Origin of the sequence: Lentilactobacillus sunkii DSM 19904, assembly GCF_001435575.1 — a bacterium.
GTDB lineage: Bacteria > Bacillota > Bacilli > Lactobacillales > Lactobacillaceae > Lentilactobacillus > Lentilactobacillus sunkii.
The window spans coordinates 1-56,993 of sequence record NZ_AZEA01000015.1; the positions used below are offsets into that span (position 1 = coordinate 1).

At 43.2% G+C, this 56,993-nt stretch carries 54 protein-coding genes, 8 tRNA genes and 1 riboswitch; of the genes, 13 read left to right on the forward strand and 49 right to left on the reverse strand.

Features of this window, described 5'->3' with window-relative positions; translation table 11 throughout:
- Positions 1-162 precede the first annotated feature (162 nt).
- The 18 genes from rpoC to FD17_RS08875 all read right to left on the reverse strand — a co-directional run bounded on the left by rpoC (position 163) and on the right by FD17_RS08875 (position 19,157).
- On the reverse strand, positions 163-3,825 hold the full coding sequence (rpoC, locus tag FD17_RS08790) for a DNA-directed RNA polymerase subunit beta' (protein WP_057825708.1): 3,663 nt from the start codon (positions 3,823-3,825) through the stop codon (positions 163-165).
- Between the two features lie 17 nt (positions 3,826-3,842).
- The gene (rpoB, locus tag FD17_RS08795) at positions 3,843-7,460 is read right to left on the reverse strand and encodes a DNA-directed RNA polymerase subunit beta (protein WP_057825710.1); all 3,618 of its coding nucleotides are present in this window, start codon (positions 7,458-7,460) and stop codon (positions 3,843-3,845) included.
- A gap of 246 nt (positions 7,461-7,706) precedes the next feature.
- Positions 7,707-10,199, reverse strand: coding sequence for an ATP-dependent Clp protease ATP-binding subunit (locus FD17_RS08800; protein ID WP_057825712.1), 2,493 nt, complete (start codon positions 10,197-10,199; stop codon positions 7,707-7,709).
- A 15-nt stretch (positions 10,200-10,214) separates the two neighbouring features.
- Entirely contained in the window at positions 10,215-10,682 is a 468-nt protein-coding gene (locus tag FD17_RS08805; protein ID WP_057825714.1) for a CtsR family transcriptional regulator, read from the reverse strand.
- Between the two features lie 746 nt (positions 10,683-11,428).
- Positions 11,429-11,502 (reverse strand) — tRNA-Pro (locus tag FD17_RS08810).
- Positions 11,503-11,562: 60 nt separating this feature from the next.
- A tRNA-Pro gene (locus FD17_RS08815) sits at positions 11,563-11,636 on the reverse strand.
- A gap of 22 nt (positions 11,637-11,658) precedes the next feature.
- Positions 11,659-11,732 (reverse strand) — tRNA-Arg (locus FD17_RS08820).
- Positions 11,733-11,778: 46 nt separating this feature from the next.
- Positions 11,779-11,850 (reverse strand) — tRNA-Gly (locus tag FD17_RS08825).
- Positions 11,851-11,854: 4 nt separating this feature from the next.
- Positions 11,855-11,928, reverse strand: a tRNA-Thr gene (locus tag FD17_RS08830).
- Positions 11,929-11,958: 30 nt separating this feature from the next.
- Positions 11,959-12,040, reverse strand: a tRNA-Leu gene (locus FD17_RS08835).
- Positions 12,041-12,058: 18 nt separating this feature from the next.
- Positions 12,059-12,131: transfer RNA gene (locus FD17_RS08840), tRNA-Lys, on the reverse strand.
- A gap of 2 nt (positions 12,132-12,133) precedes the next feature.
- A tRNA-Val gene (locus FD17_RS08845) sits at positions 12,134-12,206 on the reverse strand.
- 377 nt (positions 12,207-12,583) lie between these two features.
- On the reverse strand, positions 12,584-13,867 hold the full coding sequence (gene serS, locus FD17_RS08850; RefSeq protein WP_057825716.1) for a serine--tRNA ligase: 1,284 nt from the start codon (positions 13,865-13,867) through the stop codon (positions 12,584-12,586).
- Positions 13,868-14,148: 281 nt separating this feature from the next.
- The gene (locus FD17_RS08855) at positions 14,149-14,787 is read right to left on the reverse strand and encodes a deoxynucleoside kinase (RefSeq protein WP_057825718.1); all 639 of its coding nucleotides are present in this window, start codon (positions 14,785-14,787) and stop codon (positions 14,149-14,151) included.
- A gap of 105 nt (positions 14,788-14,892) precedes the next feature.
- Positions 14,893-15,933, reverse strand: coding sequence for a tagatose 1,6-diphosphate aldolase (locus FD17_RS08860; protein WP_057825719.1), 1,041 nt, complete (start codon positions 15,931-15,933; stop codon positions 14,893-14,895).
- A gap of 135 nt (positions 15,934-16,068) precedes the next feature.
- Positions 16,069-17,553, reverse strand: coding sequence for an amino acid permease (locus FD17_RS08865; RefSeq protein ID WP_057825721.1), 1,485 nt, complete (start codon positions 17,551-17,553; stop codon positions 16,069-16,071).
- A gap of 89 nt (positions 17,554-17,642) precedes the next feature.
- Positions 17,643-17,815, reverse strand: a riboswitch (Lysine riboswitch).
- Positions 17,816-17,903: 88 nt separating this feature from the next.
- Entirely contained in the window at positions 17,904-18,410 is a 507-nt protein-coding gene (locus tag FD17_RS08870; RefSeq protein WP_057825724.1) for a GNAT family N-acetyltransferase, read from the reverse strand.
- 54 nt (positions 18,411-18,464) lie between these two features.
- Positions 18,465-19,157: a phosphatase PAP2 family protein gene (locus FD17_RS08875; RefSeq protein ID WP_235803200.1), complete on the reverse strand. Its 693-nt coding sequence runs from the start codon at positions 19,155-19,157 to the stop codon at positions 18,465-18,467.
- Between the two features lie 153 nt (positions 19,158-19,310).
- Between FD17_RS08875 and FD17_RS08880 the strand changes: the two genes are divergently transcribed.
- Positions 19,311-20,147 (forward strand): sulfite exporter TauE/SafE family protein, encoded by an 837-nt coding sequence (locus FD17_RS08880; protein WP_057825726.1) that lies wholly within the window; start codon positions 19,311-19,313, stop codon positions 20,145-20,147.
- A gap of 1 nt (position 20,148) precedes the next feature.
- Positions 20,149-20,529 carry a DUF1634 domain-containing protein gene (locus tag FD17_RS08885; protein ID WP_057825728.1) on the forward strand — a complete coding sequence of 127 codons (381 nt, stop codon included), beginning with the start codon at positions 20,149-20,151 and terminating at the stop codon, positions 20,527-20,529.
- 110 nt (positions 20,530-20,639) lie between these two features.
- Here FD17_RS08885 and FD17_RS08890 read toward each other — a convergent pair whose 3' ends face one another.
- From FD17_RS08890 to FD17_RS08965, 17 genes are all read right to left on the reverse strand, one after another.
- The gene (locus FD17_RS08890) at positions 20,640-21,581 is read right to left on the reverse strand and encodes a DUF4097 family beta strand repeat-containing protein (protein WP_057825730.1); all 942 of its coding nucleotides are present in this window, start codon (positions 21,579-21,581) and stop codon (positions 20,640-20,642) included.
- Positions 21,578-22,210: a DUF1700 domain-containing protein gene (locus tag FD17_RS08895; RefSeq protein ID WP_057825732.1), complete on the reverse strand. Its 633-nt coding sequence runs from the start codon at positions 22,208-22,210 to the stop codon at positions 21,578-21,580. Before FD17_RS08895 ends, FD17_RS08890 begins: the two co-directional genes overlap by 4 nt.
- Complete coding sequence (locus FD17_RS08900) at positions 22,203-22,520, reverse strand: PadR family transcriptional regulator (RefSeq protein ID WP_057825734.1); 318 nt, start codon at positions 22,518-22,520, stop codon at positions 22,203-22,205. Before FD17_RS08900 ends, FD17_RS08895 begins: the two co-directional genes overlap by 8 nt.
- 201 nt (positions 22,521-22,721) lie before the next feature.
- Complete coding sequence (locus FD17_RS08905) at positions 22,722-23,177, reverse strand: threonine/serine exporter family protein (RefSeq protein ID WP_057825736.1); 456 nt, start codon at positions 23,175-23,177, stop codon at positions 22,722-22,724.
- 9 nt (positions 23,178-23,186) lie between these two features.
- A complete protein-coding gene (locus tag FD17_RS08910; RefSeq protein ID WP_057825738.1) occupies positions 23,187-23,957 on the reverse strand; it encodes a threonine/serine exporter family protein in 771 nt (256 codons plus the stop codon).
- Between the two features lie 5 nt (positions 23,958-23,962).
- A complete protein-coding gene (locus FD17_RS08915) occupies positions 23,963-24,610 on the reverse strand; it encodes a metal-dependent transcriptional regulator (RefSeq protein WP_057825739.1) in 648 nt (215 codons plus the stop codon).
- A 22-nt stretch (positions 24,611-24,632) separates the two neighbouring features.
- Positions 24,633-25,544: a cation diffusion facilitator family transporter gene (locus FD17_RS08920; protein WP_057825741.1), complete on the reverse strand. Its 912-nt coding sequence runs from the start codon at positions 25,542-25,544 to the stop codon at positions 24,633-24,635.
- A 154-nt stretch (positions 25,545-25,698) separates the two neighbouring features.
- Positions 25,699-26,316, reverse strand: a complete 618-nt coding sequence (locus FD17_RS08925; RefSeq protein ID WP_057825743.1) for an FMN-dependent NADH-azoreductase — start codon at positions 26,314-26,316, stop codon at positions 25,699-25,701.
- 362 nt (positions 26,317-26,678) lie between these two features.
- Positions 26,679-26,900 (reverse strand): MerR family transcriptional regulator, encoded by a 222-nt coding sequence (locus tag FD17_RS08930; RefSeq protein ID WP_057825745.1) that lies wholly within the window; start codon positions 26,898-26,900, stop codon positions 26,679-26,681.
- A 77-nt stretch (positions 26,901-26,977) separates the two neighbouring features.
- Positions 26,978-27,373: a hypothetical protein gene (locus tag FD17_RS08935; protein ID WP_057825746.1), complete on the reverse strand. Its 396-nt coding sequence runs from the start codon at positions 27,371-27,373 to the stop codon at positions 26,978-26,980.
- A gap of 109 nt (positions 27,374-27,482) precedes the next feature.
- A complete protein-coding gene (locus FD17_RS08940; RefSeq protein ID WP_057825747.1) occupies positions 27,483-28,016 on the reverse strand; it encodes a DUF3278 domain-containing protein in 534 nt (177 codons plus the stop codon).
- Between the two features lie 23 nt (positions 28,017-28,039).
- Positions 28,040-28,543, reverse strand: coding sequence for a DUF3278 domain-containing protein (locus FD17_RS08945; RefSeq protein WP_057825749.1), 504 nt, complete (start codon positions 28,541-28,543; stop codon positions 28,040-28,042).
- Complete coding sequence (locus tag FD17_RS08950) at positions 28,530-28,730, reverse strand: helix-turn-helix transcriptional regulator (protein WP_057825752.1); 201 nt, start codon at positions 28,728-28,730, stop codon at positions 28,530-28,532. Before FD17_RS08950 ends, FD17_RS08945 begins: the two co-directional genes overlap by 14 nt.
- Positions 28,731-29,046: 316 nt before the next feature.
- The gene (locus FD17_RS08955) at positions 29,047-29,637 is read right to left on the reverse strand and encodes a GNAT family N-acetyltransferase (RefSeq protein WP_057825754.1); all 591 of its coding nucleotides are present in this window, start codon (positions 29,635-29,637) and stop codon (positions 29,047-29,049) included.
- Positions 29,638-29,725: 88 nt separating this feature from the next.
- A complete protein-coding gene (locus tag FD17_RS08960) occupies positions 29,726-30,517 on the reverse strand; it encodes a DUF1003 domain-containing protein (RefSeq protein WP_057825755.1) in 792 nt (263 codons plus the stop codon).
- Between the two features lie 124 nt (positions 30,518-30,641).
- Positions 30,642-30,818, reverse strand: coding sequence for a hypothetical protein (locus tag FD17_RS13340; RefSeq protein WP_164479012.1), 177 nt, complete (start codon positions 30,816-30,818; stop codon positions 30,642-30,644).
- Positions 30,819-30,977: 159 nt separating this feature from the next.
- On the reverse strand, positions 30,978-31,856 hold the full coding sequence (locus FD17_RS08965; protein WP_057825758.1) for an RluA family pseudouridine synthase: 879 nt from the start codon (positions 31,854-31,856) through the stop codon (positions 30,978-30,980).
- Between the two features lie 207 nt (positions 31,857-32,063).
- Between FD17_RS08965 and FD17_RS08970 the strand changes: the two genes are divergently transcribed.
- From FD17_RS08970 to FD17_RS08985, 4 genes are all read left to right on the forward strand, one after another.
- Complete coding sequence (locus FD17_RS08970) at positions 32,064-33,419, forward strand: FAD-dependent oxidoreductase (protein ID WP_057825761.1); 1,356 nt, start codon at positions 32,064-32,066, stop codon at positions 33,417-33,419.
- Positions 33,420-33,629: 210 nt separating this feature from the next.
- Complete coding sequence (locus FD17_RS08975) at positions 33,630-33,959, forward strand: heavy metal-binding domain-containing protein (protein WP_057825765.1); 330 nt, start codon at positions 33,630-33,632, stop codon at positions 33,957-33,959.
- A 199-nt stretch (positions 33,960-34,158) separates the two neighbouring features.
- Entirely contained in the window at positions 34,159-36,267 is a 2,109-nt protein-coding gene (locus FD17_RS08980; protein ID WP_057825767.1) for a hypothetical protein, read from the forward strand.
- Positions 36,268-36,306: 39 nt separating this feature from the next.
- Positions 36,307-37,791: a prefoldin domain-containing protein gene (locus FD17_RS08985; RefSeq protein WP_057825770.1), complete on the forward strand. Its 1,485-nt coding sequence runs from the start codon at positions 36,307-36,309 to the stop codon at positions 37,789-37,791.
- 351 nt (positions 37,792-38,142) lie between these two features.
- Here the strand turns inward: FD17_RS08985 and FD17_RS08990 are convergent, their stop codons facing one another.
- From FD17_RS08990 to FD17_RS09025, 8 genes are all read right to left on the reverse strand, one after another.
- Positions 38,143-38,655, reverse strand: a complete 513-nt coding sequence (locus tag FD17_RS08990) for a hypothetical protein (protein WP_057825771.1) — start codon at positions 38,653-38,655, stop codon at positions 38,143-38,145.
- A 100-nt stretch (positions 38,656-38,755) separates the two neighbouring features.
- Entirely contained in the window at positions 38,756-39,910 is a 1,155-nt protein-coding gene (locus tag FD17_RS08995) for an acetylornithine transaminase (RefSeq protein ID WP_057825773.1), read from the reverse strand.
- A gap of 15 nt (positions 39,911-39,925) precedes the next feature.
- Complete coding sequence (gene argB, locus FD17_RS09000; RefSeq protein WP_057825775.1) at positions 39,926-40,675, reverse strand: acetylglutamate kinase; 750 nt, start codon at positions 40,673-40,675, stop codon at positions 39,926-39,928.
- 12 nt (positions 40,676-40,687) lie between these two features.
- Positions 40,688-41,896 carry a bifunctional glutamate N-acetyltransferase/amino-acid acetyltransferase ArgJ gene (gene argJ / locus FD17_RS09005; protein WP_057825778.1) on the reverse strand — a complete coding sequence of 403 codons (1,209 nt, stop codon included), beginning with the start codon at positions 41,894-41,896 and terminating at the stop codon, positions 40,688-40,690.
- A gap of 17 nt (positions 41,897-41,913) precedes the next feature.
- On the reverse strand, positions 41,914-42,942 hold the full coding sequence (gene argC / locus FD17_RS09010) for an N-acetyl-gamma-glutamyl-phosphate reductase (protein WP_057825780.1): 1,029 nt from the start codon (positions 42,940-42,942) through the stop codon (positions 41,914-41,916).
- A gap of 160 nt (positions 42,943-43,102) precedes the next feature.
- Positions 43,103-43,654, reverse strand: coding sequence for a hypothetical protein (locus tag FD17_RS09015; protein WP_057825782.1), 552 nt, complete (start codon positions 43,652-43,654; stop codon positions 43,103-43,105).
- A gap of 43 nt (positions 43,655-43,697) precedes the next feature.
- Positions 43,698-45,020, reverse strand: a complete 1,323-nt coding sequence (locus FD17_RS09020; RefSeq protein ID WP_057825784.1) for an O-acetylhomoserine aminocarboxypropyltransferase/cysteine synthase family protein — start codon at positions 45,018-45,020, stop codon at positions 43,698-43,700.
- Positions 45,017-45,892, reverse strand: coding sequence for a homoserine O-acetyltransferase/O-succinyltransferase family protein (locus FD17_RS09025; RefSeq protein WP_057825786.1), 876 nt, complete (start codon positions 45,890-45,892; stop codon positions 45,017-45,019). Before FD17_RS09025 ends, FD17_RS09020 begins: the two co-directional genes overlap by 4 nt.
- 491 nt (positions 45,893-46,383) lie before the next feature.
- On the opposite strand from FD17_RS09025, the gene FD17_RS09030 reads away from it, so the two are divergent.
- The 4 genes from FD17_RS09030 (at position 46,384) to FD17_RS09045 (ending at position 50,124) form a co-directional block, all read left to right on the forward strand.
- Complete coding sequence (locus tag FD17_RS09030) at positions 46,384-47,166, forward strand: threonine/serine exporter family protein (protein ID WP_057825788.1); 783 nt, start codon at positions 46,384-46,386, stop codon at positions 47,164-47,166.
- A complete protein-coding gene (locus tag FD17_RS09035) occupies positions 47,163-47,621 on the forward strand; it encodes a threonine/serine exporter family protein (protein ID WP_057825790.1) in 459 nt (152 codons plus the stop codon). The genes FD17_RS09030 and FD17_RS09035 overlap by 4 nt, the downstream gene beginning before the upstream one ends.
- A 399-nt stretch (positions 47,622-48,020) precedes the next feature.
- Positions 48,021-49,379, forward strand: coding sequence for an FAD-dependent oxidoreductase (locus FD17_RS09040; RefSeq protein WP_057825792.1), 1,359 nt, complete (start codon positions 48,021-48,023; stop codon positions 49,377-49,379).
- 103 nt (positions 49,380-49,482) lie between these two features.
- Positions 49,483-50,124 (forward strand): NAD(P)H-binding protein, encoded by a 642-nt coding sequence (locus FD17_RS09045; RefSeq protein WP_057825794.1) that lies wholly within the window; start codon positions 49,483-49,485, stop codon positions 50,122-50,124.
- Positions 50,125-50,203: 79 nt separating this feature from the next.
- On the opposite strand, the gene ahpC is transcribed toward FD17_RS09045, so the two are convergent.
- The 4 genes from ahpC to FD17_RS09065 form a co-directional block, all read right to left on the reverse strand.
- Positions 50,204-50,767, reverse strand: coding sequence for an alkyl hydroperoxide reductase subunit C (gene ahpC, locus FD17_RS09050; protein WP_057825796.1), 564 nt, complete (start codon positions 50,765-50,767; stop codon positions 50,204-50,206).
- 204 nt (positions 50,768-50,971) lie between these two features.
- The gene (locus FD17_RS09055; RefSeq protein WP_156653614.1) at positions 50,972-51,412 is read right to left on the reverse strand and encodes a hypothetical protein; all 441 of its coding nucleotides are present in this window, start codon (positions 51,410-51,412) and stop codon (positions 50,972-50,974) included.
- Between the two features lie 72 nt (positions 51,413-51,484).
- Positions 51,485-51,802, reverse strand: a complete 318-nt coding sequence (locus tag FD17_RS09060; protein WP_057825800.1) for a carboxymuconolactone decarboxylase family protein — start codon at positions 51,800-51,802, stop codon at positions 51,485-51,487.
- A 2-nt stretch (positions 51,803-51,804) separates the two neighbouring features.
- Complete coding sequence (locus tag FD17_RS09065) at positions 51,805-52,221, reverse strand: cupin domain-containing protein (RefSeq protein WP_057825802.1); 417 nt, start codon at positions 52,219-52,221, stop codon at positions 51,805-51,807.
- Positions 52,222-52,318: 97 nt separating this feature from the next.
- Here FD17_RS09065 and FD17_RS09070 point away from each other — a divergent pair, with 97 nt between their 5' ends.
- A complete protein-coding gene (locus FD17_RS09070; protein ID WP_057825804.1) occupies positions 52,319-52,756 on the forward strand; it encodes a MerR family transcriptional regulator in 438 nt (145 codons plus the stop codon).
- Positions 52,757-52,806: 50 nt separating this feature from the next.
- On the opposite strand, the gene FD17_RS09075 is transcribed toward FD17_RS09070, so the two are convergent.
- Together FD17_RS09075 and FD17_RS09080 are read right to left on the reverse strand one after the other, a co-directional pair.
- Entirely contained in the window at positions 52,807-53,991 is a 1,185-nt protein-coding gene (locus FD17_RS09075; RefSeq protein ID WP_057825806.1) for an SAM-dependent methyltransferase, read from the reverse strand.
- Positions 53,992-54,080: 89 nt separating this feature from the next.
- The gene (locus tag FD17_RS09080; protein ID WP_235803201.1) at positions 54,081-54,521 is read right to left on the reverse strand and encodes a MerR family transcriptional regulator; all 441 of its coding nucleotides are present in this window, start codon (positions 54,519-54,521) and stop codon (positions 54,081-54,083) included.
- 230 nt (positions 54,522-54,751) lie between these two features.
- On the opposite strand from FD17_RS09080, the gene FD17_RS09085 reads away from it, so the two are divergent.
- Both FD17_RS09085 and FD17_RS09090 read left to right on the forward strand, forming a co-directional pair.
- Entirely contained in the window at positions 54,752-56,224 is a 1,473-nt protein-coding gene (locus tag FD17_RS09085; protein ID WP_057825810.1) for an MDR family MFS transporter, read from the forward strand.
- On the forward strand, positions 56,224-56,940 hold the full coding sequence (locus FD17_RS09090) for a DUF4811 domain-containing protein (RefSeq protein ID WP_057825812.1): 717 nt from the start codon (positions 56,224-56,226) through the stop codon (positions 56,938-56,940). Before FD17_RS09085 ends, FD17_RS09090 begins: the two co-directional genes overlap by 1 nt.
- Positions 56,941-56,993 lie beyond the last annotated feature (53 nt).

Consider the following 56,993-nt stretch of genomic DNA (forward strand, 5'->3'; position numbering starts at 1 on the left):
GGATTCACCAACAACAGTTGACGAAGAGCCATTACAATTGGCTATTTTGTAACGCAACAATTCCAAGATGTCCTTATTTCATTAATTTCATAAACAAAAAAGGATTTCAGCCCATGACGGGTTGAAATCCTTTTTTGAAACCGACTATTTTAATCTAAATACTTATTTAGTGGTCTTGCTCTTATTAGCATCTTCAGCTTTCATTTTTTCTTCAAGCTGGCTAATTGAGTAAACCCCGTCAGTAGATGAACTACCGATTTCTTCAGGCTTAATTCCACGGTAATCTGGCATTCCAGTACCAGCAGGAATCAACTTACCAATGATAACATTTTCCTTCAAACCAACAAGTGGATCATTCTTACCACGAATTGCAGCATCGGTAAGAACACGAGTAGTTTCCTGGAATGATGCAGCTGACAAGAAACTATTGGTTTCAAGGGCAGCCTTGGTAATACCAAGCAATACAGGACGCGCCGTTGCAGGGATTCCACCTGTAACAACAGTATCCCCGTTGCTTGTTCTGAAGTCATTGATATCCATCAAAGTACCAGGCAATACATCAGTGTCACCAGGATCCATGATACGAACCTTACGAAGCATCTGACGAATCATGATTTCCACATGCTTATCAGCCACTTCCACACCTTGCATCCGGTAAACTTTTTGAACTTCATGAAGCAGGTAGTTTTCAGTTGAAAGAACATCCCGAACCTTCAACAATTCCTTAGGATCAACAGAACCTTCGTTCAAAGCTGATCCACGGTGAATGTAGTCGCCTTCAGCAACTCTCATTCGAGCCGTAATTGGAACTGTGTAAGTTCTGGTATCGGATTCACCTTTAATAGTAACTTCTTTAGTTCTTTCAGCAGGGTTTTCTTCGATTGACTCAACAGTACCGGTAACTTCACTGATCTCAGCTTTACCTTTTGGATTACGAGCTTCAAAAATTTCTTGAACACGAGGAAGTCCTTGGGTAATATCAGCATTTCCGGCAACACCACCGGTATGGAAGTTACGCATAGTCAACTGAGTACCTGGCTCACCGATTGATTGGGCAGCAACAGTACCAACTGCTTCACCAACTTCGACTTCGTCACCGGTAGCCATGTTCCGGCCGTAACACTTCTCACAAACACCGTGAATCGTGTTGCAGGTAAATGCTGAACGGATTGTGACTTCTTTGATGCCGAGGTCGTCAATCTTGGTAGCCTGATCTTCTGTGATCATGGTGTTGGCAGGAACAATGACATCGCCAGTCTTAGGATTCTTAACAGTCTTGTGGGCATAACGGCCTACAATCCGATCGTATAATGGTTCGATCATTTCATTACCTTCAGCAATTGCACTGACGGTTAAGCCACGATCGGTCCCACAATCCTTTTCACGGACGATAACATCTTGGGCAACATCAACCAAACGACGGGTCAGATAACCAGAGTTGGCGGTCTTAAGGGCGGTATCAGTCATACCTTTACGAGCCCCATGGGTTGAAATGAACATTTCCAAAACAGTCAATCCTTCACGGAAGTTTGAAGTGATTGGTAATTCCATGATTTCACCGTTAGGAGCAGCCATCAAGCCACGCATACCAGCCAACTGAGTAAAGTTGGAAATGTTACCACGGGCACCAGAATCGCTCATCATAAAGATAGGGTTCTGAGGGTCTTGATTTTCCAACAAACGTTTTTGAATATCATCTTTGGCATCATTCCAGATACCGATAACTCGTTCATAACGCTCATGGTCAGTAATCAATCCACGACGGAACTGCTTGGTAACCATGTCAACTTTCTTATGGGCTGCGTCAATGATTTCCTGCTTATCAGGCAACTGAGTAATATCAGTAATACCAACAGTTAAACCGGATTTAGTTGATTCATTGTAACCAAGGTCCTTCATTCTATCAAGTAGGAATGAAGTTTCGGTCACTTTGTAAATCTTATAAACCTCAGCAATGATGTCACTTAAGAAACCTTTCTTAAATGGCAGGATCAATTTAGCATTTTTAAGGTGTTCATGAATATCTTCCCCTGGTTCAAGGAAGAAATGATCATCAACATAACCATTCAGATTGGTCTCTGAAGGTTCATTAATGTATGGGAAGTCTTCTGGCAAAATTTCATTGAAAATGATCTTACCAACAGAGGTAACCAGGATTTTTCCTAGTTGGTCTTTGGTGAAGGTCTTCTTTGGATATGCAGAAGTCTTGATTCCCACACGGGTGTGCCAATGAACGATTCCGTTCTTAAATGCTAACTGAGCTTCATCAGGTGAATTGAAGATCATCCCTTCACCCTCACGGCCTGCTTCTTCCATAGTCAGGTAATAGTTACCGATAACCATATCCTGAGAAGGTGTAACAACTGGTTTTCCATCCTTAGGTGCAAGAATATGACCAGCAGCTAACATCAGCAAACGTGATTCGGCTTGTGCCTCGTCAGATAATGGAACGTGAATCGCCATTTGGTCGCCATCGAAATCGGCATTGTAAGCTTCACAAACCAATGGATGCAGACGCATGGACTTACCACTTACAAGAACGGGTTCAAAGGCTTGAATACCAAGTCTATGAAGTGTAGGGGCACGGTTCAACAGAACCGGATGCTCCTTAATAACGTCTTCCAATACACTAAAGACATCATCATCTTGACGTTCAATCTTACGTTTGGCGTTCTTAATGTTGGATGCCAAATTACGGCCAACCAATTCCTTCATAATGAATGGCTTGAACAATTCCATCGCCATTGGGACTGGGAGTCCCATTTGGTTCATCTTCAAATGAGGACCAACATCGATAACTGAACGGCCGGAATAATCAACACGCTTGCCAAGTAAGTTTTGACGGAAACGTCCCTGCTTACCTTTAAGCATGTGAGAAAGCGACTTAAGTGGACGGTTACCGGGACCGGCAACTGGACGGCCACGACGACCGTTATCAATCAAAGCATCAACGGCTTCTTGAAGCATCCGTTTTTCGTTTTGAACAATAATTCCAGGTGCATTCAAGTCAAGTAATCTCTTTAAACGGTTGTTACGGTTGATAACCCGACGGTACAAATCGTTCAAATCAGAAGTGGCAAAACGGCCACCTTCAAGTTGAACCATTGGTCGTAAGTCAGGTGGGATAACTGGAATTGCATCCATTACCATCCAAGAAAGTTCATTTCCAGATTGAACGAAGGCTTCCAAAATATCAAGACGACGAACAGCACGGGTCCGCTTTTGACCAGTAGCATTCTTTAATTCGTCCTTCAACTCAACAACTTCTTTATTGATATCAACATCATCAAGCAGGGTTTTGATTGCTTCAGCACCGATTTGGGCAGAGAAACGAGGACCATATTCCTGTTTCTTTTCACGATATTCACGTTCTGAGAGCAATTGTTTCTTTTCCATAGGGGTGTTACCAGGTTCAGTAACAACATATGAAGCGAAATAGATAATTTCTTCCAAGGCACGGGGGCTCATATCCAAAACAAGACCCATCCGACTTGGAATTCCTTTGAAGTACCAGATGTGGGTTACTGGAGCTGCTAATTCAATATGGCCCATTCGTTCACGACGAACCTTTGAACGAGTAACTTCAACTCCACAACGGTCACAAACGATACCCTTGTATCGGATCCGCTTGTACTTACCGCAGGCACATTCCCAATCCTTGGTAGGACCGAAAATTCGTTCATCAAACAAACCGTCTTTTTCTGGTTTCAAAGTTCGGTAGTTAATGGTTTCAGGCTTTTTAACTTCACCATATGACCAACTACGAATTTTATCAGGAGAGGCTAGTCCAATCTGCATACTTTCGAATTTATTAACATCGACCACTAGTTTGACCTCCCATTCTAGTCATTACTATTGTTAGCGTTGGTTGATTTAGTTGGTGCTTCAACTTTATCAGCAGGCTGTTTGGCAGCTTGATCGGCTTGCTCTTTCTTCTTGTCGGCCAACTTGCTTAATGCGTCAACATTAACCACGTCGTCATCGTCGTCAAGATCACGGAGTTCGATTTCTTTATGACTTGCGTCAAGCACTTTCATGTCAAGACCAAGCGATTGTAATTCCTTAACCAACACACGGAATGATTCAGGAACACCAGGCTTTGGAATTGGTTCACCCTTAACAATGGCTTCGTAAGTCTTTACACGACCAACAACGTCATCTGACTTGTAAGTCAAGATTTCTTGAAGGGTATAAGCGGCACCATAAGCTTCAAGTGCCCAAACTTCCATTTCACCAAAACGCTGACCACCAAATTGTGCTTTACCACCAAGTGGTTGTTGCGTAACTAATGAGTAAGGTCCAATTGAACGTGCATGGATCTTGTCATCAACCATGTGGGCCAGCTTAAGGTAATGCATGACACCAACGGCGATCTTCTTATCAAATGGTTCACCGGTACGGCCATCGTACAAGATGTACTTACCATCTGAAGGCATGCCGGCTTCCTTAACGGCATCCCAGATATCCTTATCACGGGCACCATCAAAAACAGGTGTTGCAACATGAATACCAAGTTTGCGGGCAGCCATACCTAAATGGAGTTCCAAAACTTGACCAATGTTCATACGTGATGGCACACCCATGGGACTCAGCATAATATCAACTGGGGTTCCATCAGGCAGGAATGGCATATCTTCTTCAGGGATAACAACGGAAACAGTACCTTTGTTACCATGACGACCTGACATCTTGTCACCAACTTGAATCTTACGCTTTTGAGCGATGTAGACACGGACCATCTTGTTAACACCAGGAGAAAGTTCGTCCCCGTTTTCACGAGTAAAGACCTTAACATCCTGGATGATACCGCCACCACCATGAGGAACTCTCAATGAAGTATCACGAACTTCTCGTGACTTTTCACCAAAAATTGCATGAAGCAAACGTTCTTCGGCTGAGAGTTCAGTAACTCCTTTAGGTGTTACCTTACCAACTAAAATGTCGCCATCATGAACTTCGGCACCAATTCGGACAGTTCCGTCTTCATCAAGGTTCTTCAAAGCATCTTCACCAACGTTAGGAATTTCGCGGGTCATTTCCTCAGGTCCTAATTTAGTGTCCCGAGTTTCTGATTCGTATTCCTCAATATGGATTGACGTATAAACGTCATCCTTAACCAAACGTTCGCTGATCGCGATGGCATCTTCGAAGTTATAGCCTTGCCAAGTCATAAATGCAACAACAGGGTTTTGGCCAAGTGCCAATTCTCCGCCTTCCATTGATGGGCCGTCAGCTAAGATTTCGTCAGCATCAACATGATCGCCAACCTTAACAATTGGGCGTTGGTTGTAGTTCTTACCGCCGTTTGAACGACGGAACTTCATTAATTTATATTTATCGAGGGACTTGTCGTCACGACGTACTCGAATCTCACGAGCATCAACGTATTCAACAGTTCCTTCATACTTACAGATGAGGGCAACACCAGAATCATGGGCAGCCTTGTATTCGATACCGGTACCAACAAGTGGTGCATGGGGATCGATCAAAGGAACGGCCTGACGCTGCATGTTGGCACCCATCAAGGCACGGTTTGAATCATCGTTTTCCAAGAAAGGAATACATGCGGTTGCGACAGCAACTACCTGCTTAGGTGAAACATCCATGTAATCGACTTTATCGATGCTGATTTCAATGTTGTTTGACTTATGACGAGCCATAACAATCTTATTAACAAATGAACCATCATCGTTCAATGGTGAGTTGGCCTGTGCAATAACAAAGTTATCTTCTTCGTCGGCAGTCAAATAATCAATTCGGTCAGTAACCTTATGGCTGGTCCAATCCACACGACGATATGGTGTTTCAATGAAACCGTACTTGTTAACCCGGGCATAACTGGACAAACTGTTAATCAATCCAATGTTAGGGCCTTCAGGGGTTTCAATAGGACACATACGGCCATAATGGGTATAGTGAACGTCTCGGACTTCATATCCGGCACGGTCACGAGTCAAACCACCAGGTCCAAGGGCAGACAAACGACGCTTATGAGTTAATTCACCAAGTGGGTTGGTCTGATCCATGAATTGTGAAAGTTGTGATGAACCAAAGAATTCTTTGATTGAAGCCACAACTGGACGGATGTTAATCAATTGTTGCGGAGTAACGGTTGAAGTGTCTTGAATTGACATTCTTTCACGAACAACCCGTTCCATCCGTGATAAACCGATTCGGAATTGGTTTTGTAATAATTCACCAACTGAACGAATTCGACGGTTACCCAAGTGATCAATATCATCAATTGAACCGATGCCTTCTTGAAGGTTAAAGAAGTAGTTCATTGCTGAAATGATGTCAGCCGGGGTGATGTGCTTAAAGCTCAATGGAATATTGTCGTTTCCGATCAAAGGCACTACCCGGTCAGGATCGTTAACTGATTGAACCTTGATGATTTGAACAGTCATCGGTTCTGTTACAACAGCTTCGTCTGATGGGTTGAAAGTATAAGCCTTGAACTCATCATTATCGAGGAACGGTGCCAAATCCTTCATAACATCTTTGGTCACAACAGTTCCTTTTTGAGCGATAACTTCACCTGTATCAGGATCAGCAAGGGTTTCAGCCAATGTCAAGCCTAATAAACGGTTCTTCAAACTAAGCTTCTTATTAGTCTTGTAACGACCAACAGGAGCCATATCATAACGTTTTGGATCAAAGAAGCGCGCAGTCAGCAAACTTCTTGATGAGTCAGCAGTCTTAGGCTCACCTGGACGTAGTCGTTCATAGATATCCTTTAATGATTCTTCAACACGGGAATCATCGGTATCCTTATGAACATCCTTTTCCAAAGTTAAACCTAAGCTGTCACTGTCACCCAAGATGTCAATGATTTCAGAATCACTGCCAAATCCAAGGGCTCTAATCAGTTCAGTTAAAGGAATTTTTCGTGTTCGGTCAATTCGAACATAGGCGATATTTTTTGCGTCGGTTTCAAATTCAAGCCAGGCACCTCTGTTAGGAATAACAGTCGTACCAAATGAATCACGGCCGTTCTTGTCCTTATCGGCATGGTAATATACGCCGGGTGAACGAACCAATTGTGAAACAATAACTCGTTCAGCACCATTAATAATAAATGTTCCTTGATCAGTCATTAATGGAAAATCGCCAAAGAATACATCTTGAGTCTTAATTTCACCAGTCTCGTGATTGGTTAATTTTAAGGTGATGTGAAGTGGAGCAGAATAATTTGCCTCGTGCTCACGGGCCTCATCAACAGTGTACTTTGGTGTTAATAATTGATAATTGACAAACTCTAAAGAAAGCTTGCCCTGAAAGTCATCGATTGGCATAATGCCATCGAAGGTTTCCTTAAGTCCCTCATGTAAAAACCAGTTGTAAGAATTAGTCTGGATTTCAATCAGGTTAGGTAAATCAAGCACTTCTTTAATTCGTGCATAACTTCGTCGGGTACGGTGTTTTCCATATTTAACTAAATGTCCTGCCAAGTTTTTCACCTCTCCAAAAAATTCCGGAATCGAAATGTTACAATTTGATTACAAATGCGCTTTTGAACACATTTGACCGAGTTTAGGGCAAAAAAAATCCAAAAACAAGACTTACTTGCTTTTGGTTTTTTATGCAGGCCAACCCGGACAATAGATCGCGTCGACCATTTCGATTCACAACAAATACAGTTAAAAGAATAACAATTTATAGAAGTAAAGTCAACCTTTTAGACCATGGTTCATTTTGAATCGCGTTTATTTTTTATCGTTAACTAATGTTTTGTGTTCAGGCTTCTTAACTGAAATTGTAATCTGGTTGTTTCGACCACCAACAGTTACTGAATCGCCGGGAACAATTTCTTTGGCAAGCAGCTTGGCACTCAAGTTATCTTCAAGCTCGGTTTGAATTGCTCTTCGGATAGGACGGGCACCATATTCAGGATCAAATCCACGTTTGGAAATAATCCCGATTGCCGTTTTGGTAATCTTGATGTCAATTCCCTGATCGTGAATTCGTTTGATAACCGGCTTTGCCATCAAGTAAACAATCTGATCAAGTTCAGCCTTGGTCAATAAGTGGAAGACAACCACTTCGTCAATCCGGTTAAGGAACTCTGGACGGAATCGTTGCTTGAGGGCAGCTTGGATGGTGTCCTTCATTGCAGCGTAACCTTCTTTGGCATCCTCTTGGCCAAATCCAACCGTCTTCTTATCTCGAAGAGTGGTTGCACCGAGGTTGGAAGTCATAATGATAACCGTATTTCTGAAGTCAATCTTACGACCCTTTGCATCCGTCAGGTAACCATCATCAAGAACTTGTAGCAACAGGTTGAAGACATCAGGGTGGGCCTTTTCAACTTCATCAAAGAGAACAACTGAATAAGGTTTCTGACGAACCTTTTCAGTTAATTGGCCACCTTCATCGTATCCAACATAGCCGGGTGCTGAACCAATCAAACGACTGGTTGAGTATTTCTCCATGAATTCACTCATATCAACCCGGATCATGTCGTCTTCAGAACCAAATACGGCTTCAGCGACTGCTTTTGCCAATTCAGTCTTACCAACACCGGTAGGACCGAGGAACATAAATGAACCAATTGGGCGATTTGGATCTTTCAAACCGCTTCGTGCTCGACGAATCGAACGTGAAACCGCTGAAATAGCCTCTTCCTGGCCGATAACCCGCTTATGAAGAACCTTTTCCAAATTAACCAAACGATCCGCTTCAGTACTGCTCAAACGGGTCACTGGAATCCCAGTCCATTCGCCAACAATCTCGGCAACATCCTGGGGTGTTTCCTTGACTGGATAATGAGCATCTGCAGGATTCTCATCGGCGTCATCATCGTGAGCCAACTCATCCTGCAATTTATTAGTCTGTTTACGAAGCTTGGCTGCCTTTTCGTAATCTTGGGCAACTAAAGCTTCATTTAATTCAGACAATAAATCTGATAATTTCTTGTGGTCATCGACAGCATCGGATTTCTGTAAATGATCGATTCGAACCTTGGCAGCTGCCTCATCCATCAAATCAATGGCTTTATCAGGCAGGAACCGATCGCTGATGTAACGACTGGAAAGATTAACAGCTGTTTCAATTGCTTCATCAGTAATTTCAACGTGGTGATGTTGTTCATACTTGGGACGCAAGCCCTTTAAGATTTCAACGGTTTCATCAGTGGTTGGTTCGTCAACCATGACTTTGGCAAATCGACGTTCCAGAGCAGCATCGGATTCAATGTACTTTTGGTATTCGTCCAAAGTGGTAGCACCGATTAATTGAAGCTCACCACGAGCCAACGCTGGCTTTAAAATATTGGAGGCATCAATGGCACCTTCAGCACCACCCGCACCAATCAAAGTGTGTAATTCATCAATGAATAAGATGATATTGCCATCTGAGTAAATTTCATCAATGACTTTCTTCAAACGGTCTTCAAATTCACCACGATACTTGGTACCGGCAACTAATGAACCCATATCAAGCATCATCAGGCGCTTCTTAGCCATGTCGCCAGGCACGTCACCGCTGACAATTCGTTCTGCCAAACCTTCAGCAATGGCAGTTTTACCAACACCGGGTTCACCAATTAAAACAGGATTATTCTTTGTTCGACGAGCTAGGATTTGGACAACCCGCTTAACTTCAAGATCACGGCCGACAGTTGGGTCAAGTCGGTCTTCTCGGGCCATTTCAGTTAAATCACGGGCTAATGAATCAATGGTTGGTGTCTTTGAATCAGCTTTCTTTTGCTGACGGCCTCGTTGCTTGTTAGCCAAGTTCGAAGCCATGGAACCACCACTGATTCCCATTTTACGTAAGGTTACTTTTCTGATTTGTGATAAATCGAGTCCCAAATTAATCAGGATTCGTGATGACAGAATTGTTTCATCCGTCAACAGTGAAAGCAAAATATGCTCAGTTCCTACTTTCGGAACACCATTCTTCTTGGCAAATTCTCCTGCCTGAGCTAAAACCTCTTTTGCTTTTGGAGAGTATGGCAGATAATCGTTGCTGCTAAGGTCCTTTAGGTTGCCGTAGCCGGCGAAACGCTCTACTTCTTCAGTAACGTCTTCGGCAGTTACAGAAAACTGCTGGAGAGCCTTGTAGGCGATTCCGTTGGTCTCAATCAGTAAGCCTAATAATAGATGTTCAGTTCCAATCGCCTGGTGCTTGAATTTCTTGGCTTGTTCCTGAGCAATGGTCAAAACGTTCTTAGCACTTGGAGTAAATAAATTATTCATAGATACCCTCGCTTCCTATCGTTCGTATCGCAACCGGTTCAAAATCGACACCATGATGTTGGCGCGCATGATGTCAGTTAGATCGCTGCTGTTTAAGTCAATTGCATCTTTGTCAATCGCGGCTAATATGATACTCACCTCGCGACGATTAATTAATTCATTATTATATAACGTTTGGACGATTGTTTCACTATCTCGTTTCGATAATTTGTTGCCAATCGCAGCAATGAGTGAATTCAAAACGTCAATGTCATCTAATAAATGAACCTTTTCTATTCTAATGTAGCCGCCGCCACCGCGTTTACTTTCCACAATGTATCCATTCTGAATTGTAAAACGGGTGTTAATCACATAGTTGATCTGAGACGGTACAACGTCAAACAAGCCAGCAATTTCAGAACGACGAATTTTCACCTGCTCGTTCTGCGCAAGGATTTCTTTGAGATAACGTTCAATTAAATCAGAAATATTTTCGTCCGCCATGTAATCACCCAATTCTTTGACTAATATTGACTATTATTATACGAATGTTGGGGGAAAGTGCAAGGAAAGTGTTTGAGAGTGCGACGAGCCACGGGTGAACCCGGAGTATAAGACAAGGCAGAGAATGATGAACAAATCTTGTTCGTCATTCTCTGCCTTGTCTTATACAGTAGGGTTCAGTGGCTCGGAGCACGTTTGGGAGGCTGCCTCACCCACCAAAAGAAAATAACCTCACAAATTAATTCCACTCTATCCAATCAACTAACAAACGGTGTTCATTGATTACCATTCCCTTCTTGTGTGTAGCGATCAGGGCAGTCGGAGCACGTTTAGGAGGCTGCCTCGTTCACCAAGAGAAAATACCCTCACAAACCAACCCCCTGTTTATTCAAGTAAAAAACAAACTTTGTTCATTGCTAATTCTTCTGTCTTATACAGTAGGGTTCAGTGGCTCGGAGCACGTTTGGGAGGCTGCCTCGTCTACTAAAAGAAAATAACCTCACAAATTAATTCCACTCTATCCAATCAACTAACAAACGGTGTTCATTGATTGCCATTCCCTTCTTGTGTGTAGCGATCAGGGCTGTCGCCCACAGGACTAGCCGGACTTGCAGCCGGGCGTCGGAGCACGTTTCGAAAGCTGCCTCATCTGCCAAAACAAAAAAGCCAGAATCCAAGAAACAGATTCTGACCCTCACTAAATATGTATGTTTAAACGACTATCACTGAAATTTCCCACAAAAAAATCGGGAAAACAAGATTTGAACTTGCGACCCCTACGTCCCGAACGTAGTGCTCTACCAAGCTGAGCTACTTCCCGATGATTAAGTACTATTCAATTAACAATATAAATATATCATATTATCTATGTTGTAAAAAGTCGGGAAGACAGGATTCGAACCTGCGACCCCCTGGTCCCAAACCAGGTGCTCTACCAAGCTGAGCTACTTCCCGAAAAATTTATTGCAATAAAAAATGCACCCAGTAGGAGTCGAACCTACAACCTTCTGATTCGTAGTCAGACACTCTATCCAATTGCGCTATGGGTGCATAATAAGTATTTAATTAAGTAACCTCAATCATGAATCTTGATTGAAGCGGAAGACGGGATTCGAACCCGCGACCCCCACCATGGCAAGGTGATGTTCTACCACTGAACTACTTCCGCAAAATGCCGACTAGACGATTCGAACGCCCGACCTCTTCATTACTAGTGAAGCGCTCTAACCAACTGAGCTAAGTCGGCAAAATGTTAATTCATAGGTACTAGTACCTATGCGGGCGAAGGGATTCGAACCCCCACGTCATAAGACACTAGAACCTAAATCTAGCGCGTCTGCCAGTTCCGCCACGCCCGCATTGTTTAAAACTGGCAATGAGCCGTGGCAGTCTCGAACTGCCGACCCTCTGATTAAAAGTCAGATGCTCTACCAACTGAGCTAACGGCTCAATGGAGGATACAGGGATCGAACCTGTGACCTCCTGCTTGTAAGGCAGATGCTCTCCCAGCTGAGCTAATCCTCCATGAAACTAATATTCGAAATTGGTTGGTAGATACGTCATCAACACAACTATTAAATTTTACAATACCAGTCAATTCAAGTCAAGATGAATTTTCAAAAATTGTAATTGGTTAACGGTTGATCGGTAACGACTTTTTCCGACAAAAAATATTATATCCTATCCTGGAAAACATTGCTAGTCCAATTTTGAAATAATTCAATTTTTATTCAGCTTAAACAAAGAAGGCGGAAGACCTTTTACAGTCTTCCGCCTTCTTCTGAATCAGGGAAACAAGCAGCGCCAATCGGATTGATCGGGGAAACCAATCGTGGATCGGTGGTAACTCGAATGAACATCATTCGGGTTACATTTATTAATTACGCATTTTGTCCACGAAATTATTTTTGCTTTTCAATTTTTGTCATGCCATGCATGTATGGACGCAACACTTCAGGAATTGTGACACTACCATCTTCGTTTTGATAGTTTTCAAGAATGGCGGCAACGGTTCGTCCAACAGCTAATCCGGAACCATTTAAAGTATGAACAAAGTGCAGCTTGCCATCTTCGTCACGATATTGAATATGGGCCCGACGTGCTTGGAAGTCGGTACAGTTTGAACAACTCGAGATTTCACGATACTTATCCTGGGCTGGGAACCAAACTTCCAAGTCGTGTGTCATTGCAGCGGTGAAGCTCATGTCGCTGGTCGTCAAAGTGATGACGTGGTAGGCCAATCCTAACTTCTGTAGGTTGGTTTCCGCTTGATGGGTAATTTCTTCCAATGCATCCCACGAATCTTCTGGCTTGGTAAATTTGACCATCTCAACTTTGTTAAATTGATGCAGACGAATCAAGCCTTTGGTATCACGGCCGGCACTTCCAGCCTCGGAACGGAAGGCTGGTGTCAATGCGGTTACCGAAACCGGAAGTTTTTCAGTTGGAATGACTTCATTACGGTAATAGTTGACCAACGGAACTTCGGCAGTTGGAATCAAAGTTAGATCACTATCCTGGATTTCATAGCCGGCTTTGGTTTCCAAGAACTTTGGAAATTGGCCGGTGCCGTACATTGAGTCCTCATTCACCATATACGGCGGAATCACTTCGGTGTAACCGGCAGCAGTGTTTTGATCAAGATAGAAGTTATACACTGCCCGTTCCAGAAGGGCACCATCACCAATATAGTAAACGAATCGACTACCTGACACTTTGGCTGCCCGTTCAAAATCAAGGATTCCAAGATCCTCACCAATATCCCAGTGATGCTTTGGCTTGAAATCAAATGACGGGATTTTGCCAATCTTTCGTAACTCGACAGAACCTTCTTCGGTTAGTGAAACCGGCACACCATCATGGGGAATGTTTGGCAGATGAGCTGCTAAATTATGCTCTTCTTCTTCAACTTGGCGTAATTGTTCATCAAGATTCTTAATCTTTTGACCAACTTCCTTCATCTGGTTGATTGCTTCGGAAGCATCTTCCTTGTTGCGCTTTTTTTGAGAAATCTGGTCTGAGACTTCATTTCGTTTTGCTTTTAATGACTCCGATTCAACAATTAAATCACGACGTTTGGCATCGTATCCAACCAACTCATCAACTGTTTCTGGTTTGATCCCGCGAGTTGCCAATTTTTCTTTGGTAAAATCAGGATCTTTTCGTATCTTTTTGATATCTAGCATTTCAATTCCTCCCAAATATATAGAAAAAGGACCCTTCGTCTATGGGACGAAGGATCCTTTTCGCGGTACCACCCAAGTTCCCGACAGTATCTTGTCGGACTCTCAAAGTATGGTAACGGCATACACCGTGCAGCATTGCCTGCCCGTTTACTTGTGCTGGAATATTCGATAACAGTTCACACCGGCCACTGTCTCTCTGAAATCTACTTGATAGGCACAAAACGTTTTATCTGCATCTGATTATAACCAATCAATCCAGAAATCACAAGGGGAGACTGCCCTTAAATCGCCAGTTTTTCGACCTTGGCATCAATCATGTCAATCACTTTATTCTTATCGGCATCATTTTCAACAAAATCGTACTTATCACCGTCAATCTGAATTTTCGGTGATTTATCATATTCCCGGTACCAGTTTTGATAACGATTATTTAAATCCTTGTAGTATTGATACAAATCCGGATCGTTATCGATCTGTTCAAACGACCGGCCCCGTTTCTGGATTCGGTTCAACATTGTCTCAAAAGAGATGTTGATGTGAATCAGGAGATCCGGATTCTTGCTATGGTCAGCAGCCGCCATCTCCTGCATCATGTTCTGCAGGAGCGAATCGTAGATGTTGACCTCTGTTTCGGTTGCCCGACCAAGATCGGCGTTTAAGTGGAAAAGCAATGAATCCTCGAAAATTGAACGATCCAGAACACTTTCACTGTTTCCCCAAGCTTTTTTGATGTCATCCATACGCCGATTCAAAAAATCGATTTGCAGCAGAAAAGCATACTTTTTAGGATCCTTGTAAAATAGCGGCAGGATCCGGTTGTTTTCAACAGATTCATAGTAAGCAGGTGTTCCCAAATGCTCAGAAAGCATCTTGGTTAATGACGTTTTTCCGGCACCAATTGTTCCAGCAAGTACAAGCATAATTATTCCCCTAACATTTAAATGTGTGTTAAATTCTCTTAATCGATTTCGTTAACGCTACATGTTGTACTAGTTAGGCAGCAGTTATGCAACATATTGTGGAATTTATTTTATGTCAGAAATGTCAACGACTTGAATATTGTCTTTGCCACCGTATGCTTCAAACCACGGTGTGGCGTTCTCAGACAAGATTTGAGTCAATTCGGTTACGTTCTTAGTGCCTTTACGCTTCAACCAATCGACCAAGCCATCCTTACCGTCACGGATGTAAATATCGACGCCTTCGAGCCAAGTTGCCCGGCCGCTTAACACACCGTTGAACTTGGCACCGGCATCCCCGGCTAACTTAAGTTCTCGCTGGAAAACCGGGGTTGGCACACCGGCACTCAAGAAAATGAACGGACGGGTTGCTTCATCACTGAGCTCTTTGAGATAGCCTTTGGCCTGATCCTCAGTGTAGGCATAATCATCCCCATCTGCCCACTCTTTGACATAGGTTGGGTTAAATGGAATTTCCATCTTCAAGACATCAATGTGGTATTTATCCTGAGTGAATTCCTTCATCGACTTCAATACCAATTCAGGCTTGATCTTCGCGAAGTCGAGTGACTTGCTGTCATAACGATCGTCATACGTCACAATTTCAAAGAACGTTGGTGTCTCGGCAGCCAAACCTTCCGTTCCGTAACGTTCTGCGAATGCTTTTTTAACATCGTTAATCTCATCAGGATCGTTTGGATTGTAGTAAACCAACACTTTTAGGGCATCTGCACCCTTTTCAACCATAATTTGGGCGGACTGGTCGGGAATCAAGCTGGGCAAGCGGCCGGGCGTATCAGCATCATAGCCGGTTTTTTCGTAAGACATGATTAAACCGGTATCTTTAGCCTTTGATTGGATTGCTTTGAATCCCATCTGCTCATCAAGCAGTACTGCAGAACTCAACGGACTCAGAATTTCAGAAACAATTTCTTTGAAATCATAAACCATCTTCATACTGAAAAGCTTTCCGTATTTTTCGGAAGCTTTTTTCATACCCTTAACAAGCGATCCACGCTGGTCTAACGCCAATGCATCGATAATATCTTCATCATTGGATAATTTGTTCATTCTTTCAAATTTACCTTTGGAAATTAATTTTTTCATCTATCTCTCTCCTCATGTTTTAAATATACCAATTGTTGAAATTGTACCAAACATTGATATGTAATATCAAGCCTTGCGCCAATAAATAATAAAATTGGCCTATCCGGATGGATAGACCAATTACAAATTAATATATTACTTGTTGTTCAATTCTGAAAGGTTTTCTTCTTTGTGAGATGGGGAAACGTCAACCTGATCCAAAGGAATGATTTTCGTATGGTGCTTAATCTTGTACCAAATATAGAGAACCAGTACTAATGGCACACTCATGTAAGTGACCAGAATTTGTTTCCAATCAAAGTTGGCAAATGCCTGTGGGTTTTGGCCGACAATAACCAGAATACACAAGATTAAACAAAGAACCGGCCCAAACGGGAACAGCTTGGCATGATACTTCAATTCACTGATACTGTGCCCCTGCTTAACAAAGGCTCTTCTAAACCGGTAATGTGAGATGGCAATTCCGAACCAGGCAATAAACCCGGTCAGCCCGGAAGCTGCAACCAACCACATGTAAATTTTTGGACCTGCAATACTGGAAATGAAGGTCAACAAAGACACAAATGTCGTGACCAGCAGTGAATAATATGGAATCCCGTTAGGTGCTGTCTTTCCAAGTGACTTGGGCGCATATCCACTATTTGACAGTGAGTAAAGCATCCGAGTCGAAGCATACATTCCTGAGTTGGCCGACGAAATCACTGACGTCAAAATAACCGCGTTCATGACGCTGGCAGCTGCGGCAAGCCCCGCTCTCTGAAAGACCAGGGTAAATGGACTGATGGCAATGTCGGTCGCACTTGAGCCCAACAGTGAATGACTGGTATAAGGAATGATCGCTGCAATCACGAAAATTGTCAAAATATAGAATAAAATAATCCGCCAGAAGACTTCGTTGATTGCTTTTGGCACACTGTGTTGCGGATCTTGTGATTCACCAGCGGTAATTCCGACCAGCTCAGTTCCCTGAAACGAGAATCCTGCGACCACGAAAACACTCAAAATAGCGGGAAATCCACCGACAAATGGCGCCTGCTTAATGGAGAAGTTTCGCATCCCGACAAAATGACCGCCCATAATACCGAAGATTGTCAGGAATCCAACTGCCAAAAAGACAATGATGGTGACAACTTTAATGGCCGACATCCAAAATTCAGTTTCGCCAAATGTGCTGACTGACATCGCATTAATCAAGAAAATGATTAATAACGCAATGGCACTCCAAATCCAGGCCGGCACGTTTGGCAGCCAGAATTTCATAACCAAAGCAGCCGTACTGATATCAACAGCAACGGTAATTGCCCAGTTGAACCAATAATTCCAACCCATTGCAAATCCCAACGCAGGATCTACGTACTTTGATGAGTATGCGGCAAATGACCCTGAAATCGGCATATTTGTCGCCATTTCGCCCAAGCTGGTCATTAAGAAGTAAACCATCAGGCCCATCAAAACATATGCTGTCAGCGCCCCACCAGGACCCGCCTGGCTGATTGCAGAACCACTGGCTACGAAAAGTCCGGTTCCGATACATCCGCCCAAGGCGATCATTGACACGTGGCGGGCTTTTAATCCCCGCTTGACCTGCCCAGTGGCTTCTTGGTTCTCGTTTTCGTTCATTTTTTCGTCTCCTATATAAAATAATTTCAAAACCAAATCTACAAAAAAATCCCTTTCAAAATATTGAAAGAGACAATGAAGTTTCTCAACATCTTGATAGCTCTCCGCGGAATTCCGCGACAGTCCCCAGCCTCTTAAACTGGGACCCAACAAATAGATGGAAGGCAACTATTTGTTTCGGCATTCATCCCTTTTTACTTCAGTCATAACTTCCTTCAAGTTCCTGAAATATACTTTTGATGAATGCGCCTCTACTCGAATATATTGAATGATTTAGTTTGTAAATAACTTTGACAATCAAAATTGTAACTCACTTAAGTGGAATTGACAAACTTGAAAGATTTTTGAAATTACAATTCAAGCTTGTAAATCAACTTTTTTCTGCCGACCAACGGATCAATGACCGTGGAAACTTGTTGAAATCCAACTTGTCCCAATAAAGCTTTTGATGAAACGTTATCCACAAACACTTCGGCATTGAACGTTCTCACTTCAGAAGTCTGCTTGAAAACCTCAACGAGTTTCTCCAGTGCTTCAGTCATGAGCCCTTGATTCCACAGTTCCGGATCAAGAAAATAGCTGATTTCCAGATTGGCTTCGTCCGGAAAACCACATTGGCCAATTTGTTCATACAACAAGATTGCCCCAACCAGCTGATCATGAACGCGAATCCCAAATGTGTTGTCATTTGCAATCTGACGTTTGGCCAGTTCGCCCAGCATTTGTTTATTGCTGATCAAATTAAAACCGGCACCCTCAGCAATTTGCGGAAATGAAATCAGTTTTTCATACGCTTCAAGGTCATCTGCTGTTATCTTTGTGATAGTAATTCTGTTGGTCTTCATCGGTAATTGCACAGCTATTTCTCCTTAATAAAAAGTGCCGGGGACAATACCCCCGACATCCCAAAACTATATTTTAGTATGAACAACAAAACGGTACCTGGCTACCTGTGGGGCATATTGTGCGTACAACATTTCCGCAAATAATAGCCATGAATAACCAACTAGGCAGGCACCAATGGTATCTGTTGGAAAGTGGGCGTTTAAATAAATCCGGGAAAGCATCACCAAGACGAGCCCAACTACCAACAGCGCTTTAAGAACGATTCGGATCAAAGCGTGTTCAATCAGCGGTAGGACAATAATCCACAATACCCCGGCGACAAAGAAAAAGCCAATGACGTGTCCACTTGGGAAGCTATAACCATTATCAACGCCAAGATGTAACGGTGGCCGGTGTCGGCGAACCAGCTGCTTGACAACAAGGTCGATGACCCCACCACTTCCAATTGTGAGTAAAGCCCACAACGCAGGAACTTTGTATTTAAATCCCCACAGGAAAAAAGCAGCAATAAAGACCCAAAACCCGTCCATCACAGGGCTTGATAAAAACGTGATAATTGAGTAGAAATGCTCAAGTCCGGGAGTCGGAGAAGTTCCTTGGATGGCCGTGGTAAAAACTGAATCCAAAAATTGCAAATAGTCAAAATTAAACGCCACTGAAACTGCAAGCAATGCTGTAAAGCATAGACTGACAATCAGTTTGACCAAACGGTTCGGATCTCGTTCCATGAGCATGTAGTCTTCATTTCCGTACATCATTTCAACAACCTCTCGTATGTATTACTCAAAAATGAGTATATCACAAATCGGAAACCTGTTTTTGGTTTCTGAAAATTTTTGCTGTCTTTTAATTATTTACAGAAAGTGTATAATCTTGTGAGTTGGTTAAAGAAATGACAAGGAGTGAGAGACTTGATAAATTATGCTTTATTGATGATTGCAATCGGAATGTTCGCCGGGTTTGCCGGAGCCATTCTCGGTTTGGGCGGTGGCATTATTCTGACCCCCATTTTGACACTGATCATGGGCGTGGATATTAAATACGCGATTGGTGCCAGCATTATTGCGGTTATCGCAACCAGTTCCGGTGCTACAATTGCCTATCTGCGGGATAAGGTTCTCAATCTGCGGGTGGCAATGTTTCTGGAAATTGCGACAACCCTCGGTGCTTTAAGCGGTGCTTTGCTGACCGGTGTCATCGATCCAAAGTATCTCTACATATTATTTGGATTACTGCTATTATTCTCTGGATATAATATGATTCGCAAACTGATCAGCCACCAGGAAGTGCTCCATCTTGCCCACCCTGACAAGTTATCGTCAAAATTCAAGCTGGACAGCAACTATTTTGATAACGTGGAAGGCAAAACAATTAATTATCAAGTTGAACACATCCCCGGCGGCCTGGCCGTCATGTACGGAGCAGGAATTGCCAGTGGCCTGCTTGGAATTGGTTCAGGTGCCTTCAAAGTAATGGCAATGGACACGGTTATGAAAATGCCGCTCAAGCCGTCCACATCAACCAGTAACCTAATGATGGGTGTCACCGCGGCAGCCAGTGCCACCGTGTACTTCTTCAACGGTTCAATCAAGCCAATGATTGCCGTTCCACTGGCGTTGGGAATCCTAGTTGGTGCCCGTGGGGGATCACGGATCATGCGGGATATGTCGGCGCGAACCATCCGGATGATTTTTGTTCCCATCCTGTTTTATATCGGCATTGAAATGTTCTTGAAGGGGATCAGATAAAATGGACAAGAATACAAAAGAACAAATGAATGAAGAAATGGCTGACGTTCAACTGATCATCGGAAAGATTCTCCGGTTGGGGGTCATGATTTCCGCAACCGTGATGTTGGTTGGCTTAATTCTATTGATTGTTAAGGGAAATGGTGGCTATCCAAACAACGCCTTCCCGACTGATTTTACTGATATTTGGGCCGGCATCGCCACACTCAAGCCCTATGCAATCATGATGCTGGGCATTTTCCTGTTGATTTTGACACCGGTTTTACGAGTAGTCGTATCAATCTACTCATTTTATCGTGAAGGTGACAATCTATATGTCGTAATTACAACGATTGTCCTGGTCATTTTAGCCATCAGCTTTATATTCGGAATTCTAAGATAAGTTCAATCAACTAACAATACGAACAGAATAAACAAAAGGACCCGCAAATTCAGTTAATGCAATACTGAATTTGCGGGTCCTTTTTCGTTAAAAATTGCTTAGATTGTTTGTTAGCGAACCGTCACATCGCCGCCATCTGAGGACAAACGATACAACGCAAGGTTCTGCTTGGACATCTGCCATGAATGATTGTCATGGCCAAACATTGATACGTCACCACCATCGACACTGGCATTTACCTGAACCTTCTTACGGTTTGGAATAATGGCATCAATGTCACCGCCGTCTGTGGTGGCGATGATTGAACCGGTCACATTATTGTGATTCAACGTGATATCGCCACCGTCGCTGTTGATCATGGTGTCCTTTAACTTTGTGGAGGCAAATGAAACGTCACCACCGTCAGTTGAAATGGTTGTAGCACCATCTGAGAAGTCGGCGTTTTGATAAGTTAAATCGCCACCATCGCTGGTTTGGGTAATGCCAGGGGCTGTCACATTCTTCATAGAAGTATCATCGGTATTCTTCAAAGTAAGTCCAGACCGTGATTTGACATTTTCCAGGCTGATATCTGCTTCGCCCATCAGCTTAACATTGTTGACGTTCAAATTCTTAATCGAAATACCGTTATAATTTCGTCCAGAGATTCCGTCCAAATGATGCTTCTTAGGAATCGTAATGATAATCCGTCCACCGCCATTATTATAGCTTTCAATACTGAATCCAATGATGCGGGTGCGATGCTGCTGTTCGCCGGTAATCGTCAATGTTCTCCCATGCTGCTTAACTGTATTGAATTTGGGATAAGAAATAGTTGGTTGTTTGACGTCGCCTGATTGAATGTCCACCGCACTTTCAGTTCGAAAATCAATCTGATTAACCGATCCCTTCAGATCTTTGGAGACCATCTTAGTAGCTCTTGCATGTTCATCTTCAACCTTAAAGCCGTTATCCCACACAATCGTCTTAAAGCCCGTGTGGCCAATAGCGAGGGCAAACATAATCCCGCCAAGGATCGTTAATGAAAGCCCAATAATCATTGATTTTTTCATTGTTGTGGCCCCCTTCCGTGCTTTTCAGCACGATTTTTCGGAACAAGCTTTCGGTATGCCCAACGAGAAAAGTTTGTAACGCCACGAATGACGCCGTTAAATGCTGCTGAGAATACTGGGGTCATCATGACAATCAAACCAACGATCATCAGGCCAGTGCCAGTGTAGAGCAAGCCAAGCCATGCATCTGTCGGCAACACGCCAATTCCGACGACCAAACTTCCAAGGCCGCCAAACATAACTCCGAAGAGCAGGCCAAGCAAGCCGACAATAACGCCAAATGCAGTCACAAAGATTCCAATTGATAAGCCAAAGATCCCAAGAGCCAATGGAATCGTGACCGGTGTTGAAAGAACAGCCAAGACAATCAGCCAAATAGTTTTAACATCATTTTTCGGTTGCTTCTTGCGACTCCCATCGGATGCCGGCTCATTCAATGTTCGAATCGAGTAATCAGCCAACACTTTTCTTGCCAGCTGATGAGGCGTTCCCAACTCTCTGACACAGTCGTCATAAGAATCATAGCCGCCATCCTGTAAATATTCGGTATAAAAGTCAACGGCTTCATCCCGTTCTTCTGGACTTAATTGGCCGAGCAAAGCCCGAAATTCTTCAATAAAATCATTCATCCTGATCATCCCCTAACATTTTATCAATTCCTGTTTTGAAGTCCTGCCATTCCTGTTGGATAATGCCAAATTGTTTTTTCCCTTCCGGTGTGATCTTGTAATACCGTCGATTCCGACCCTGGTATGGCTCATCGTAGGTCGTCAGCAAGTCACCTTTTTTTAATCGTCGCAAGACTGGATACATGGTCGACTCCGACACGGAGATCGACTCTTGGACTTTCTGGGTTAAGGCGTAACCGTAGTAATCCTTGTCGTTTAGAATCCCCAGCACACATCCGTCTAATAGTTCTGAACTTATTTGAATTGCCATATTGTCACCTCCATAATATTATATGTCATATAATATTGTTCAACACAAAGAATACGCCCATTTAGTCATTTGTCAACTAAGTGATTTGTAAAAGAATGCAAAAAATAGAAGCCAAACTTTCGTTTAACTTCTCAATCGTTACTCTTAATGATCCATACTTGAAAAGCGTACCTGTAAGCAAACCGCTTAACAGTATGATTTTCATTTTCCCCAGCCAAATGGCAGGTATTTAATTTTAATTCGAATTTTATTGATCAGTTCAGCCACGATGAACCCAAGGGCTATCGATCCGGCAATCCAAACCACTTCTGATAAGTAATTGAATGCGACTTGGTAATCGCCCAGAGCAAAGTTTTTAATCGTGTTGTACGCTTGGCCCCCTGGAACCAGTGGCACCAATCCTGGTACATCAAATAAAATACTCGGCATTTTTTTGATATGGGCAATTACCACTGAGACCAACCCGATGGTCAGCCCACCAAAGAAATTGGGTGCACCCAAGCCACCCCAAGTATTGATGATAACGTAATACACCAGCCAACTTAAAGTCGCGGTGATCCCGGCAACATTCAACGCCCGGTGGGGGAGATTGACAATTAAGCCAAAACCAATCCCTGAAAAGTATACGCAAATGCATTTAATAATAAACAGATTCATAAGCATCCCTCAAAAGAAGTGCAGCGCAATTGCCACACCAAAGCCCAGTGCACAAGCACTGATCAAAGCCTCAATTCCCCGTGCAGGTCCACTGATCAGATTCCCCGACAACGCATCCCGAACCGCATTAGTCAACGGAATCCCCGGGACCAGCGGCATCATGCCGCCAATGATAATATCGTCCGCCTTGTAGCCAATCCCGTTTTTCACGGCGATCAGCGCCAGCGCACCAACGACTACCGCCGCCAAGAACTCACTCAAAAAGCGAATTTGAATATAAATATTCAAGAAATAATAGACTGCCCAGCCGCACATGCCGACAATAAACGTAATCCAGAAATCTGGTAAATTATTCTGAAAGACCACGACCAGGGTTCCACTGACCAGCCCTGCACCAAGGGTCTGAAGCCATAACGGAAAATTGGCAACCAGATCGTCAATATGAATCAGATCATCTCTGAACTCATAGATATCAATCTTTTTGGCAGCGTAAGCGCGCGAAAGCTCATTCACTTTGGCCACCTTTTCCATATCAAAGGCCCGTTTGTCAATGGAGCCAACCTCTGCACCAACTTCTTTGACGCCGCCAGACATGATAATTCCAGTCAGGGTGGCATAGACCTGGGCATCTTTTAACCCGGCATTTTTGGCAATCCGCATAATGGTGTCATTGACCCGTGACATTTCCGACCCGGATTCAATCATAATTCTTCCTGCAAGCACACAGGTGTTTAACACCAAATGATCATAATTCTCCTGTCGAGTTGCAGTGTCTGCCATCTCAATCACCTCACGAAAACATAATGGGCCGTTTTAAATCCAATCACCAATTTTTTCTTATCCGTCAAATTCTTAACCGAGACTGAACCTTCAAAGGGATCATGAGAAATAATTTTTAACCTGTCGCCAATATCAAGCTTAATATCGCCCAATAAGGTCAGCAGATCATGATTATCAATAAAACGATTAACAACGACTTCATCGCCGTCTTTTGTATCCGAAAGAAGTTTATCATGATCCGGGTGATAATTACCATTCTTATCTGGAATAACGCCGCCATGAGGACAACGTTTCGGGTTGCCCAAAAAGTCGTCCAAATGGTCGATCATCTTATCCGAAGTGACATGCTCCAGTAATTCCGCCTCATCATGAACGTCTGAAATATCGTAATGCAGTGTATCTGCAAGAAACGTCTCCCAGATTCGATGCTTGCGAACCAGCTCTTCTGCGTATCGTTTGCCTTTCTTCGTCAATTGAACACCTGAATAAGGTTCATGGGTGACCAGCTTTTCGTCGACCATCTTATTCACCATTTCAGTGACTGAACCGGCAGCGATATTCAAGCTGATGGCAATCTGTTTGTTGCTGACCAAGTCATCAGTGCCGCCAAGTTCAAATATAATCTTTAAATAGTCCTCTTTCATTGGGGTCATTAGGCTCAAAATCTCCTATATTTTATGGAATGTCATTTCCGCGATCGTAAATCATATCTTCGTGCTCGCCCCGGGTTGTTTCAGCCTGAATCGTGACGTGGCACATGTGGTACTTGTCCTTTAATACTTTGCTAATCTCCGAATAAATCGGCTGAGCTTCACTTATCTTCATGTCATGCATATTGATATGGGCAGAAAAGATAATGTTGTTCTCATCAATCGACCATGCATGAACGTGATGAACGCTAAAGACGCCGTCGATCTGCAGCAAATCGTGTTTGATTTGATCATAGTCAAGGTTCGGAGCGCCCTGCATCAATATCCGTAGTGTCTGGCGGATAATTGGGATTGACTCGTAAAAAATGTACACTGCAACCAGGATTGTGACAATCGGGTCTGCCAACGTCCAATTGTACAAATCAATCAAAATTCCGCCAAAGATGATTGCAACTGACGACAAGGCGTCACTCAAAATGTGAAGGTAGGTTGCTTTCATATTCAAGCTGCTTTTTGATCCAGAATTCAACAAATAAGCCGACAGTACATTGGCTGCCAAGCCAATCACTGCAATTGTCAGCATCAAATTACCGTTAATCGGTTGAGGATTGCTGATCCGCTTCACCGCTTCAATCACCAGGAACACACAAATCAATGCCAAGGCAATCGAGTTCAAAAATGCGGCGATGATTTCAGCTCGCTTATATCCAAACGTATTTCGAGCGTTTTGACGCCGTTTACTGATGCGGCTGGCAGCGAAACTGAAAACAATTGAAACCGAATCTCCCGCGTTATGAAAGGCATCCGAAATTAATGAAAGACTCCCAGACAACGCACCACCAACAAATTCAGCGATTGTAATAACAACGTTTAGAACGGTTACCCAGAAAAACTTGGCACCGGCCAATTCTTCGTGATCATGATTTTTTTCAGCCATCAATTAATCACTCCAATCTATTAACATTATTGCATTACTTGGTGAAAATTTCCATAAGGAACGAACAATCCTTTTAGGGATACCGTAAATTTTTAATTCAATCAATCCAAATGAAAAGGACTCGTCAATATTCCAACGGGTCCCAAGGTCAGTATTAAAATTCGTCAGCCATTCTTTTGGCCTCAATTTTCGCATTCTCGATAATCTGATCTGCCTGATCCGGGAAATGATCCATCCCCTCAACACTCAATTTCTCAACTGATTGAACACCAATGAAGCCAAGGATTTCCTTTACATACTGAGTCCCAAAATCTTGATTATTATATTTTCCGCCGGCAGCCTGAATATGCATCACCTTTTTGCCCCGAGTCAATGGAATTGCCCCTGTCTCAGTGTATTTAAATGTTTTACCAGCCACGGTGATTGAATCAATCCAAGCCTTCAATTTGGTTGGAATCATCAAGTTAACCAGTGGATTGGCAATAATTACTTTATCACTGGCCAGAAATTGGTCGGTCGCATCATTGAATTCAGTGACTTTTGTCTGTTGGACTGAGCTCAAATCGGCAAATGACTGGCCATTCTCCAACATATCCCATGCAGACAAAAGTTCGCCATCGATTTCCTGGAAATTTGTTTGATACAAATCTAATGTTTGGATTTTATCCTCTGGGTGGGTTTTAACATACTCATCCATAAAGACTTTTAATACTTTCAACGTCCTGGATTTTGGACTTTCCGGTCTCGCAATTACTACTAGTATGTTTGACATGACAGACACCTCTTCTTAATCATCATTTTCAACCACGACAATATAACATTATCCCGTGTGGTTGGCAACGTTTTCATTCCACGTCAAAGAAAAAGACCAGGGCAAAACTGCACTGGCCTTTCCTGAGGGGAATCGGCAACTCGATGGTTTTAATCAAATATCACTTCGTTCATACTCGAATACTGATCCGGTTTATAACCGAATACTCAAAGTGCTTTTATTCGCACGATGGAACTCATTTGTCACATTACTTGTGCAATCTAACAGTTATACAAACGATCATCTAATTAATTACTTAAAGAGCGCCAATACCCCTCATGCCTAGAATATCATTCAATTCTTTGTTTAACAATAACTTTGTACTATATATTACAATGTTTAATCAGCTGCTTAATATCATCAATTGACGAACCGTTCTCAATAAAACAGTGAACCATGTCAACCCAATACATATCAGTCTCATCAAAATCGGAGACGCTGGCAGAATCAGTTCTGCCGGGCACCAATCCATTCTGAATATAAGCTGCAATTTCTGCCGGACTAACATTAAATTTGGCTGCAGTTTCGTCCAATGTAAGTTTCATACTCTTACTCCTGAATAGTCATTAAAATTCAAATCAAATGTAAGTCTATCAGCTTGCTGTAAAAAAGCAACCGCCAATTATTCGACCATCCGCCAGTTGCCTTCATCGGCTTTGGAGATTTGATCCAGAAAATGCAGAATTGAAGCGGCACGATCCTTGTCATGCTTGACCAGCAGATTAAGTGCTTCTCCGGTAATAATCGGATTACTCAACGAAAATTGTTCGCCCTTCTTCTCACCGGTAGAAAATGCCAACACCGTGTTGCCGTCATCAATCTCAGTAATGATGAAGAACATGCTGAAATCATCGTCATCCTTCATGTAGGCCGGCATCGCCCAAATACCATCGCTGATCTGAACCAATTCTTCATTATCGAACCGATAATCACGGTGGTTCTTGTCATTGACCGGCTTGTCCAGTACAAACAGCATCTTGTCAAAAATCGGGTCGCCAAGCTTAATATTGTCTTCCATATGAATCCCCTTTTTGCAGAATTAATTTCGAGAAAATCATGCAAAAACAATCTTACTTGTCCTGTTGGATTTGTGCAAGTCGAACATCGATGCCGGTTAAAAATCCCTGTTATTCTTTATAAACTTTGGTGGTAAATATATCATACCCACACATTAAGACTCCAAAGAGCAAGCCGGATTCGACTGCTTTCCAAATTGTATTTGCACGCTGCATGTTTTGAACCGGATTTGTTCCATCAAAAAACCAATCCAGAACAATTTTCACAAAAAACATGAAGACCCCCACATAGATTCCAAGACCAATGCCTCTGATGATTGCTTTTTTAATTGCCTGTTTCCGACTGCTTGCACGAATCTCTCTATCAATAATGTGGGCTCGATTTGTGGCGATCAATAAATAAATATTAATTACAAATCCAACCATTACCACATTGCCCATTATGAGCCATACTAATGCTTTTCCAGGATTACTATTCGCAACAAATGCTGCTGCAACACTGGAAAGCAGCATATACACAGCCAAAATCATATATGCATTAGTCGCAATCCGACCAATTTCCATGCGCTTGTATTCATCCAGTGGTCCGTGAATGCCAAACCAGTGCTTAATGATCTTGGTTCCAATACTTTCTTTAACTTTCATGAATAGCCCACCTTTTCAATCTTTTACTCAACTTTAACAATATGACCAATTTCTCTTTGGGTATCTGATGTCCAACCCACCACGATGATAAACAGGGTAAATAATATTCTGGAGAGTGAAAACGTCCCCTGAACCCCTGTAAGCAAGAAATAGCAAAACATACCATAAATAATGCCAAACCATGCGCCATGAATAATCGCTTGATGAACCGCCTTGGGATATTCCTCGACTGATACTTCATGATAATTTAATTTTAATTTTGAAACCTTTCGCGTAACGTAAAAACTCACGCCACCCCAAGCAACGATCAAATTAACAAACAAAAACCAGATTAAAGTGGAATGCGTCAAAAACTTATCGGAACCCATGAGTAAAGCAACATTGGCAAAACCTGTATAAATCCATAAATACATAAACGCATTCGTTGCTACCTTATTAATTTCCCTAATGCTATGCTCATCCAGTACGCCCCGGATGCTGAAGAAATAACGCATGATCTTAATCAAAAAGCTTTCATTGAGTTTCATCCACTTTCCAAAATAATGTATTTAAATCTGTTCCCAATTCCTCGGCCAAACTAATACAAAGTTTGAGTGACGGGTTGTACTTGTCATTCTCGATTAAATTAATCGTCTGTCTGGCAACGCCTACCTTCTCAGCCAAAGCAAACTGGGAAAGCCCCCGATTCTTTCGATATTCCCTGACTCTGTTCACATTAGTTGGCCTCCCTTGATTTTATGTCACATATATATGTCATTAACAATATAAAACTGTCGAGCCATTGTGTCAACTATATATGACAAAAAGTGAGCGTGACGAAAGACGCTTTTGCTTCCGCCAAATAGGCTAGGCATTTCATGGCCGTCGTAGCATAACCTAGAATAACTTTTTTGAGCTGAAAGCTCGGAAAGTTATTCTAGATTATGCATAGGAAGCGGCCTTTCGGAACGCGTTATGGCTATATAAAAGTAAAAATGCAAAAAGGAGCCGTGAACAAAACGTTAGTTTTGTCACGGCTCCTTCGTTGCTGTTATACGTATAAAAGACTGTGTTGCTTAGCTGCCCTTTGCATATGATCATACAGATGGTCCCCGATCATTTGGGTGCCGACAGTCTTAAAACCTTTACGTTCATATAATTTTTTTGCTTCAGGATTTTCGAAATCAACGTTCAAGCCGATCACTGATTTTCCGTCATTCAATGCCATTCTGGGAACGGCAGCCAGTAATTTACTGCCAATTCCATGGCCCTGCCAATCAGGATCTACGGCAATTGAATCCAAGTACCATTCGTCGGTATTGGTTTCGGAATCAGGAATATACGGCTCTTTAAAATCGGCACTCTTTTTCGATAAATTAATCAGAACCTTGTTGATATCGTCCTCGTTTTCGCTGGGGTATCCAAACACAACCCCAACAACTTGGCCATTGGCCTCGGCCACCACGGTGGATGCCTTACTCGACAGATACGTGTCTGTCTGGTAAGCCCTCGTGATGACCTTGGCTAATCCAGGTTCGGGAACGTCTTCTAATTCATCAAGTTCCATTTCATCAAAAATAATATCAATCAACGGGGCTATCTGGCCCGCGTCATCCTGCTGTGCTTCTCTAACGGTTATCAAAAAAATCCTCCTAATAAATGAACATGCATTATGTGTTACATCATATATTACTGAAGTTTTCATTTATTGTCAAAACGTAGGAAGTAATTTAGCTGTCCTTTTCAGAGCTGTTTTCATTTTCCTGCTGTGGATTTTCATTTAACCCACTCTTAGGGTTGCCTAATTGATTTCGTTGAATCATATCAAGTTCAGTGCGAATTTGACCAAGAATTTCAATCTCCAACTTCTGGATTTCCAATGAATGAGGCAGCTGATTTTGGGTTAGATTATCCAGCTTTGCATGTAAAATTCTTAATTCATGTTCCGATTTCTGATTAACGTGGTAGTCGTTTTCAGAACTCATCCGGTCACGATCGGCGGCTCGATTCTGACTCATCATGATGATGGGTGCCTGAATGGCAGCAATACAGCTCAGCGCCAGGTTTAACAAAATAAATGGATACGGATCAAAGTGCATCCCAAACAAATGGAGCGCATTAATGCACATCCATGCAACGAGCACAAACGTGAAAACCCCAATGAAACCCCAGCTACCACCAAAACGGGCAACGGCATCCGAAACCCGCTGGCCAAACGTCAAACTCTTAGCCAAATTATCGTTAACATCGACAATATCATAGTCATCGCTCTGCATCGCTTTGGTTAACCGGCGGCTGATTTTTTGGGTCTGCTTCACATCCGAGTTAACCATTCCATCCACTCTCATCAGTTGATACTTTAATAAATCATGGTCACAAATAAAGTCGGTTACTTTTGACTTTGGATAATCACCCTTAATCAAATTTCTGGTCGCGGGCTCCAAGTCTTTGAGATACCGACCGTCGATCTCCATATGTTCACGGTGATCAATGAAACAAATGGCTGTTTTAGCTTCTGCCATATTCCTACCCCTCCCTTATATGTATACAAAAAGAATGTCCTACCGATATATTATATCAGTAAGACATTCTTTTAAAATCATTTAATAGTCGTTAAAAACTAGAGCCTAACCAAAGACTGAAACCTTACGCCTTAATTAAATCTGATTTTGCTTTCAGCAAGGCTGCTTTCAAAGCACGGATATGCTCTTGAGTTTCCTTGTCTTCCTGCGCGCCCTTCATCCATGTTAGTACAGACAAATTAGTTTCCATTTCAGCAATAATTTTTTGAATCGTCTGATCCGATTCACCATTGGTAGACATATCTAGTCTCCTCCTTAAGTTAATAACCATACTATACCAGAATCCAGGATAAAGGCAACGGAAATGAACCCGCTTTCATCAAATTCTAATTTATAATTTGTATAAGTTATCTAACCATTGATTTAACAATGTTCATTTGTGCACAATATGAGTATCTTTCTAATCAAGAAGAGCTGAAATGTCTTGTGGGAGTTGAGACTGGAAGCTTAACCCCCTGTTTGAAAACGGGTCTTCAAAATCCATCTCGGATGCATGAAGGGCCTGCCGATTAATTCCTAAATTCATTGGTCCGTGATAGAGTTCATCACCAAGCAGTGGATGACCAATCGAAGCAAAATGAACGCGAATTTGGTGGGTCCGGCCAGTATGAAGAATCACGTCGACGAGTGTCCGATCGGCTAATCGGCGCATGACTGTATACTCGGTTTGAGCTGATTTGCCTTCTTCGCTGATAATCTGGCCATAGCCGTTTGGATCTTTGGCAATTGGTTGGTCAATCAAACCGTGGTCAGGCAGGTCGGCCCCGCTTACCACAGCCTGATATCGTTTATGGAGCGTCTTGGCTGCCAACATTTCATTGGCCAGACTATTTGCGAGACGATGCTTGGCAATCAGGACGATTCCGCTGGTAAACCGGTCGAGCCGCGTAATAATATGGGGAACCAGATCTTCAGCTCCAGATTCAACCAGATGCCCTTTCACCCGATTAACCAGCGTATCATCTCGATTGGCAGGCCCCGGGACAACCGTCAAGCCGGCCTGCTTGTTGACAACCAGCCAGTTGTCATCCTCATAAATGATACGAATTGGTCCATCACTAACGGCCACATTGGGATCACTGGCTTCGGGCGGAAGTGTGACTTCAACTTGATCACCATCATGGAGCTCAACTGCTCCATCAACTGGACGGCCACCAATGACAAAGGCCCCGCCACCCGTCTTGATACTCTTATACATCCGGTGACTGATGCCTTTGGTATTCAAAAATTTTTTCAAACTCTGCGGGTCGTTTTTAGTTACATTCCAGGAAAATTTCAAAATGGCCTCCAAAAATATTTTTTAAGTTGTACACAACTGTTTCGCTTGCGTCCTAAATGCTGATTTAACGGCAATTGCACTATGTGAACAGACTCTCATGAAGAGCAAACGCGTTTGTCAAGGTCTTGACATCGTTTGCACAACTTGTAATATGTAAGTACAAGCAAGTGCTTGTGAATCTTTTTATAATTCGAAGGAGAAGATAATATGAAAGTTGCAGTTATTGGTTGTACTCACGCAGGAACCTTTGCGATCAAAACAATTTTAGCAGAACACCCCGATGCAGAGGTGACTGTTTACGAAAAGAATGATAATATTTCGTTTCTTTCATGTGGGATTGCCTTATATCTCGGGGGACATGTAAAGGATCCACAAGGCTTGTTCTATTCTAGCCCAGACGAACTTAAAAAACTAGGTGCCAACGTTAAGATGCAACACGAAGTCACCAACGTTGACCCAGCTAAAAAAACAATTGAAGTCACTGATCTTGAAAACAATCAAGCTTTTGAAGATACCTATGACAAATTGGTTGTCACTACAGGTTCATGGCCTGTCATCCCACCTATTAAGGGCATCGACAACAAGAACGTTTATCTATGTAAAAACTGGAACCATGCCAAAGAATTATTTGAAACCGCACCTGAAAAGAAACGCATCATCATCGTTGGTGCCGGCTACATTGGCGCTGAATTGGCAGAAGCATACAATACCAGAGGCCACGACGTTACCTTGCTGGACGGTGCCGACCGCATCATGAGCAAGTATTTTGACAAGGAATTCACTGATATTGTTGAAAAAGATTTCACTGATCACGGCGTTACCCTTGGCTTAGACCAACAGGTTACCGAAATTTCCGGTGACGATACCGTTACGATTAAAACCACCAAAGGTTCATATGAAACCGACCTGGTTGTCATGTGTGTCGGCTTCCGTCCTAATACCGACCTGTTCAAAGGCAAGCTGGCAATGACCGACAATGGCGCTCTGATTACCAACGAATATATGCAGACCTCTGACCCTGCTATTTATGGTGCGGGAGATAGTGTTGCCGTTCACTACAACCCAACCCACGATTTAGCCTATATTCCACTGGCAACCAACGCGGTTCGTCAGGGAATCCTGGTTGGCAAGAACATTGAGAAGCCAACTGTTAAATACATGGGCACCCAATCTTCATCCGGATTGAAGCTCTACGACAAGACCATCGTTTCAACCGGGTTGACTCTGGCTGCAGCTAAGACCCAAAACATTAACGCCCGCGAAGTGATCGTCAAAGATAACTACCGTCCTGAGTTCATGCCAACAACCGAACCCGTCTTAATGTCATTGGTTTACGATCCGGATTCACGGAGAATTCTTGGTGGCTCTCTTCTTAGCACCTACGATGTTTCTCAATCTGCCAACACCCTTTCAGTATGTATCCAAAATGAAAATACGATTGATGATTTGGCTATGGTTGATATGTTGTTCCAGCCACAATTTGACCGCCCATTCAATTACTTGAACATTTTGGCACAAGCTGCTCAAGAGCAGGAAGCTAAGGTTGCTGAGCCGTCTAAGTAATAGCGGTTACATTTATCTTTGTAAATCTATCTGAGTCACGTTATAATATTTAGTGCATGGTGATGACGATCTTTTCTAAACCACATTTAGCGTCTCACAAATGCATCCCGTCTGACTTCTGGTCCGGCGGGTTTTCTTTTATGATGTTGCTCACTGACGATTTAAGCTATAATGATGGCGAATCGACTAACTCAATTGGAGGAATCAATTATGGCTGAAGATAATTTTATTGTTTCTACCACTGAACACATTCCCGGAAAAGAATATGAAGTTATTGGTGAGGTTTTCGGATTAACCACTCAATCCAAAAACGTTGTCCGAAACATTGGTGCCGGCCTGAAAAATATTGTCGGCGGCGAAATTAAGGATTATACCAAGATGCTTGATGAAGCACGAAATACATCTGTTGACCGTCTGAAACAAAACGCACAGAAAATGGGAGCAGATGCAGTTGTCATGATGCGATTTGATTCGGGATCAATCGGAGGCGATATGCAATCAGTCGCTGCGTATGGAACTGCAGTGAAGTTTGTAAAATAGAGCCTAAAATTCTAATCAGTATATAAGTAGGACCTGACATTTCCAATTGTCAGGTCCTTTTATTATCTTTCAGAAAACCAATGTAAATGTCTTGTAAATCCTAAGTAAATGTTTAACCATTTCCATTTCAAAACAACAATTTCACGATACTATGAGTTTGCAGGGTAATATATCAAAAGAATTCATGGAGATGAAATTAATGATTGTTAAGTTAAAAAGTTCGATTTTTATCTCAGCGGTTGCGTTGGGAATGCTTGGGGTCAGTTGTGTTTCAGTACAGCCTGCCCATGCCAGCAGTACAGGTACGATTGTTTCAAATCGAAAATTAACCGGTAATCCCAGTAATCGAAGTGTCACGTTTACCGGTTCATCGGCACTTTATTCAAAGCCTCAAATTAGTAAGGGCGCTCGGATTATCGCAACCAAAGCTGCTCTAACAGATTTGGCAGCATCAAAATCATCCAGTGACAATTTTGCCGCCTATCGTCAGGCAACAACCAAGAAAGGGTCGACCTATTACAAGGTGACTTCTTTGGACGGCAAATACCGTGGCTGGATCTATGGTGGCAAAAAAGCCGGTCAATTTAACGGCGGGCTTGAACAATTTACAACCTTTGATGAGAGCAGTGTTCCTTCAAGCTTAAGCAACTATACATTTAAAATTGCGGCGCCAGGTTTTCAAAATGACGGGAAAACCGTTACATACAAAGACCCATTAAACACCGTGTATGAATCCGGCAAACAAATTGGCGATTCAGTCAGATATGCTGATACCACATTCAAGATTGACGGGTTTGGAACCAGAACCCGTGAAGGTGATACCTGGGTTCATATCAGCGCAATTAATTCGGCTGATTCTGCTGCTAATGGCTGGATCCTTTATAAAGGACTCAGACAGGCAGAATCACCAATCCCCAACAACGCTTTGAGAATCGACCTGGTCGACTCAAAGGGAAATTTGATTCGCTACATCAATTACACTGACGCAAATGCCAAGTACAATCAGCCGCTTGGTGTTCCTTATGGTACCTCATGGACCCTTGGAAACGACGATCAGGCAAATATTCAGGTTGCCGTTCGTCAGGCACTTCAAGGCACTGGATATGCACTTGATACATTGTCCGGCAACCAGGCCGGCTTCCTTGCCCAAGCCAAGTTTGGCCACAAAGCATCTCTGACCGTCAAAGCAGCCGACCCAATTCCGGGCAACACCGTTCGAATTAACATTGTCAACGATGAAAATGCCGTCGTTGATACCGTCGACTACACCAACCAAAGCGCACAAGTCGGTCAAACGCTGGGTTCTGTGTCAAGTGGCACGGCTTCTCTCAGTGCTGCTGATCAAAAGGCCATTCAATCGGATATTTCCACAGCTCTGAATAAATCCGGTTATAAGCTGGACGATTTATCTGCAGAACAATTAGCAGATCTTGCAAAAACCAAGTTTGGCGGATCTGTCTATCTAAAAGCAGATAACGCCACGACAACCATCGCTGACAACGCAGTCAGAATCAATTTCACCGATCCGGCGACCGGTAAGATCATCAAGTCGATTGATTATGTTAATACAGATGCCGATGATCCCGCTAAAAAAGGAACAACTCTGGGAACTCAAAAATCCGGCAAGTGGACAATGGACGATAATGATGTCGTTGAAATCGATGCGCTCGCTGCATCATCATTATCCGGGACGGGTTACATTCTAAACAATGAACACCTCTCAGATGATCAGGAAACAACCCTGGCTCAAACAAAATTCGGCTCATCAGTTTCAATTAATGTCGGTAAACCGGCTAATTCCAGTAACTTTGCGTTGTATGCCGCATCTTCTGCTTCCAACAGTGCCAATGCACAAGAATTGGTTCCAACTTCATTGCCTTATGTTGACAATAGTTGGGAGTTCCCCGATGTCGGCGGCGGCAACACCCCAACTTACAGCAAGTTAAGCGCAGCAGATATTGCCGGACTTTCAGCAACCAATCTTGCGAACTTTAAACAAGCTTTAGGAAAATATAGTTCAGACGCCCTTTCAAAAATCAACAACGATTTTAAGTCGGCCGCAGAAATGCAATACGTTGATTCAGGTCAGACTGATGCATTGAAATCCGCTGATTTGAACTCAGTCAAAAGTGGCCTTCAAAATGCGGGCTGGGCAACTCTTCAATCACCAAAATACCCAGTCTTCACTAAGGACGGCAACGGATCTGTTTCAATTAATTGGCAGACCATTTCCTACCATGCAAAATCTGCCAACCAAGACTCAAACGATGGGTCAATCAACGTTTACTACACATTCGATGCACAATAACTGCCAATATGACTAATCTATGAAAAGGACGAGATAAGAATGAAAAAACCGTTAAAAGCTATTGTTATCGCTGCATTTGCTCTGACATCGGCAGGCATGTTTGCCACGACTTCGACTGTCAAAGCAGATATCATTGACGTTCCAGGCGCCGTCAAATCCATCCCCCAGATTAATTCCGGGAACGTGTTAACGAATTACAACTCTGATGATCTAAAAACAATTAACAACACCTCTCCGGTGGGAAATATGGATCGGAAATACAACCAGGGAACAATTGACCCAACGACAACCAACGCTGGCGATACATTTGCAACAACAGCCGCCACGACAACTACTGCAAATGCGTTTAAAACCCAATGGTTCCTGCCTGATGGCTTTAATGTCACTGACTACCAACATGGTAACTTTCAAAGTGTTGCCTTGGATGATTCCGGCAATGTTTACTTCGTTGAATCCAACGGAAGTGACACAAACCTTGGTGTCATCATTAAATTTGATACAAACAAACTAAAGCAGCTTGGATTGGAAAACGATCCAATGGCTTTGTGGACAGCCTTCAATTACTTCAACCCATACACCGAAGAAGGCGCCGAGCACAACAACCAATATGAAAGCTATTATGAATCAATGAAAGGTTCATTTAACGCTGTCAAAAAGTATTCCAACAAATTGGCGAATGTGAAAGCAGAAATCAATGATCTGAAGAATGCCAAACGGACCGATCAGACCAAATTCAGAAAAGCTAAAGATACTGCCAAAAACCATTTGGAAAAAGTTCTCAAGGCAAACACCAAAAAGCAAGCTGCTGATGAGAAGAAGATTACTGCCCTTCAAAAGGAAATTGACAGTAATCAATCTGATATCGATAAAATTAAGGCTCAAAATCCTGATTTGTTCAAAAATATTGAAATTGCCGAGACTGCTCAACTGAGTCCCCAAGTTGATATTGGCCACGGCCAGACTTTGACCTTCAACCCTCAAAACAAACATTTGTATCTGGTTGAAGACAACACCCTGACCGATTTGAGAAACCGAGACGAAAACAATAACGTTTTGGAAATAGATCCTAACACAATGGAGCCAATTCGCCAATATAACTTCAAGATGTTCCAAGGTACCAAAGGCAATCTCCAGCTGCATACCCTGGTATTTGACAAAAACGGAAACGCCTATTGGGGCCGAAAGAACGGTATGGGCTATATGATCTTCTATGGTCGATTGGATGAGAACGGCGTTAAGTTCGCAGCTGCCCCACAAAAGCTGAGAACCCGTGGTGGTTCACCTAACCAGGGGGTTGCGTTCAATAACGTCAACAACCGTATCTATATCGTTTCCGATGACGTGCTGACATCAATCCCAATCGACAAGCTGGAAGCCGGTTCCGCAACCCCGGATGACATCAACTACTCGGTATTCCAGTCAAAGCGTGAGTGGGAATGCCTGGCATTTGATCAGCAAGGATACGGCCACCTGTTGGCACTCTGGCCTGCCGAGTTGATGAAGACGACGGAGCCATTAAATTAGAGTGTGAGCCAAGCCGGTTAGCTTCCGAGCATTAGGTGAATAACGAGTTTTAATGCGGGTCTTGCATTGAAGCTCGTTATTTGGCTAAGCGGAGGAAGTTGGCTTGGGGAACACGTTTAGAGCGTGCCGAGACCCGGGTGATGCGATTTCTAAGGGTACTTTGATTGGAGTTCCTGGGTTTGGAACTCTGATTAAAGTGCACTTAGAAGTAAGCATCAGGTCCGTCGAAACGTGTTTCCGAAGCAGAAGGAACCAGAAAGTAAAATAAAAAAACGCACTCGAATGTTACTTCTCCTCTCCCCCAAAAAATAAAGACAAACCAAAAGGCCTGCAACCCAACATCCACTGGAGTTACAGGCTTTTTCTCTGCCTAAATTTCTTAACAACCACATAAACCAGAAATAAAGGTCCACACATAATAATCAAAATATTTAAAAACAAGTTCTTAGCAACATTAAAAGAGAAGTCAGCTGCTCCTTTATACGACTGGGTTTGAGAATACTGATACTCCCAAGGATTTGTTGTTACCCCGTTTGCCGACCAGGATCTGCCTTTATGATTCGCCTGGGCATCGGAATGGTGTAAACGCAACGCCTTATCTTTATAAGTCTCGAACTCAACGGAATCCTTGCGGTAAGCGCGCTTCATGACTCCCCTGACAAATGGCAGAATCAGGCATAAGTTAAACAAATAATACCAGTCCAGCATCGATAAGTTAACTGTCCAACGGGAATGTCCGGTTGCATAGATATACTTCAGTGCCAGACCGCCATCGTAAAAGTAGATCAACAATAATGCAACGCCACCAGCCAACAGGTACCATGCATATTTCAACATATAAACGGCTGCCTTCACTGTACTCATCCCTCTCGCGAACAATTGTTATCTTAAAGATAACTGTTGCGGAGGGGATTGACAAGGTAATATGAGAAATATTCACAGTTTTTTCACATTTTAACCAGCTCTATAATTCAACTGTCAAATCAATGGATTCCAAGACACCGGCAATCTGGTTGATACCGGTAAGCAGGTCTTCTTGACTCATCACGAGTGGTGGTAATAGCCGCAACGTGTTGTGTTTGGCAGAAAGTGTTAACATCCCTTCATCTTGAAGCTTGGCAATAACGTCATCTACTTTAATTGAAGGATTCAAATGAATTCCGATCATCAACCCCAGCCCACTGATGCTATCGACGACCGCTAGTGGTTCAATTTGTTCGTTGATCGCCGCAAACACTGCTTTTGATTTCTGTTGAACTTCCGTTAAGAAGCTTGGTGTCAACTGTTCAAGGACTGCTTTGGCAGATGACAGAGCAATCTTGTTGCCGCCAAAAGTCGTCCCATGAGAACCGGGGCCAAATGCTGACGCAAGCTTCTTCTTGCCCAGCATGGCACCAATCGGCAGCCCGTTTCCCAATGCTTTGGCACACGTAATGATATCCGGATCCAAATCAAAATTTTGGTAGGCAAACTTTTTGCCAGTTCGGCCAATTCCAGTCTGCACTTCGTCAATAATCAACAAGACACCTTGATCATGGCACTTATCTGCAACCTTTTGCAGCCATTCGCCATTACCAGAGACGACACCACCCTCACCTTGAATCACTTCAAGAATAACGGCTGCCAAATCATCTGTGATCGCGTCCAAAGCATTGGGATCGTTATAATCTGCAAAACTGACTTCGGGGACCAGCGGTTTAAAGCCGGCTTGAATATCCGGATTTCCAGTTAACGACATCGACCCGTACGTCCGTCCATGAAAGCCATTGTTAAAAGCAAGTACCTTACCTTTACCAGTTGCCTTACGGGCTAATTTGAATGCCGCTTCGTTGGCCTCAGTTCCCGAATTACAGAAGAAAGCCAGCATGCCGTCAGGACACAGGGCGTTGGCAACGTCATCCTGCAATTGGCTGGGATACAAATTAGACGTGTGCCAAACTTTTCCCAATTGATTCAAGACGCTCTGCTCAATCCAGTCGTTACTGTAGCCAAAGCTGCAGACACCGATTCCACTCGTAAAATCTAAATATGATTTCTGATTGCTATCGACCAAATGCCAATCGTGACCCGAAACAATTTCCATTGGGTATTGGGCATATGTCGGAAAAATATGTTCCATTAAATCAGTCTCCCTTCAAACCGCCAGCTGGTCAACCGATAAATTGGTACCGGGATGCTGCAGCTGATTTGTAATTTCTACTTCTTTTACACCATGTTTTAAAGCATCGAACGCTGCTTTTATCTTGGGCTTCATTCCTGACTTGATGACCTCATCTTCAAATAATTGATTAGCCTTTTGCAGGCTCAATTGATCAATCACCTGACTGTTGACCATCACGCCAGGAACATCGGTCACCAAGTACAACTTTTCCGCACCCAACAGACGGGCAATTGCCGCTGCCGCAACGTCACCGTTGACGTTCAGGTAATTTCCTTCATGAGTGGCAGCTAAGGGTGCGCAAACGCCAATTCCGGCTGATAACGCATGTTTTATGTAAGCCTCGTTGATTGCCGTCACACTGCCAACTTCACCGTAGACTGCTTGATCCAAATAATCAGCAAATGCCACGGCCTGACCAGTCGCATTCATACCAATCACCGAGAGACCATGAGCAGACAATTGGCTGCATAAAGCCGGTTGAACAAGCCCCAACAGCACTGCCTGAGTCACTTTCAGTGTCTGTTGACTGGTCACTCGAATGCCATTAATCTTGTTGACCGGCAAATCCAGTTGATTACTCCATTCAGAAATCTGGGGCCCGCCGCCATGAACAATCAAAATCTGCTTGCCGGCTTTTCGCCATGCATGTAACTGTTCAAAGAATCCGTTTGTTAGGTGGTTTGTTGCGTTACCACCAACCTTGATCACAATTATCTGACTCATGTTTCCCACCTCCTAGCTTCGATATGAAGCGTTAATTTGAACGTATTTATAAGTCAAATCGCATCCCCAGGCAGTTCCGGTCGCTTTGCCTGCATTTAAATCCACATCGATTGTGACTTTCTTTTGTTTAAGGGTTTTTGTCACTTCGTCATCGTCAATGCCTGTTCCCAAGCTGTTTTTGACTAACTGAAGACCATTGATTGAAACGCTGACACCATTCAAGTCAACATGGGCGGTTGTCTGACCGATCGCCTGCATGATTCTGCCCCAGTTGCCGTCCTCACCAAATATCATTGCCTTAACAAGATTGGACCCGACAATTGCCTTGGCAACCTGCTGGCCTTCCAAATGGCTGTATGCGCCTGCCACGTTGACTTCAACCAGCTTGGAGGCCCCTTCACCGTCCCCGGCAATCTCTTGTGCCAAGTGGGTTAAAACCTTCTTGAAAGCCGAAACAAAAGTTGAGTAGTCGGCCGTGCCTTCTTCAAGCGGTTCATTTTCAGCCGCCCCATTGGCCATGACAACAACCATGTCATTGGTTGAAGTATCACCGTCAACCGTGATTTGATTAAAGGTCTCATCAACCGTTGTGCTTAAAAGATGTTGCAAATCTGCGCCAGCAATCGCAGCATCGGTTGTGACAAATCCCAGCATGGTAGCCATATTCGGATGAATCATGCCAGAGCCCTTGCAAAAACCAGTTGTTGTAATTTCCTTGCCATCTACCATACATTTCACGGTAATGGTTTTTGGATGAGTATCGGTTGTCAAAATTGCTTTGGTCAAGCCAACATTGTGGGTTAATTTAAGTTGTGAAATACCATCCTTGATTTTAGCCATTGGCAGCGGTTCGCCGATGACACCGGTTGAAGCAATTCCCACTTCACTGGCGTCAATTTTCAAACGATCGGCTGCCATCTTTTGCATCAGCAGGGCATCGGTTTCACCCTGTTCGCCATTACAAGAATTGGCATTTCCACTGTTCATGACCACGGCCTGTAACTGATGAGCCACGTTGATGGTCAGCTTGGTCAATTTAGTTGGGGCTGCCTGAAATTGGTTGGTCGTGTATACTCCGGCCGCATCTGCCGGGGTTTCGGAATAGATCCAGCCCATATCATCTTGATCAGGCTTTAATCCGGCATGGGTTGAGTCAGCATAAAAGCCCTTCGGCCAGGTAAACTTACTTACTTCAATTGAATCTTCACTTGTCATCTGCATCGCAATCTCTCCTTGTTTTATGGCAGGAACGTCTGAAGTTCCAGTCCACTGGTTTCTTGATAATCAAACATTTGGTTAAAGTTTTGAACGGCTTGTCCGGCCGCTCCTTTTAATAAATTGTCAATGACACTGTCTGCCATCACTGTGCCGGTTACCGGGTTGTAGACAACGCCGATATTGCAATTATTGGTTCCAACAACCTGCTTGATGTCAGGTAAATGCTCACCGGTGTAATTGACGAATGGTTTGCCTTCATATGTCTGCTTGTATGCCCGATCGATTTGTTTGGCATCCACACCTGGTTCAACTTTTGCATAGATCGTACTCATGATGCCTCGAGTAATCGGAATCAACGTTGTCATAAATTGAATAGCTTTTACGTGATCGTTCCAATGTTGCAACTCCAACATGATTTCTGGAATATGCTGATGTTGGTTGGGCTTATATATTTGCAAATTGTCATTGGCTTGAGTGAAATGGGTTGATTGAGCCGGATTCTTACCGGCGCCGGACGTCCCTGACTTTGCATCAACAATGATCGTATCGGGATCAATCAAATCAGCTTGAACCAACGGTGCCAGGCCAAGCAATGTTGCAGTCGCATAACAGCCGGGATTGGCAACATACTTTTGCTCATGGGCGGATTCAAAATCTGCCAGACCATAATGAGCGGAATTAAGTGCCTGTTTGGAAGCAGACGGCTTGTGGTACCAGCGTTCATACTCGGCTTCATCGTTAAGCCGCAAATCCCCAGACAAATCAATCACCGGAAAGTCGGCTTCGATGTATGGCCGGCTAAGTTTTGAAGTAACCCCCGCTGAGGTTGCGAAGAACACCAGCTGATTATCTGCCATGATTGAATCTGGAGAATATGGCTGAACAAATGTCTCATCTGTATAAAAGGCAGGTACCATTTCTGAAAGTTTCTCATTCTTCGTTAGCTTGTGGTCATACAAGTTAATGCCATCCACTTCTGGGTGCTGGCGAAGAAGCTGGTACAACACCATTCCCGCATATCCTGTTATTCCAACAACTGCAACTTGCAAATAAATCGCCTCACATTTTTTAAATATTCAATTAGAAGAATATTAATGAATGAAAACATCTTACAACGATATACAATAAAATGCAACGTTTTTTAGGTATTATTCATTATTTTATTTTGCTTTCAATATTTATTCACAATTAAGGCCATAAACATGTATATTAGCCTATGAAATGAAATTTATTCACCCTTTTATTCATGCAAAAATACTTGCTTTCATTGATATAAATATACATGGTGGGATTTTGACTGTCGCCGTTTTTCAGTTTCCCGTCTCCGCCTGCTGTAGTGGCTTGGATTTCGAGCCTGTAGTCTCGAAATACCAAGATGCTGTAATCATGGCTTTCAGCCGTTTCAACAGCATCGATACTACTGCTGGCAATGCCTGCAAACTGAAAAACGGCTACTTTGAGATCTTCTAACTTGCAATAGTCGTTGACCATCCAAGTGAATTGACGTCTGTCAGAGATATTGCTGCCCGATTTTGCCGGCTTGGCGTTGCCAGCCATAGTGAAAGTATCGTTGATGCCGATGAAATCGGTGATTACGATACCTTTGCATTTCAAGACTACAGGCTTGAAATCAAAGCCACTATGGCAGGCAGAGCCAAGCCGGCAAAATCCACCACGAATTGGCAGCCAATGAAAACCACTACAGCAGGTGGAGCCAGCAAACTCAGGCACAGCAGCAACGCAAAAAAGGATTAACCGCAAAACGCAGTTAATCCTTCTATATAAATACATATTTCATTATGCGTTAAGGCTTGGGTGCAACAACGGTTTCTTCGACAGTGTCTGGAATCTTTTCAAGTGCCTGACTCAGGTCTGCAATTAGGTCGTCGGCATTTTCAACCCCGACTGAAACCCGGATCAAATCTGGGGTAATCCCGGCTTCACGTAATTCTTCTTCATTCAATTGGGCATGGGTTGTTGATGCCGGATGAATGATCAGTGATTTGGCATCAGCCACATTCGCCAGTAATGAGAACAACTTGAGGTTTTGAATCAGCTGTTTGCCGGCCTTTTCGCCACCCTTTAAACCGAGTGTAAAGATTGAACCGACACCCTTTGGGAAATACTTCTCTGCCAAATCATGATATTTGCTGTCTTCAAGTCCTGGATAGTTGATCCAAGCAACTTTTGGATGATTGTGGAGGAATTTAACGATCTTTTGGGTATTTTCAACGTGACGTTCCACTCGTAGTGACAATGACTCAAGTCCTTGAAGCAACAGGAATGAATTAAATGGACTGATGGTTGCCCCCAAGTCACGTAATGACTCTGCCCGGACTTTGGTGGTAAAGGCCCCTCCCCCGAGGTCTGCAAATACCAATCCGTTATATTGGGCATTTGGCTCGGTAAAGCCTGGATATCGGCCGCTTGCTTTCCAATCAAACTTGCCATTTTCAACAATCACGCCGCCCATTGTTGTGCCGTGGCCGCCAATAAACTTGGTAGCGGAATGAACGACAACGTCAGCTCCATGATCCAATGGCCGAACCAGATATGGTGTGCCAAAGGTATTGTCAACAATCAAAATGATCCCGTGCTTATGCGCAATTTTTGCGACTGCCTCAAAATCAATCAGGTTGATTCCGGGATTACCGATACTTTCAATGTAAAGCGCTTTGGTATGCTCGTTGATTGGTGCTTCAAAATTGGCTGGATCGTCGGGATCAACGAAGTGAGTCTTGATCCCTAATTTTGGTAAGGTAACATTGAATAAGTTGAAAGTTCCACCATATAATGTGCTGGCAGAAACAATTTCATCCCCTTTAGCAGCAACGTTGAGAATCGCTGCGGTAATTGCTGCCGAACCAGTTGCCAGCGTCACCCCGCCGGTTCCGTTTTCCAGCGCAGCCACCCGTTTATCAACGACATCGGTTGTCGGGTTGGTGAGTCGCGTATAAATGTTTCCGGGATCAGTTAGGCCAAAACGCCCAGCTGCCTGTTCTGGATTGTCGAACACGTATGAAGTGGTTTGGTAAATCGGCACTGCTCTTGAACCTGTTTCATCTACGGTTTGTCCTGCGTGTACTTGAAGTGTTTCAAAGCGTAAGTTGTTGTTTTCTTCTGTCATATTGATAACCCTACTTTCTTTTTTTCGATAATTTTTGTCCAATTGTCATAAATCTGAATACTGCTGCTCTTCCATGAATAATCAACGGTTCCGGAATCCTGGTCGATAAAATAATTCCGAGGTAATCTGATGGGCATCTGTTCGTACAGGTCCCGGTAGTATTCCAGTGCCAACGTGCCCTCGGAATACTCGGGGTGACCTGTGATGTACGTGCTGTGACGCTTTGCCGACGATAAGATGATTGGGCCGGTTTCAACTGATGATACGTCTACCAACAAGTCGGCCGGCAAATCATCCTCGTCGAGAACAATGCTAGTATGCCTGGATTGGGGCATTCTGAGTTGTTCCGGTCCAACGAAGCCTTGAGCAATTTCAGACGCCGGATTAATTTTATCAGCTGGAAAAATACCAAATAGTTTACTGATCAACTGGTGTTTTCTGATACCAAAGTCATGGAACAAGCACGCTTGAGCAGCCCAACACTCGTACAAACATTCTGTACAGTGCGTGCGTGCCCAATCAATAATCGTTTCAATTTCGTTCCAGTAGTCAACTTGATTGAAAGGCAGGGTTTCCACTGGTGCACCGGTGACGATCAAGCCATCATAATGAAAGTCCCTAATTTGATCCAAACAGACATAATCCCGCTCGATATCTTCTCTCGACGTTCCTCGGAAATGATGGGACTGCGGATACATAAACGTGAGTTCGGCGTCGGTGGAAATCTCACTGAATCGTGTTAAGAATTGCTGTTCTGTGTTCTCCCGGGTTGGCATCAAATTCAACACCAAGATTGATAAAGGATTGGTTACTTCGTGGTGGTTCCACTTTTGTTCTGCGTTCAAAAATCCGTTTAATGCATTTGCCGTCATCCAAATCATCTCCTTAAATAAAATAAAAAAGCTTTCGTCCACGTAGTTATATAACTACGGGACGAAAGCTTCGCGATGCCACCCTGATTTATCGTTACCTCACAATAACGACCTTGATAAGTACGACAGATTTCTGTATCGAAAATATCCACTATTTGGTGGATACGTGCTTGAAGATGATGTTCTTCGTCGCACTCTGTTTATACTCGGCCATATATCGGTAGCAACCGGACACCCTAGCCTTTCGACCGGATACCTGACTCAGAGCTCATCTTCACGCCGCTGCAAACCGCTTCTCTCACCAAACGAAGCTCTCTTTAGGAATACATTAACGCTACTCTTCTCTTCAATGTCTAATTTGTTTTTAATAATTGATGTAACTTTATCATCTTGATTTACCATTGTCAACCAACTTTTTGAAAATATTTTTGCGAATATTAAAATAATATGAGTTTATAATAGGCAACATAGACTAAATGAGGGGTGGAACTATGGATCAATCAATATCAGAAGACGAGTTAATCGCCGTCTGCGGAAAAGTCGGCAGAATCCTTCTCACGAGTGGTGCCGAAACTTCGCGCGTGGAAGGAACCGTTGAGTACATTGGCCGCGCAGCTCACTATGACATCACCTGCCATGCGACAATCACCGCTCTGTTCGTGGGTGTCAACAATCAGACCAGAACCCACTTGGTGAAAGTTCGCTTGGGCGATTTCAATTTGGAAAAAGTTGATGAAATTAATACAATGTCTCGAAAGTTTGTCACCGGCAAAATTGATTTTAACGAACTCAAAAAGACAATCAACCAAATTGACAAAAAAGTAATTGATTTCACCTGGCCGGAAAAAATCTTTGGTGCTGCATTGGTTTCCGTTGCCCCCATGCTGCTGTTCAAAGCAACCTGGTCTGACTTGGGGCTGGCATTTTTTGTTGGAATTTTCGGCTATTTGGCTGCCGCACTATCAAGTCCACGGATTAAAACACCCTACGTTTCACCCGGTTTAGGTGGATTCGTGGTTGGCTTTTTGGCTGCTTTTCTTCAGTCGATGGGAATTGCTACCAATGCTGGAAATATCATTGTCAGTGCCTTGATGCCCCTTGTGCCCGGAGTTGCCATTACCAATTCATTTAGGGAAATTATTGATCGAAATACGATTTCCGGGGTTGTCCGTGCCGTTGATGCACTCATTATCGCAGGTTCCATCGGTGCTGGTGTTGTGATTGGAGCTTCACTGTCCGGAATTATTTTCCATCTGATCGGAGGTGCCTTATGAAAATTCTCATTGAGCTGATTGTCAGTTTTCTGTCAACCGTGGGCTTCGGCTTGGTCACCAACGTGCCGAGGCGCTCATTACTGCCTGCGGGAATTACCGGATCGCTTGCCTGGGTTGCCTATTATTTGGTTCTCCAAGTCGATAACGGTCTGATCCTTCCAAACTTCACGGCAGCCATCGTGATTGGCATTTTGGGGAATATTTCTGCCATGCTGTTTCGGGTCCCTGTCAACATCATTTATGTCCCAAGCCTGGTCTCACTGGTTCCCGGTGGTATTTTGTACCTCGGCATGCGCAGTTTCACCCTTGGAAATGAAATGCGAACCGGTCAATATATGTTTAACGCTTTAACAATCGCGATCGCCTTGGCAGTCGGGTTCGTTGTGGCCGAGGTCATCTTTTATCGCATAAAGCCCATATTGATAAACGCTTTGGAAAAGAAAAGTGAAAACTAGGAGGCCTTTTGTTTGAATACTGAGCAGAAGGTTTGAAAGACTTTGCTTACTTTATCGAAAAAAGATACTGGCACTCAAATATTTACTCAAATAATGGTGCTTGAGTCCTGAAATTTTCAGGACTTTTTTTATTGGAAATTTGCCTGAACATGATAACGCTTTCGGAATAATCATTCTAAATAGAATTTTATAAAATCAAACGCCGGTTGTATTTTACCGAGTTTAACAATTCCCTAAGTTTCTTGATTTTAGTGAAACATATAAGTTATTCGGAATAAGCACCAAAGTATATATTGTAATCATTCTAAACTATTCAACATTTATACTCATTAATATGTTACGCTATATTTAACAAGTGAATGACTTGTTCACAATTCGCAAAGAAAGGTGGAATTACTGATGAAAGTAATCGTTGTTGGTTCGTCTCATGGTGGTTTTGAAACCGTTCGAGGAATATTAGCTGAGAAGCCCGATACTGAAATCCAATGGTATGAAAAAGGTGACTTTGTTTCATTCCTGTCTTGTGGGATGCAGCTTTATCTTGAAGGGGTCGTCAAAGACGTTAATTCCGTTCGTTATGCAACCGCAAAGGGCATGCGTGCCAAGGGAGTGAATGTCTTCGTCCACCAGGAAGTCACATCAATTGATCCAAAAGCCCATACTGTCGTGGTCCACAATCTCGATGATGATTCAACCCGTGAAGAAAAATATGACAAGTTGGTTCTGTCGGCCGGTGCTGTTCCAGCCAGTATTCCTGTTCCTGGTAACGATTTAGCAAACATCTATGCAATGCGAGGACGTGACTGGGCGATCAAACTAAAAGCCAAGACAGTTGATCCCGATGTTCAAAATGTGACGGTCATTGGTGCCGGATATATTGGGATTGAAGCAGCCGAAGTCTTCTCAAAGGCCGGCAAACACGTCACCCTGATTGATATTCTTCCTCGCCCACTGGCTCTGTATCTTGACCAGGAATTCACCGATGTCTTATCCAAGACTTTGACCGACCACAATATCTACCTGGCAACCGGCCAAACAGTCAAAGAATTTAATGGCGAAAACGGCAAAGTCCAAAGTGTTAAAACGGACCAGGCTGAATACCCAAGCGATCTGGTTGTCGAGACTGCCGGCATTAAGCCAAACACCAGCTGGCTCAAAGATACCCTTGATTTAAACAATAAGGGACTGGTTAAAGTCAATGATCATTTGGAAACCAGTCAACCCGACATTTACGCGGTTGGTGACAGCACTAAGGTACCATTTGCCCCTACCGGTAAAAAGCTACAGATTGCCTTAGCTACCAACGCCCGTCGTCAAGGTCGAATTGCTGCCAAGAATCTCCTTGGTCACGACATGAAGATGCCGGCCGTTTCCGGTTCATCCGCCCTGTCAGTCTTTGATTACCACTTTGCATCAACTGGAATCAAAGAAGGTACTTCAGAAGCCAATGGTGTCAAGAGCCAATCAGTCTTTGTGACTGACACCACTCAACCACCATTTGTACCTGACGAAGCAGGCAATGAAGAAGTTTACTTCAAACTGACTTTTGATCCGGAAAATCACAGGATCTTGGGTGCTCAAATCATGTCAAAACGAGATGTTACTGCGAATATGAACGCAATCAGTTTGGCAATTCAAGGCAGCATGACGTTGGATGATTTGGCTTATGCCGATTTCTTCTTCCAACCAGGATTCGACCGTCCATGGAACGTCATTAACGTCGCAGCTCAAAAAGCATTACAGGACTTGTCAAAATAAATAATTAGCTGAATTCCTCTGAAAAAAGATTGCTCAAAGTTACTCAAGCTCAAATTTGCGGTATAGTGAAGATGTAGCTAAATCTTTTTTGGGAGGAATTCTTTTGAAAACTGTATTAATTCTTGGTGCTGCCGGACAAATTTCCAGTTTCTTAATTCCCCAGCTCTTAAAACAAACTGATTTTAATTTAAAACTGTACGCTCGGAACGCAAGCAACCGAATTAAAGTGACCGATCCAAAACGGGAAACCGTGATCGATGGCGATTTCAACGACAAAGACACGTTAAACAAGGCAATGGATGGTGTTGATGCCGTTTATCTCAACGAAATGCGCGACATCACCTCCGTTAATAACATCATTGAAGCAATGGACGCCAACCACGTTCGTCAATTCATCGGTGCCACAGTCTTGGGCATCGAAGACGAAGTTAAGGGTGCCTTTGGCCAATGGAATACCAGCATGATCGAAAGCTCGATTACCAAACGAAAAGTAACCGCAAAAGCGATTAAAGATTCTGATTTGACTTATACGTTGTTGCGTCTGGCATGGCTGTATGACAAAGACGGCAATACCAATTACGAGTTGACTCAAAGCGGTGAACCATTTGGCGGAACAGAAGTAACCCGTCAGGCGGTTGCCCAACTCATCGTTGATATTTTGAATGATGATTCACGCAAGTATGCGCGCAAGAGTCTTGGTGTCAACGAACCAAACACCAATTTCGATAAACCATCATTTTATTAATCTCCATGACAAATAGGATTCAACAACCGATCGGCTGCTGAATCCTATTTTGTTGACCATATTTGAATTTGTTAATTAACTAAATTTTGCCAACCAATTTAGTGCCTGGTTTAAGTGTCTTTTCTCCCGGCTTCCAATTAGCTGGGCAGACTTGATCACCATGTTCAGCCACAAACTGAGCAGCTTCCAACGTCCGCAATACTTCTTTGGCGTTTCGGCCGATGCCCATATCATTAATCGTGTATGAACGGACTTTGCCTTCAGGGTCAATGATGAACACCCCACGATAGGCTTGACCGGCATCTTCATCCAAGACTTCGAAGAAACGGGCAAGCTTGCCGGCAGGATCAGCAATCATTGGATATTCAACCTTACCAACTTCCTCGCTCTGCTCATGCCATGCCTGGTGAACGAATTCTGTATCTTCAGAAACCGAATAGATTTCAGCACCGGCTTTTTTGAAATCTTCATAATTATCGGCCAAGTCGCCCAATTCGGTTGGACAAACAAATGAAAAGTCAGCCGGATAGAAGAAAACAATTGACCAATGCCCCAATAGGTCCTTCTTGGTAATCTGCTTAACATCCCCATCTTGAAATGCATTTACCTTAAAATCGTCAATTTCTTTACCAATGAAATTCATATTCGTATCCTCCTATGTCAGTCATTTACTACCTGACTCCAGTGTACGATATTCTTAGAACGTTTTCAATAATGATTCTAAACTAGAACTAATTTAAATATTATGAATCCCACTCTATCAACTTTATTGCATACCATGGCTTCATGAATTTAATAAGTCTATTTACAAATAAAGCAGCCGGAAATTGTTCCGACTGCTTGTTGATTAATATTTGTAAAACACACCATTACCATCTGACCGACCATTAACTTGTTTGAAATAGATCTTGTGATGGCTATAAACTTTGGCTAAGAAGTGAATTTTTAATCCACCAGCAGGGGCGTTATTGTACTCACGACCCACAATACTATACACATGCTTACCGAGATATCTGTAATGGAGCTTGTTGGAATAGTTTGGATCCTGCGGTGGAAACTTGGGTGAATTGGTTAATGCATGCTTGGTGATGTGCAAATGTGCCCGCCCGGTTACTCCTGATAGTCTGGCCACTTTGGTCCGCCACTTACCGCGAAGAATTTTTGGTGTTCCCTGATGCCAAGTTGCAGCAGAGGTGTTGTTCACGGCTCCCGCCATCACAAACAGTGCAACGGCTGCGAAAACCGCCACCAACACCCCTTTGATCATTTGGTTCAAATTACGTCTCAATATGTTCACGTTCCTCTCATCGTTGATAACTAAATTATAGCCTTTCGAGAAACGAACAGCTCAACAAATTTATTAATCAAAAATCTTTTTTGCGATGCCAAATGCCGACCAAGCTTTTGGCCAGCCTGCATAAAATGCTAAATGAGTGATGATTTCAACCATCTCATCCTTGGTTACACCATTTGCCTTGGCAATCTTCATATGCGCCTCCAACTGCGGGAACAGCCCTTGAGACATCAGGCTTGCGCAGGTAATCATACTGCGGTCCCGTGCGGATAATTGTGATTCTCTTGACCAAACTTCCCCAAACAAAACATCATCATTTAATTCAGCAAATTTCGGCGCAAAATCTCCCAATGCATCCCGACCTGCTGTTTGTTTTTTTGTCATAATTACTTAACCTCCAATTTGTCATATTTTTCATCTGAAACAGGTTCCAGCCATTCTGGGGTCCCAGCCGTAATCGCAATGTGTGAAAACCAACTGTCTTTGGTTGCGCCATGCCAGTGCTTGACGCCATCATGGGTCACCACAACGTCACCGGGAACCAAATGTTGCGCCGGCTTCCCAGCTTCTTGATACCAGCCTTCACCACCAGTCACCAATAAAATTTGGTAGCCGTCATGGTGAATGTGCCAGTTATTGCGACAGCCGGGCTCAAAGGTCACATTGCCAACACCCACGTTCACTTCAGGATCATTAACCAATCCCTGCAGATAGCTTTGACCAACAAAATATTTTGCATATGCGTCATTTTTCGGACCAGCGGGAAAAATAACCCCGTCCTTGATACTTTCATTTTTTGCCATTAAATCCTCCTTGATTTGCAAGATTCGGTTTACAAGGAGTAGACTACAACTTAAAGTGAACTTTAAGTCAACTGTTTTTGATACTGGAGGAATTTATATGCCCACAACAACCAAAGAACCCACTTACGAAATCGGCCAATTTGCCGGGATCGTCGGCCTTTCTGCACCAACCATCCGTTATTACGAAAATCAGGGCCTGCTCAAAGCCCGCCGAACTGCCAATGGCCGAAGGTACTTCACCGAACAGGACATTAAATGGGTCAAATTCCTGCTCCACCTCAAAGGAACCGGAATGAGCATCAACGACCTGAAGAAATATGTGACATGGCGAGCTGAAGGTGATTCAACCATTCCGTATCGCCTTGATTTGCTCAAACAAACCAAAGCGGATTTCATGGAAGAATATCGCCAGGTCCAACATCACTTACAAATTCTAAACGACAAAATTGACTGGTATGAAGCTAAAGAATCCGGTAAAGATACCGGCAAGGAACCATTTGCAGATTATCTTAAACAAGTCGGTCATGAAGAATAAAAAAAGGGAAATGCAAAATTGCGTTTCCCTTTCGTGCTTTTATCAAAGGTTTATTCACCCTTTGCCTGATAGACGTATTGCCGGGTCATCGGCAGACCAGTTCCACTTGGAGAATTGGTCAGCAAATACTGCATCACGTCAATGTTTCCAGCTTCAAATGAAGCTGCACATGCTTGGAGATACATGCCCCACATTCTGGAGAATGGCACGCCATACTTTTCTTTCACTTGGTCAATCACCTTGGTGTAGTTATCATACCAAATTTCCAAAGTCTTTTGATAATGACGGCGCAACGGCTCCAAGTCACTGATCTGCATCCCGGCATCCATGATGTGGGTCAGGTTTTCAGCAACGTTTGGAATATATCCGCCATGGAAAATATACTTATTCAAGAACGGGTCCACTCCGGCACCCTCATGTTGACCAGTGATTCCGTGAATCAATGCGCGGCCCTCAGGCTTCAAGAAATCATGAACCTTTTGGAAATACAGGCCAAGATTTTCCTTCCCAACATGTTCAAACATGCCGACAGAGGTTACATAATTGAATTGCCCTTTAACTTCTCGATAATCTTCGAGTAAGATATCAACCTTACCTTCAAGATGGCGGGCTTTGATTTGGTCCTTAGTGTAGTCATATTGTTCCTGGCTCAGTGTAATCCCGGTGGCTTTTAGACCAAAGTCTTCGGCAGCCATGAACAACAAAGTTCCCCAGCCGCTTCCAATATCAAGCAGTGAATTGCCGGCAACCGGCTTGAGCTTATGTAGAATATGACGATCCTTGTTAATTTGAGCTTGTTCCAACGTATCGTCGTCATGCTCAAAGTAGGCACATGAATAAGTCATACTCTTGTCAAGCCACATTTTGTAAAAGTCGTTTCCGATATCGTAATGCTTTTGAATATCATTTTCACTGGCTTTTTCCGAATGGGAGATTTTTGGCAGATGTTTTAAAAATGGGTTGTTTGTTAAGAAACTGTGATCGGCTCTGAATGCAGAGGTCACCAATTTCTGGATGCTGCCTTCAATGTCAATATCGCCATTCATGTAGGCTTCAGCCAATACTAAAGTTGGTTTGGAGGTTAGGTACTTTAATGGAATCTCTTTTTTGATATCAATTTTAACTTGCGGTTCGCCATCGCCATAATTGTCGGTCTTACCGTCCCAGTATGTCACTGATACAGGAATATCAAAGGCGTGGCTAAGCAGCTCTTTATAAGTGATCTTCTCTAACATAAATTCTCCTCCATCATTTTTCTAATATAAACAGTGTAACGCTTATAGGGGTCTAAAATGCAAGCAGAAAGTTGTCTAATTAATCAAAATTATTTTTTAACCGGGACAATCTTGAACTTGGTCCCATCTTTTTGGACAACTGCGTAGAGAATTGAATCTTGATTATCGTTTAAATACCCTAAGTTAACTGCAGGGTGACCATCAATGGTTGCCATTCCCTGGAAGCGGTCAAACAAAACCTGCTTGACTAATCGTAAATCACGGCTTTTTGAATCCGCCTTCTGGGCAGCAACTGATAAAGTATATCCCTGATCCAATAATAGTTTCATCTGGTAAACCTTCATCAGCATCATATAGGTAAATTTGCGATTTTGCCCTTTTCCCTGGGTACTTTCAATGTATCCCTTCCGCTCCCAGTATCTCAGCTTGGTTTGCGAGACCCCGGTTGCGTTGGCGACATCCCCAATTCCCAGGTGCCAGTCATTATTATTTATAATTTGAGCCAACTTTTGTTGGAACTCTTTATCCAAAATTATCCCTCGTTTCCGGATAAGCAATTCTTGTAATTGCTTCCATTGCCGTGATATCGGCATTTTTATTATTAGATTGTCTGGTACTCGTAAGACATTTATTAACATTAAGTATATATTTTTAAATGTCCTTGTCAAGATACTTGACAATCACGACGAATAATCTTATATTAGTCCATGTTCGATTTTTGAAAGTAAGTAAATTTTATAAATAAAGAAGGTCATAAATCGTGGGTAACGCAGTAGATAAAAATGGAAATTCATATAACCGTGGTTTAATGATTATCGTTATTTTGATCGGAACGTTCTGTACCGTTCTTAACCAAACGATTCTTTCAACCGCATTTCCTACCATTATGAAAGCATTCGATGTCAACACCTCGACTGTTCAGTGGCTGACCACTGGTTTCATGATGGTTAACGGAATTATGATTCCAGTTAGTGCTTGGCTAAGCACAAGATTTGATTCAAAGTGGCTGTATATCAGTGCCATGTCAGTCTTTTTTGCAGGTACGATTGTCTGTTACATCGCACCAAATTTTGGTACCTTATTAGTTGGTCGTCTGATTCAAGCACTGGGTGTTGGTGTAACCATGCCATTGCTTCAGACAATCATGCTGTCAATCTTTCCACCTGCCAAGCGAGGAACCGCAATGGGACTCGCCGGAATTGTTATCGGGCTGGCGCCTGCCATTGGGCCAACCCTTTCAGGATGGGTCATTGATACATGGACATGGCGTGACCTTTTCGGAATGATCATTCCTTTGATGTTCCTGGTTATTTTAGCAAGCTTCTGGCTTGTTAAAAGCGTTTTGGATACCAAGAAGACAAGTATCGATTTACTCTCCGTTGTGATGTCAACAATTGGATTCGGCAGCCTGCTTTACGGCTTCTCATCCGTTGGTGATGACGGCTGGGGCAGTACACTCGTTATTTCAACATTGATTGTCGGGGTTGTCTTCATTGGTTTGTTCATCTGGCGTCAATTAACCATGAAAACCCCATTCTTGGAATTCAGAGTTTATCGATCAGTTCCATTTACCGTATCGGCAATCCTGAGTTCTGTTACCATGATGGCCATGGTCGGAGTAGAAATGGTCATTCCGCTGTACCTTCAGATTGTTAAAGGGATGTCAGCGTTCCAGTCTGGATTAACGTTGTTAGCCGGAGCCTTGATGATGGGAATTATGAGCCCAATTACCGGTCGGGCTGTTGACCGATTTGGTGCTAAACGCCTGTCGATCTTAGGAATGTTCCTGCTGACTTTGGGTTCAATTCCATTTATCTTCATCACCAAAAGCACATCAACACTCTACATTGTTGTTTTCTACGCAATTCGAATGTTTGGAATTTCAATGACAATGATGCCGGCTACCACAGTTGGTATGAATTCTCTGCCAATCAATTTGCTGAGTCACGGAACTGCTGTCAACAACACCCAGCGACAGGTTGCCGCTTCCGTTGGTACCGCGATTCTGATCAGTATTTTGACAAACGTCACCAAGAGCAACCAGCCTGGTAAATCAATGCTGACATCCAACCCATTGGGATATCGTGATCACATGATTAACGCGACATTGAGTGGGTATCACGCCGCATTTGCCATCTCACTGCTCTTCTGTATCCTAGCCCTGATCACCGCCTTCTTCTTGAAGAACCGCGGTCACTCAAGCGACTATACTAAAAATGGAGGTGAAGAGTAATGATCGTTTTAACACTTGTTATCGGAGTTGTTCTCTCATTTGTTTTCTTCATCTACATTTCCAGTAAGCCAGCCAGTTACACGTTAACCGCGCTGTCACTCCTGCTTGCGATTGTCTCACTGGTCTTCATTATCAAAAACGACCATGATCATTACGGCATGAAGCAGGTTACCAAGACCACAACCGAACAAATATACCCAATTGGCAACAAGCAGATGCAGATGATTTTGTATCAACCAATTGGTACTGCCAATAAGCACCAGGTTTATATCTACCAAAAAGCCCAAGATTCCAAGAAAAAGTCTCATACCCAAACCACTGACACGACCAATAAAGTCGTCAAGGTCGATGGAACAACTCACATGGTGACGAACACAACTCGTTGGGAATATACGAGCGATGCCACCAAATTGTGGTTTGGTATCTCAGGTGAAAATCACAAGTTTATCAAAAGACAAAATATTCTTTATGTAAACAAATCAGTCCAGGTTCTCTCCGTTCAGCAAGCCAAAGCCTTAAAGAAAATGATGGCAAGCAAGTCTTACCAGGCAAAGCTTAAGACTCAGGCCAAAGCCTTCATCACTAAGCAAGTGATGACCGCTATGAAGAAGAATCCAACCATGTCGGCTGCTGACCGTGCCAAGGTTATGAAGCAGGCTCAGGCTGATTTCCAAGCACAAGCCGTTAAAAATGCACTTACTCAAATCAAAAAATAATCTGCGTAACCCAATCTAAAACACGGGGCCGGGACATAAGTCCCGCCGATAAA

Coding starts and splice junctions, on each gene's coding strand:
- FD17_RS08800 (WP_057825712.1), bottom strand. CDS start 10,199: ATGAATAATTTATTTACTCCAAGTGCTAAGAACGTTTTGACCATTGCT.
- FD17_RS08805 (WP_057825714.1), bottom strand. CDS start 10,682: ATGGCGGACGAAAATATTTCTGATTTAATTGAACGTTATCTCAAAGAA.
- serS (WP_057825716.1), bottom strand. CDS start 13,867: ATGCTAGATATCAAAAAGATACGAAAAGATCCTGATTTTACCAAAGAA.
- FD17_RS08855 (WP_057825718.1), bottom strand. CDS start 14,787: ATGCTTGTACTTGCTGGAACAATTGGTGCCGGAAAAACGTCATTAACC.
- FD17_RS08860 (WP_057825719.1), bottom strand. CDS start 15,933: ATGAAAAAATTAATTTCCAAAGGTAAATTTGAAAGAATGAACAAATTA.
- FD17_RS08865 (WP_057825721.1), bottom strand. CDS start 17,553: ATGAACGAAAACGAGAACCAAGAAGCCACTGGGCAGGTCAAGCGGGGA.
- FD17_RS08875 (WP_235803200.1), bottom strand. CDS start 19,157: ATGATGTACGGAAATGAAGACTACATGCTCATGGAACGAGATCCGAAC.
- FD17_RS08885 (WP_057825728.1), top strand. CDS start 20,149: ATGGACAAGAATACAAAAGAACAAATGAATGAAGAAATGGCTGACGTT.
- FD17_RS08890 (WP_057825730.1), bottom strand. CDS start 21,581: ATGAAAAAATCAATGATTATTGGGCTTTCATTAACGATCCTTGGCGGG.
- FD17_RS08895 (WP_057825732.1), bottom strand. CDS start 22,210: ATGAATGATTTTATTGAAGAATTTCGGGCTTTGCTCGGCCAATTAAGT.
- FD17_RS08900 (WP_057825734.1), bottom strand. CDS start 22,520: ATGGCAATTCAAATAAGTTCAGAACTATTAGACGGATGTGTGCTGGGG.
- FD17_RS08905 (WP_057825736.1), bottom strand. CDS start 23,177: ATGAATCTGTTTATTATTAAATGCATTTGCGTATACTTTTCAGGGATT.
- FD17_RS08910 (WP_057825738.1), bottom strand. CDS start 23,957: ATGGCAGACACTGCAACTCGACAGGAGAATTATGATCATTTGGTGTTA.
- FD17_RS08915 (WP_057825739.1), bottom strand. CDS start 24,610: ATGACCCCAATGAAAGAGGACTATTTAAAGATTATATTTGAACTTGGC.
- FD17_RS08920 (WP_057825741.1), bottom strand. CDS start 25,544: ATGGCTGAAAAAAATCATGATCACGAAGAATTGGCCGGTGCCAAGTTT.
- FD17_RS08925 (WP_057825743.1), bottom strand. CDS start 26,316: ATGTCAAACATACTAGTAGTAATTGCGAGACCGGAAAGTCCAAAATCC.
- FD17_RS08930 (WP_057825745.1), bottom strand. CDS start 26,900: ATGAAACTTACATTGGACGAAACTGCAGCCAAATTTAATGTTAGTCCG.
- FD17_RS08935 (WP_057825746.1), bottom strand. CDS start 27,373: ATGGAAGACAATATTAAGCTTGGCGACCCGATTTTTGACAAGATGCTG.
- FD17_RS08940 (WP_057825747.1), bottom strand. CDS start 28,016: ATGAAAGTTAAAGAAAGTATTGGAACCAAGATCATTAAGCACTGGTTT.
- FD17_RS08945 (WP_057825749.1), bottom strand. CDS start 28,543: ATGAAACTCAATGAAAGCTTTTTGATTAAGATCATGCGTTATTTCTTC.
- FD17_RS08960 (WP_057825755.1), bottom strand. CDS start 30,517: ATGGCAGAAGCTAAAACAGCCATTTGTTTCATTGATCACCGTGAACAT.
- FD17_RS13340 (WP_164479012.1), bottom strand. CDS start 30,818: ATGTCTACCAATGGTGAATCGGATCAGACGATTCAAAAAATTATTGCT.
- FD17_RS08970 (WP_057825761.1), top strand. CDS start 32,064: ATGAAAGTTGCAGTTATTGGTTGTACTCACGCAGGAACCTTTGCGATC.
- FD17_RS08975 (WP_057825765.1), top strand. CDS start 33,630: ATGGCTGAAGATAATTTTATTGTTTCTACCACTGAACACATTCCCGGA.
- FD17_RS08980 (WP_057825767.1), top strand. CDS start 34,159: ATGATTGTTAAGTTAAAAAGTTCGATTTTTATCTCAGCGGTTGCGTTG.
- FD17_RS08985 (WP_057825770.1), top strand. CDS start 36,307: ATGAAAAAACCGTTAAAAGCTATTGTTATCGCTGCATTTGCTCTGACA.
- FD17_RS08990 (WP_057825771.1), bottom strand. CDS start 38,655: ATGAGTACAGTGAAGGCAGCCGTTTATATGTTGAAATATGCATGGTAC.
- FD17_RS08995 (WP_057825773.1), bottom strand. CDS start 39,910: ATGGAACATATTTTTCCGACATATGCCCAATACCCAATGGAAATTGTT.
- argB (WP_057825775.1), bottom strand. CDS start 40,675: ATGAGTCAGATAATTGTGATCAAGGTTGGTGGTAACGCAACAAACCAC.
- argJ (WP_057825778.1), bottom strand. CDS start 41,896: ATGCAGATGACAAGTGAAGATTCAATTGAAGTAAGTAAGTTTACCTGG.
- FD17_RS09020 (WP_057825784.1), bottom strand. CDS start 45,020: ATGACAGAAGAAAACAACAACTTACGCTTTGAAACACTTCAAGTACAC.
- FD17_RS09025 (WP_057825786.1), bottom strand. CDS start 45,892: ATGACGGCAAATGCATTAAACGGATTTTTGAACGCAGAACAAAAGTGG.
- FD17_RS09030 (WP_057825788.1), top strand. CDS start 46,384: ATGGATCAATCAATATCAGAAGACGAGTTAATCGCCGTCTGCGGAAAA.
- FD17_RS09035 (WP_057825790.1), top strand. CDS start 47,163: ATGAAAATTCTCATTGAGCTGATTGTCAGTTTTCTGTCAACCGTGGGC.
- FD17_RS09040 (WP_057825792.1), top strand. CDS start 48,021: ATGAAAGTAATCGTTGTTGGTTCGTCTCATGGTGGTTTTGAAACCGTT.
- ahpC (WP_057825796.1), bottom strand. CDS start 50,767: ATGAATTTCATTGGTAAAGAAATTGACGATTTTAAGGTAAATGCATTT.
- FD17_RS09060 (WP_057825800.1), bottom strand. CDS start 51,802: ATGACAAAAAAACAAACAGCAGGTCGGGATGCATTGGGAGATTTTGCG.
- FD17_RS09065 (WP_057825802.1), bottom strand. CDS start 52,221: ATGGCAAAAAATGAAAGTATCAAGGACGGGGTTATTTTTCCCGCTGGT.
- FD17_RS09070 (WP_057825804.1), top strand. CDS start 52,319: ATGCCCACAACAACCAAAGAACCCACTTACGAAATCGGCCAATTTGCC.
- FD17_RS09075 (WP_057825806.1), bottom strand. CDS start 53,991: ATGTTAGAGAAGATCACTTATAAAGAGCTGCTTAGCCACGCCTTTGAT.
- FD17_RS09090 (WP_057825812.1), top strand. CDS start 56,224: ATGATCGTTTTAACACTTGTTATCGGAGTTGTTCTCTCATTTGTTTTC.